Annotated in this window: 45 protein-coding genes and 1 pseudogene (1 of these 46 only partly in view); 28 read left to right on the top strand and 18 right to left on the bottom strand. The window is 53.9% G+C overall.

The features are described 5' to 3' along the window. Window positions 1–282: 282 nt before the first annotated feature. Window positions 283–1,581 carry an MFS transporter gene (locus tag OGV52_RS01215; RefSeq protein ID WP_016154060.1) on the top strand — a complete coding sequence of 433 codons (1,299 nt, stop codon included), beginning with the start codon at window positions 283–285 and terminating at the stop codon, window positions 1,579–1,581. Here OGV52_RS01215 and OGV52_RS01210 read toward each other — a convergent pair. The 5 genes from OGV52_RS01210 to trxC all read right to left on the bottom strand — a co-directional run bounded on the left by OGV52_RS01210 (window position 1,578) and on the right by trxC (window position 7,300). After that, window positions 1,578–1,913: a YfiM family lipoprotein gene (locus OGV52_RS01210; protein ID WP_019077413.1), complete on the bottom strand. Its 336-nt coding sequence runs from the start codon at window positions 1,911–1,913 to the stop codon at window positions 1,578–1,580. The genes OGV52_RS01215 and OGV52_RS01210 overlap by 4 nt on opposite strands. Window positions 1,914–1,945: 32 nt before the next feature. Continuing rightward, window positions 1,946–3,301: a CDP-diacylglycerol--serine O-phosphatidyltransferase gene (gene pssA / locus OGV52_RS01205; protein ID WP_003835350.1), complete on the bottom strand. Its 1,356-nt coding sequence runs from the start codon at window positions 3,299–3,301 to the stop codon at window positions 1,946–1,948. Window positions 3,302–3,415: 114 nt separating this feature from the next. Next, window positions 3,416–6,076: a bifunctional acetate--CoA ligase family protein/GNAT family N-acetyltransferase gene (locus tag OGV52_RS01195; protein WP_200108069.1), complete on the bottom strand. Its 2,661-nt coding sequence runs from the start codon at window positions 6,074–6,076 to the stop codon at window positions 3,416–3,418. Between the two features lie 36 nt (window positions 6,077–6,112). Then, the gene (tapT, locus tag OGV52_RS01190; RefSeq protein ID WP_016154057.1) at window positions 6,113–6,811 is read right to left on the bottom strand and encodes a tRNA-uridine aminocarboxypropyltransferase; all 699 of its coding nucleotides are present in this window, start codon (window positions 6,809–6,811) and stop codon (window positions 6,113–6,115) included. 69 nt (window positions 6,812–6,880) lie between these two features. Further along, the gene (gene trxC, locus OGV52_RS01185; protein ID WP_003037559.1) at window positions 6,881–7,300 is read right to left on the bottom strand and encodes a thioredoxin TrxC; all 420 of its coding nucleotides are present in this window, start codon (window positions 7,298–7,300) and stop codon (window positions 6,881–6,883) included. A 207-nt stretch (window positions 7,301–7,507) separates the two neighbouring features. Between trxC and OGV52_RS01180 the strand changes: the two genes are divergently transcribed. Then, window positions 7,508–8,587 (top strand): tRNA/rRNA methyltransferase, encoded by a 1,080-nt coding sequence (locus OGV52_RS01180; RefSeq protein ID WP_016157178.1) that lies wholly within the window; start codon window positions 7,508–7,510, stop codon window positions 8,585–8,587. A 33-nt stretch (window positions 8,588–8,620) separates the two neighbouring features. On the opposite strand, the gene ung is transcribed toward OGV52_RS01180, so the two are convergent. Then, entirely contained in the window at window positions 8,621–9,310 is a 690-nt protein-coding gene (gene ung, locus OGV52_RS01175) for a uracil-DNA glycosylase (RefSeq protein ID WP_016154055.1), read from the bottom strand. A 317-nt stretch (window positions 9,311–9,627) separates the two neighbouring features. Here ung and grcA point away from each other — a divergent pair, with 317 nt between their 5' ends. Continuing rightward, window positions 9,628–10,011 (top strand): autonomous glycyl radical cofactor GrcA, encoded by a 384-nt coding sequence (grcA, locus tag OGV52_RS01170; RefSeq protein ID WP_003037563.1) that lies wholly within the window; start codon window positions 9,628–9,630, stop codon window positions 10,009–10,011. Window positions 10,012–10,123: 112 nt separating this feature from the next. On the opposite strand, the gene srmB is transcribed toward grcA, so the two are convergent. Continuing rightward, window positions 10,124–11,452, bottom strand: a complete 1,329-nt coding sequence (gene srmB, locus OGV52_RS01165; protein WP_016157176.1) for an ATP-dependent RNA helicase SrmB — start codon at window positions 11,450–11,452, stop codon at window positions 10,124–10,126. A 130-nt stretch (window positions 11,453–11,582) separates the two neighbouring features. Between srmB and trmN the strand changes: the two genes are divergently transcribed. After that, window positions 11,583–12,320: a tRNA(1)(Val) (adenine(37)-N(6))-methyltransferase TrmN gene (trmN, locus tag OGV52_RS01160; protein ID WP_016154053.1), complete on the top strand. Its 738-nt coding sequence runs from the start codon at window positions 11,583–11,585 to the stop codon at window positions 12,318–12,320. Here trmN and nadB read toward each other — a convergent pair. Continuing rightward, a complete protein-coding gene (gene nadB, locus OGV52_RS01155) occupies window positions 12,305–13,927 on the bottom strand; it encodes an L-aspartate oxidase (protein ID WP_047358259.1) in 1,623 nt (540 codons plus the stop codon). The two genes, trmN and nadB, sit on opposite strands and share 16 nt — an antisense overlap. A gap of 262 nt (window positions 13,928–14,189) precedes the next feature. On the opposite strand from nadB, the gene rseD reads away from it, so the two are divergent. The 12 genes from rseD (at window position 14,190) to acpS (ending at window position 23,870) form a co-directional block, all read left to right on the top strand. Next, entirely contained in the window at window positions 14,190–14,354 is a 165-nt protein-coding gene (gene rseD / locus OGV52_RS01150) for a rpoE leader peptide RseD (protein WP_148374246.1), read from the top strand. Further along, complete coding sequence (gene rpoE, locus OGV52_RS01145) at window positions 14,351–14,926, top strand: RNA polymerase sigma factor RpoE (protein WP_003037573.1); 576 nt, start codon at window positions 14,351–14,353, stop codon at window positions 14,924–14,926. Before rseD ends, rpoE begins: the two co-directional genes overlap by 4 nt. 31 nt (window positions 14,927–14,957) lie before the next feature. Next, window positions 14,958–15,608 carry an anti-sigma-E factor RseA gene (rseA, locus tag OGV52_RS01140; RefSeq protein WP_287107960.1) on the top strand — a complete coding sequence of 217 codons (651 nt, stop codon included), beginning with the start codon at window positions 14,958–14,960 and terminating at the stop codon, window positions 15,606–15,608. Then, complete coding sequence (rseB, locus tag OGV52_RS01135; protein ID WP_016154050.1) at window positions 15,608–16,564, top strand: sigma-E factor regulatory protein RseB; 957 nt, start codon at window positions 15,608–15,610, stop codon at window positions 16,562–16,564. The genes rseA and rseB overlap by 1 nt, the downstream gene beginning before the upstream one ends. After that, complete coding sequence (gene rseC, locus OGV52_RS01130; RefSeq protein WP_016157173.1) at window positions 16,561–17,025, top strand: SoxR-reducing system protein RseC; 465 nt, start codon at window positions 16,561–16,563, stop codon at window positions 17,023–17,025. The genes rseB and rseC overlap by 4 nt, the downstream gene beginning before the upstream one ends. A gap of 215 nt (window positions 17,026–17,240) precedes the next feature. Then, window positions 17,241–19,040, top strand: coding sequence for a translation elongation factor 4 (lepA, locus tag OGV52_RS01125; protein ID WP_003037577.1), 1,800 nt, complete (start codon window positions 17,241–17,243; stop codon window positions 19,038–19,040). Window positions 19,041–19,055: 15 nt separating this feature from the next. Beyond that, window positions 19,056–20,030, top strand: coding sequence for a signal peptidase I (gene lepB, locus OGV52_RS01120; RefSeq protein WP_016154048.1), 975 nt, complete (start codon window positions 19,056–19,058; stop codon window positions 20,028–20,030). Window positions 20,031–20,299: 269 nt separating this feature from the next. Further along, on the top strand, window positions 20,300–20,980 hold the full coding sequence (gene rnc, locus OGV52_RS01115; protein WP_003037579.1) for a ribonuclease III: 681 nt from the start codon (window positions 20,300–20,302) through the stop codon (window positions 20,978–20,980). Next, the gene (era, locus tag OGV52_RS01110; protein WP_003037581.1) at window positions 20,977–21,882 is read left to right on the top strand and encodes a GTPase Era; all 906 of its coding nucleotides are present in this window, start codon (window positions 20,977–20,979) and stop codon (window positions 21,880–21,882) included. Before rnc ends, era begins: the two co-directional genes overlap by 4 nt. A gap of 132 nt (window positions 21,883–22,014) precedes the next feature. Next, window positions 22,015–22,743: a DNA repair protein RecO gene (gene recO / locus OGV52_RS01105; RefSeq protein ID WP_016154047.1), complete on the top strand. Its 729-nt coding sequence runs from the start codon at window positions 22,015–22,017 to the stop codon at window positions 22,741–22,743. A gap of 15 nt (window positions 22,744–22,758) precedes the next feature. Continuing rightward, window positions 22,759–23,490, top strand: coding sequence for a pyridoxine 5'-phosphate synthase (gene pdxJ, locus OGV52_RS01100; protein ID WP_016157172.1), 732 nt, complete (start codon window positions 22,759–22,761; stop codon window positions 23,488–23,490). Continuing rightward, window positions 23,490–23,870 (top strand): holo-ACP synthase, encoded by a 381-nt coding sequence (gene acpS, locus OGV52_RS01095; RefSeq protein ID WP_003037588.1) that lies wholly within the window; start codon window positions 23,490–23,492, stop codon window positions 23,868–23,870. Before pdxJ ends, acpS begins: the two co-directional genes overlap by 1 nt. Before the next feature lie 40 nt (window positions 23,871–23,910). Here acpS and OGV52_RS01090 read toward each other — a convergent pair whose 3' ends face one another. After that, window positions 23,911–24,171 (bottom strand): YfhL family 4Fe-4S dicluster ferredoxin, encoded by a 261-nt coding sequence (locus OGV52_RS01090; RefSeq protein WP_223952366.1) that lies wholly within the window; start codon window positions 24,169–24,171, stop codon window positions 23,911–23,913. A 55-nt stretch (window positions 24,172–24,226) separates the two neighbouring features. Continuing rightward, on the bottom strand, window positions 24,227–25,075 hold the full coding sequence (locus OGV52_RS01085; RefSeq protein WP_016154045.1) for a MurR/RpiR family transcriptional regulator: 849 nt from the start codon (window positions 25,073–25,075) through the stop codon (window positions 24,227–24,229). Between the two features lie 117 nt (window positions 25,076–25,192). Between OGV52_RS01085 and murQ the strand changes: the two genes are divergently transcribed. From murQ to tadA, 4 genes and pseudogenes are all read left to right on the top strand, one after another. Next, complete coding sequence (gene murQ / locus OGV52_RS01080) at window positions 25,193–26,086, top strand: N-acetylmuramic acid 6-phosphate etherase (protein ID WP_016154044.1); 894 nt, start codon at window positions 25,193–25,195, stop codon at window positions 26,084–26,086. Window positions 26,087–26,095: 9 nt separating this feature from the next. Continuing rightward, complete coding sequence (locus tag OGV52_RS01075; protein WP_016157168.1) at window positions 26,096–27,460, top strand: PTS transporter subunit EIIC; 1,365 nt, start codon at window positions 26,096–26,098, stop codon at window positions 27,458–27,460. Window positions 27,461–27,463: 3 nt separating this feature from the next. Further along, the gene (gene yfhb, locus OGV52_RS01070; protein ID WP_016157167.1) at window positions 27,464–28,099 is read left to right on the top strand and encodes a phosphatidylglycerophosphatase C; all 636 of its coding nucleotides are present in this window, start codon (window positions 27,464–27,466) and stop codon (window positions 28,097–28,099) included. A gap of 17 nt (window positions 28,100–28,116) precedes the next feature. Next, window positions 28,117–28,654: pseudogene (gene tadA, locus OGV52_RS01065) on the top strand (tRNA adenosine(34) deaminase TadA). A gap of 48 nt (window positions 28,655–28,702) precedes the next feature. Here tadA and mltF read toward each other — a convergent pair. Then, window positions 28,703–30,253, bottom strand: a complete 1,551-nt coding sequence (mltF, locus tag OGV52_RS01060) for a membrane-bound lytic murein transglycosylase MltF (protein WP_047416469.1) — start codon at window positions 30,251–30,253, stop codon at window positions 28,703–28,705. 257 nt (window positions 30,254–30,510) lie between these two features. Between mltF and purL the strand changes: the two genes are divergently transcribed. From purL to glnB, 5 genes are all read left to right on the top strand, one after another. Continuing rightward, window positions 30,511–34,398 carry a phosphoribosylformylglycinamidine synthase gene (gene purL / locus OGV52_RS01055; protein WP_287107958.1) on the top strand — a complete coding sequence of 1,296 codons (3,888 nt, stop codon included), beginning with the start codon at window positions 30,511–30,513 and terminating at the stop codon, window positions 34,396–34,398. Window positions 34,399–34,958: 560 nt separating this feature from the next. Next, on the top strand, window positions 34,959–36,389 hold the full coding sequence (gene qseE / locus OGV52_RS01050; protein WP_049282310.1) for a two component system sensor histidine kinase QseE/GlrK: 1,431 nt from the start codon (window positions 34,959–34,961) through the stop codon (window positions 36,387–36,389). Window positions 36,390–36,411: 22 nt separating this feature from the next. After that, complete coding sequence (qseG, locus tag OGV52_RS01045; RefSeq protein WP_049041523.1) at window positions 36,412–37,155, top strand: two-component system QseEF-associated lipoprotein QseG; 744 nt, start codon at window positions 36,412–36,414, stop codon at window positions 37,153–37,155. Beyond that, a complete protein-coding gene (gene glrR, locus OGV52_RS01040; protein WP_304412487.1) occupies window positions 37,155–38,489 on the top strand; it encodes a two-component system response regulator GlrR in 1,335 nt (444 codons plus the stop codon). Before qseG ends, glrR begins: the two co-directional genes overlap by 1 nt. A 60-nt stretch (window positions 38,490–38,549) precedes the next feature. Continuing rightward, window positions 38,550–38,888 (top strand): nitrogen regulatory protein P-II, encoded by a 339-nt coding sequence (gene glnB, locus OGV52_RS01035; protein WP_002914032.1) that lies wholly within the window; start codon window positions 38,550–38,552, stop codon window positions 38,886–38,888. Between the two features lie 47 nt (window positions 38,889–38,935). Here glnB and hmpA read toward each other — a convergent pair whose 3' ends face one another. After that, on the bottom strand, window positions 38,936–40,126 hold the full coding sequence (gene hmpA, locus OGV52_RS01030; protein ID WP_287107957.1) for an NO-inducible flavohemoprotein: 1,191 nt from the start codon (window positions 40,124–40,126) through the stop codon (window positions 38,936–38,938). Between the two features lie 326 nt (window positions 40,127–40,452). Here hmpA and glyA point away from each other — a divergent pair, with 326 nt between their 5' ends. Further along, window positions 40,453–41,706 carry a serine hydroxymethyltransferase gene (gene glyA / locus OGV52_RS01025; protein ID WP_003835277.1) on the top strand — a complete coding sequence of 418 codons (1,254 nt, stop codon included), beginning with the start codon at window positions 40,453–40,455 and terminating at the stop codon, window positions 41,704–41,706. Between the two features lie 78 nt (window positions 41,707–41,784). On the opposite strand, the gene hcaD is transcribed toward glyA, so the two are convergent. From hcaD to hcaE, 5 genes are read right to left on the bottom strand one after another with little or no spacing between them, the layout of a single operon-like run. Next, a complete protein-coding gene (gene hcaD, locus OGV52_RS01020; RefSeq protein ID WP_287107955.1) occupies window positions 41,785–42,987 on the bottom strand; it encodes a phenylpropionate dioxygenase ferredoxin reductase subunit in 1,203 nt (400 codons plus the stop codon). Window positions 42,988–42,996: 9 nt separating this feature from the next. Then, window positions 42,997–43,809, bottom strand: coding sequence for a 3-phenylpropionate-dihydrodiol/cinnamic acid-dihydrodiol dehydrogenase (gene hcaB / locus OGV52_RS01015; RefSeq protein WP_287107954.1), 813 nt, complete (start codon window positions 43,807–43,809; stop codon window positions 42,997–42,999). Beyond that, the gene (gene hcaC / locus OGV52_RS01010; RefSeq protein WP_016154025.1) at window positions 43,806–44,126 is read right to left on the bottom strand and encodes a 3-phenylpropionate/cinnamic acid dioxygenase ferredoxin subunit; all 321 of its coding nucleotides are present in this window, start codon (window positions 44,124–44,126) and stop codon (window positions 43,806–43,808) included. Before hcaC ends, hcaB begins: the two co-directional genes overlap by 4 nt. Beyond that, entirely contained in the window at window positions 44,126–44,644 is a 519-nt protein-coding gene (gene hcaF, locus OGV52_RS01005) for a 3-phenylpropionate/cinnamic acid dioxygenase subunit beta (protein ID WP_016154024.1), read from the bottom strand. The genes hcaC and hcaF overlap by 1 nt, the downstream gene beginning before the upstream one ends. Then, the gene (hcaE, locus tag OGV52_RS01000; protein WP_287107953.1) at window positions 44,641–46,002 is read right to left on the bottom strand and encodes a 3-phenylpropionate/cinnamic acid dioxygenase subunit alpha; all 1,362 of its coding nucleotides are present in this window, start codon (window positions 46,000–46,002) and stop codon (window positions 44,641–44,643) included. The genes hcaF and hcaE overlap by 4 nt, the downstream gene beginning before the upstream one ends. A 135-nt stretch (window positions 46,003–46,137) precedes the next feature. Here hcaE and hcaR point away from each other — a divergent pair, with 135 nt between their 5' ends. After that, complete coding sequence (hcaR, locus tag OGV52_RS00995) at window positions 46,138–47,031, top strand: DNA-binding transcriptional regulator HcaR (RefSeq protein WP_181221310.1); 894 nt, start codon at window positions 46,138–46,140, stop codon at window positions 47,029–47,031. A 3-nt stretch (window positions 47,032–47,034) separates the two neighbouring features. Here the strand turns inward: hcaR and OGV52_RS00990 are convergent, their stop codons facing one another. After that, window positions 47,035–48,228 (bottom strand): ROK family transcriptional regulator, encoded by a 1,194-nt coding sequence (locus OGV52_RS00990; RefSeq protein WP_287107952.1) that lies wholly within the window; start codon window positions 48,226–48,228, stop codon window positions 47,035–47,037. A 114-nt stretch (window positions 48,229–48,342) separates the two neighbouring features. Here OGV52_RS00990 and OGV52_RS00985 point away from each other — a divergent pair, with 114 nt between their 5' ends. Beyond that, window positions 48,343–48,920 carry the 5' portion of a DUF5107 domain-containing protein gene (locus OGV52_RS00985; RefSeq protein ID WP_287107950.1) on the top strand. The gene runs 2,689 nt beyond the window's last position, so the window shows 578 of its 3,267 coding nt (coding positions 1–578); it begins with the start codon at window positions 48,343–48,345; its stop codon lies off the right edge, out of view.

The following is a 48,920-nucleotide window of genomic DNA, read 5'->3' as shown; positions in this document are numbered from 1 at the left end:
CAAATAAGTGAAGAAGCCCATCCTGCCGGATGGGCTTTTTTGCGTCTGCAGGGAGTGAAAACTGCCGGATGCAGCGTACCATTTTATCCAACCCATAAAAGCCCACTCTATTTCAAACCGATTTTTCTCTTTCTCGAACATATCTGAATCCTTTCTCTGCTAATGAAAACCGTGATCTTTCTCTCATAATAAATTATAACAATTATATAACATTTATTTCACCAAAAAAGACACAACCACCATTGATAAATTAATGCAATCGTTGGCAGGGGTACAATTCTAATGGCTGATAGCAGTGTAACTGAGAACGGGGCGCTGGCAGACGGCGATACTCGGCGTCGTATATGGGCGATTGTCGGAGCATCATCAGGGAATCTGGTCGAATGGTTTGATTTCTATATCTATTCTTTCTGCTCTCTCTATTTTGCTCATATCTTTTTTCCATCAGGAAACACCACCACGCAACTCTTACAAACAGCCGGAGTTTTTGCTGCAGGCTTTCTGATGCGACCGATTGGCGGCTGGCTGTTTGGTCGCATCGCGGATAAGCACGGGCGTAAAAAGTCGATGCTGCTGTCAGTTTGTATGATGTGTATGGGATCGCTGGTGATCGCTTGTCTTCCGGGATATGAAACCATCGGTACCTGGGCTCCTGCTCTATTGCTGCTGGCTAGGTTATTTCAGGGGCTGTCTGTGGGTGGTGAATACGGGACCAGCGCTACCTATATGAGTGAAGTAGCCGTTGAAGGTAAGAAAGGTTTTTATGCTTCCTTCCAGTACGTGACGTTAATCGGCGGGCAGTTACTGGCACTGCTGGTTGTGGTCATATTACAGCAAACGTTAGAAGACTCAGCGCTAAGATCGTGGGGTTGGCGTATTCCATTTGCGTTGGGCGCCGTACTGGCTATTGTTGCGTTATGGCTGCGTCGACAGTTGGATGAAACCTCGAAACAGGACGTTCGCGCGCTGAAAGAAGCTGGCTCTCTGAAAGGTCTGTGGCGTAATCGCAAAGCCTTCATCATGGTGCTTGGCTTTACCGCTGCTGGCTCGCTGTGTTTTTACACGTTCACAACCTACATGCAGAAGTACCTGGTTAATACCGCCGGTATGCATGCCAACGTAGCCAGTGGGATTATGACGGCGGCACTGTGTGTGTTTATGCTGGTGCAACCGTTGTTCGGTGCCTTGTCAGATAAAATTGGCCGACGTACTTCAATGCTGTGTTTTGGCGCGTTGGCCGCGATTTTCACCGTCCCCATTCTGACAGCGTTACAAAGCGTGACGTCCCCGTATATGGCGTTTGCTCTGGTGATGTGTGCCTTGCTGATTGTGAGTTTCTATACGTCAATCAGCGGTATTCTGAAGGCCGAGATGTTCCCGGCACAGGTGCGCGCTCTGGGGGTTGGATTATCTTATGCGGTGGCCAATGCTCTGTTTGGTGGCTCAGCCGAATATGTTGCGTTATCCCTGAAGTCTGTCGGTATGGAAACAACATTCTTCTGGTACGTTACAGCACTGGCAATAGTCGCATTTTTGGTATCGCTGATGCTGCATGGGAAGGGGAAAGGTCTGCGCCTCTAGTGATGTGCCAGTTGCCAGACCGCATAGCCGGTAGACGCGCCTGCAACATCCCAGGCGAAGTCTTTCCAGCTCCAGCCGCTCCCAGCGGGGCGGCTGTCCCATAGCTCTTTTGACGCGCCCAGGCTGACAGAGAACATCAGGCCGATAGCCGCGCTGCGATCGCGGCTGTTGCCCTGATGTTGAGCATATTCGTTTCCAGCTGCGGAGAGCATAGCGGAGGCGATAAAGTGTTGAGCCTTGTCTTGTCCGCTCCAGCGGTCGTTTGCCATGTGGCTGCAGCCAGAAATGGCCAGGATACTGAAAAGAATAAACAAGCGCACCGTTGCCTCCATAGGAAAAACCCCGTCACTGGACGGGGTCTTGGTTACAGAATACGGCTAATTAATCTGTCGATACGGATACGGCGTAGTCGACGGATGAGCTTACGCACTTTGACTGGATAGTCGGCAATGCTTTGCAGGTCGCGATAGTGCTTAACGACGGTAGTATGCGTGCGAATAAGCTCCAGCTCTTTATCGCGCTGGGGAGTCAGCTCTTGCTTCGGATCGTGGATAAGGATGGCGTTTTCCAGATCCAGACGCCAGGCGCGAGGGTTCAGGTTGTTGCCGGTGAGCAGCATCCATTTATCATCAACCCACATGCCTTTCAGATGATAGGTGTTGTCGTCATCTTTCCATAAGCGCACGACCAGTTGGTCGGTATTCACATAATATTGCAGTCTGCTCAGGAAACGGCGCAGGTTAATTTCATACAGGTAGGGCAGCGCGCCGATGATTTTAAATGGCTCATCTTCTGGAATGAAAAAGTCGTTGGCGGTTTTATCACCGACAATGATCTCGACCTTTTTGCCTTCACGCAGCAGCTGAATGATATTGCGCACCAGTATAGCGGGCAGGTTGAAATAAGGGGTACAGATTGTGAGCTTGTGCTCCGCGCAGGGCATAAGGTGGAAAATGGTCTTATTTAACAGACTGGATTTTCCAAGGCCTACCAGAGGCGTTACCGAAAGCTGTTCATTATCCGCATCACCCTGAAAATGGAATGACGCATCGCGCAGTTCCTGACGGTACAGGCGGATGTCGTTTTTAATTTCCGGGCTTTTAGGGCGATTAATATCATCAAGGCGATTAACGCCGCGACCGTTCATCAGGTTCTGCGTGACCCAATCGAACATGATATCGGCCATTTGAGCATTGCGAATCAACTGATAACGGTCATAGCGATATTTATCATGCTGATGCAGATAAACATCATTCAGGCTGGCCCCGCTATACAGGACGCTGTCATCGATGATAAAGCCTTTAAAATGCAGGACGCCAAGCGCTTCTCGGGTGTTAATCGGAACACCGTAGACAGGAATATCAATACCTGGGTTTTCTTGTGCCATTCGGCAATACCAGTCAGCGTTGGTATTCGATGCTGCAGCACCAATACGTCCGCGCTGGGCTCGGTGCCAGTCGACAAGCACCCGGACATCCAGTTCAGGACGCTGCCGTTTTGCCGCATAGAGCGCGTCGAGTATGCCTTTGCCACCGTCATCCTGTTCCAGGTACAGCGCAATAATGCAGATCCGTCGCGTCGCGCTGGCTATTTTTTCCAGCAGAGTCTCCCTGAAATTAGCGGGAGCATAAAAGAAATCTACATCATCAACTGACTGAGAAATCTTGGGTAGTTGGGCAAGGTGTTGTTGATGTTTATTACGCTTAAATTTTGACAACATCACAGTGCATTTCTTCTCTGTTCATTGAAGGGTCCTCTGTGCTATGCAGACGACATAAGCGGGTAATGATACCACCAGTACCTATTAATGTGGTCAACATTTCCAGTACCTTACTCACGATTCCTCAAATTGGGCCAGATTAAGCGTTAGCCCAACAATTCCCTCTTCGAGTTGGACGTCAACAGCGAACCCGAGTTTCCGGGCCAGGGCGACCATCCCACGATTGTTTGGCATCGTAATACCATTCAAACGTCTAAGTCCGTGATCTCGGGTATATGCAATTAATTTTTCCATCAACCGGCGACCCAGTCCAAGCCCTTTGAGATCTGAACGAACCAGCACGGCGAACTCGGCGTCAATGTTATCAGGATCCGAGATTGCTCGCGTTACGCCGAGGATCTCTTGCTGATTGTTTTTACAGCGTACCGCAACAAAGGCCATTTCCCGATCGTAGTCGATCTGCGTCATATTGGCTAAATCTTCGTGGGTAAATTCGTTGATCTCACTGAAATAGCGATAATAAAGATCTTCTTTTGTTACCTGAGAAATGAACTGCTGCAGATGAGGTTCATCCTCGGGCAAAATAGGGCGGAACAAGCAACGCTCGCCGTTCTTCAACTCCACCCATTCTTCAAGCTGATGGGGGTAGGGACGTATAGCCAGCCTGCTTTCGTTATCGCCCGTGAAAGGGGCAATGTCCAGCGTGACATCCAGCGCGGTAAATTCACCGGCGGAGGCCAACAGCGGATGAATATCCAGACGCTGAATTTCCGGACAATCGACGATCAGATTGGAGACCTGCACCAGAAGCTGACTTAACCCGGCGATATCCAATGGGCGTAATGCGCTGCGAGCGCGGATCTTTTTATTTTTGATCCCCTGGATCACCAGATAACGCGCCAGATTCATGTTCAATGGCGGCAACGCCACCACGGCTTGCTGTTCTGGTCGCCACTCAACTCCGCCTTCACCAAGCATAATCAACGGGCCAAATACCGGGTCATGTTCAACGACGACGCGCAGCTCCTGAGCGCCAGCGCGATTCGCCATACTTTGTACTAATAAACCGTGAATGCGCGCCTGCGGCCAGGCCATTTTTACCCGATCAAAAATCGCATTGGCTGCCTGCTGCACCTCTGTTGCCGTTCGCAGGTAGAGCATTACCCCCTGAACTTCTGATTTATGCGGGATATCAGGAGAACGTAGCTTTAGCGCCACCGGGTAACCGATTTGCTCCGCGATGTGTACGGCTTCAGCGCTGTCGCTGGCGATCCACGTCGGCAGCGTGTGTAAGCCATAGGCTTGTAAAATCGGCTGCACTTCATGGGTATCCAGCGACGTTGCTCCTTCAGCAATCGCCTGCTGTAACAGATTATGCGCCTCGGCGGTGTTGGTGGTCAGGTAGTCGGGCAGCGCAGGGGTTTCCCGCAGTTGCTTCTGGTTACGCCGGTACTCCACCATATGCATAAACGCGGTGATGGTGCCTTCTGGCGTGCGGTAGGTAGGTAATCCGGCTTCGCTAAACAGTCTACGGGCTTCCTGGGAGGAAAACTCTCCGCACCAGTTGGTCAGCAACGAGACGAACTTACCGCGGGGATGACGTTTTACCGCTTCGATTAACGCTTGTGCGCTTTCTGTTCCCGGGGCGGCTGCGCTGGGTGAGTGAATCACCATCAGTGCGTCGAAATCCTGGCTGGCGAGCAAGATATCCAGCGTCTTAACGTAGTGTTCGCTGCTGGCGTCGTCACGCAGATCCAGCGGGTTGGCGATATCAATATGTTCAGGTAACGCATCGCGTAATTTCTGGCAGGTATCTTCACTCAGTGTCGCCAACTTGCCATTTTTTGACCACAGCTCATCTAATGCCAGTGCGGCAGGCGCGGCCCCATTGCTGATGATCATCAGCCTGTCGCCGCGCAGCGGACGCATGTGGCTTAGGGTTTCTACCGCAGAGAAGAGCTCGTGAGTGTCTTGTACGCGTAATAAACCGGCGCGCTGGATAGCCGCGTCCCACGCAGGGTCCATCCCTGCACTGGTATGCAGTAAACGCTGCGCAGCCGGACTGCGACCACTCTTAATCACCAGAATGGGTTTATTGCGCGAGGCGCTACGGGCGGCGGAGACAAAGCGCCGGGCATCACTTAAATGTTCGAGATACAGTAATATCGCGCTGGTTTTACTGTCGCGCGCCAGGTAATCCAGCAGTTCATCAACGTCGATATCCAGGCTGTCGCCCAGCGCGATAAACCAGGAAAAACCCATGTCGCGCTGCTGCGCCCAGTCCAGAATGGTGTTGGAAATCGCCGCTGACTGGGAAATAAATGCCAACTTACCGCGCTTGATGGGGACGGGGGAAAAGCTGGCGTTAAGCCCCTGCCAGGGCGCGAGAAGTCCCAGGCTGTTTGGGCCGAGGAGACGTATGTTGTAGCGTGCGGCGCAGGCCAACAATTCCAGGTGCTGCGATGCGGGAGCTGAAAGAATAATGCAGGTTTTACAGCCTTTCTCGCCAAGCGCTTCGAGTAATGCCAGGTTGCGGCTGGCATTGGTGCACAACACGGCAAGGTCTGGGCTAAAAGGCAGGCTGTTGATATTGGGCCAGGCCAGGACGCCCAACACCGCTTTCCATGCTGGCGTCACTGGTAAAACAGGTCCATTGAAACCGCCGGCAAGCAGGTTACGCATCATCAGGTAACCTGCGCGATTAGGCTTCATTGACGCCCCAATCACCGCAATGGATTTCGGTCGCAGTAGTGCTTCCAGACCACGCTGACTCATATCGGCTTCCTTAATGACACCAGTGACCGAATGATTTTAAACGCTTTCTGGCGAGTCTGCTGTGACGCTTCCCTGATGTTGAGTTTTTCCTGCCAGGTAGCGGGTTTTAAAGCGAGTGAAATGTTCGCTCAACCCCTCCGCGGCTTGCGTATCGCCCGCCAGATCCAACAACGCAATGGCCACTTCGGCAGTACAGTATTGCCCTTCGGCGTGAATGCCACGCAGGTGGTAAGCGGAAAGTCGCGATAAATCAACGGAGATCACCGGCAGGTTATCAAGGTACGGGCTTTTGCGGAACATTTTACGCGCTTCAGGCCAGGTACCATCAAGCATGATAAACAACGGTGGTTTACCGGCTGGTGGCGCGAAAATCACTTCACGCTCTTCGCCCGCATAGGATGCCGGGAATACAACCATCGGCTGGTAATCCGGATTTTTCACCAGTTCGAGCAGCGCCTGTGGCGGTTCGGTGCGTGACCACTGAAACGCCGTGGTATCGGGCAAAATATCGGCAATCAAACGTCCCGTGTTGCTGGGCTTCATCGGCTCGGTATCAAACATCACCAGACAAAAGCGGCTTTTGGCCTCAGACGGCACCAGCGTTGCACACAAGCAGAGCTTCAGCGGCAGCAGGCAGCGCTGACAGCGGCGAATGCGATTACCTCGGGCAAGGAAAGGGCGCGTGGCGCGCGCGAGGCGCTCAGCGCGTAACTGAAGAACAGCGTTATCGGTCATGGGAGAACACGTTGAAAAACGCTATTGTCGCAGAGGTGAAAACGGGGCACAAGATGCGCCCCGTAGAGATTATAATGATTCGTTAAGCCAGCTATCAAACGGGGCTTTAGGTACGGCGCCATTAAGCATGTCGACGATTTCACCTTTTCTGAAGATCATAATGGTCGGGATGCTGCGGATACCGAAACGGGCGCTGAGTTCTCGCTCGGCTTCTGTATTCACTTTAACAAAACGCACTTTACCGCTACGCTCTTCCGCGACATCTTCAAAAATCGGGGCGAAGTTACGGCATGGACCACACCAGGGGGCCCAAAAATCAACCACCACCGGGAGATCGTCTTTTAACAGTTTATCCAGTGTTTCACCGGTCGCATTGATCACCTCCCCATCAAACAGGTCGTGACCACAGCGTCCGCATTTAGCCGCTTCCTGGACACGATCGTCGGGGATGCGGTTGATAGCCTGGCAGCTGGTACAAACGGTATTCATAACTAACCTCTGGATGAGTGGAGTGGACTTCACGGCAGTAACGCCAGTATGTTTCTATTATGTTACATATTATCGGGGAGTCTGTTCTAAACAACAATGCGTTTTATTCAATGAGTACAATAGTCCTTAGCTTTTAAATGAAATAATGGCTAACGACGTGCACATCGGGTAATCTTCGCGCTTCGCGCAGAGCAGGTGGAGAAAAACATGAGCGACGAACTGAAGAATAAAAACGGCAAGGTCAAAGTGATGTACGTCCGCAGTGACGATGACTCGGACAAACGCACCCAAAATCCACGTACTGGTAAAGGCGGCGGTCGCCCCGGTACTTCCCGAGCCGAAGGCGGTCGTCGCCCTGCCCGTGATGACAGAAAGGGTCCGAACAGCGAACGTGGTCGTGAACGTGGTCGTGGCCGCGATGTAGAACGCGACCGTGGACGTGAAGATTCACCATGGCGTACCGTGTCCCGCGCACCGAATGATGATGCAGCAGACAAAGCCGATCACGGTGGTATCAGCGGCAAAAGCTTTATCGATCCTGAAGTATTACGTCGTCAGCGCGCGGAAGAAACCCGCGTTTACGGTGAGAATGCCTGTCAGGCTCTGTTCCAGAGTCGTCCGGACGCTATTGTTCGCGCCTGGTTTGTTCAGAGCGTAACCCCACGCTTTAAAGAAGCATTACGCTGGATGGCGGCGAACCGCAAAGCCTACCACGTGGTTGACGAAGCCGAGCTGGCGAAAGCCTCCGGCACTGAACACCATGGCGGCGTCTGTTTCCTGATCAAAAAACGTAACGGTACCACTGTTAAGCAGTGGGTTGGTCAGGCCGGGGCGCAGGATTGCGTGCTGGCCCTGGAAGACATTGCTAACCCGCACAACCTGGGCGGCATGATGCGTAGCTGCGCGCACTTCGGTGTGAAAGGCGTGGTGGTACAGGATGCGGCGCTGTTGGAATCAGGTGCGGCTATCCGCACCGCTGAAGGCGGAGCTGAGCACGTTCAGCCGATCACCGGTGACAGTATTGTCGATGTGCTGGACGACTTCCGTAAAGCGGGTTACACGGTAGTGATGACCTCAAGCGTGAAAGGCAAGCCGCTGTTTACTACCACGTTGCCGGAAAAAATGGTGCTGGTATTAGGGCGTGAGCGTGAGGCTCTGCCAGAAGCAGCATGCTCAGCCGACGACCTGTGCGTGGCGATAGACGGTACGGGCAACGTAGAAACGCTCAACGTTTCTGTCGCGACCGGCGTGCTGCTCGCGGAGTGGTGGCGTCAGAACAAAGCCTGATAATAAAAATGCCAGCGATTCGCTGGCATTTTTTTACTCGCTTTCTGCTGGTAATACCGGCGTCCAGTCAATCGGCTTTTCACCTCGCTGTTCCAGCCACTCATTAGCCAGTACAAAGTGATTGCAGCCAAAGAAACCGCGATGCGCAGAGAGCGGTGATGGGTGCGGCGCTTTCAATACATGGTGACGCTGCGCATCAATAATCGCGCCTTTCTTTTGTGCGTGTGAACCCCAGAGCAGGAATACCACGCCTTCCCGATGTTGGTTAATCAGGCTGATGACTTTATCGGTAAATGTTTCCCATCCCAGACTGGCGTGCGAATGTGCCTGCCCGGCACGGACGGTAAGCACGGTGTTGAGTAACAGCACACCCTGGCGTGCCCAGCTTTCCAGATATCCGTGCGTTGGGCGTGTGAAGCCAGGAATCGTTGCTTCCAGCTCTTTGTACATGTTCAGCAACGAGGGCGGGGTGGCAATACCGGGGCGGACAGAAAACGCGAGACCGTGTGCCTGGCCCGGACCGTGGTAAGGATCCTGACCCAGGATGACGACTTTCACGTCACCAAGTTCGGTAAAGCGAAAAGCGTTGAATACATCTTTTTGTGGCGGATAAATTGTCATACCTGACTGACGCTCGCCCGCCACAGTATGCAGCGTGTTAACAAAATAAGGCTGCTGTTTCTCTTCTGCCAGCACATCGTGCCAGGTTAATTCGGTGGCCATCTCGCTCTCCTGCGAATTTTCAATCCCCCTAGCTTAACTGCTTCTTTCGACGTCGCAAAATTCTGTACGTTTCTCAAGGGTCTACCCCTTAAAGATAGTTGAAAATTTATGTAAAAAGTTTAGCTGCGCATGTGGCGTAAGTTGATGTAAAACAATAAAATCCACCTATCACCACTTTTCATGTGTGGTTTTTATTGATTTAAATCAAAGATTCAAGGGTGTGTGAGGGGTATATATACACTCAAGCAACAATGGTTTTACCAATTGGCCGGATGACGGCCAACCGAGATCAAATAATTTTGCCGGGGAGGCATCAAATGATTACAGGTATCCAGATTACTAAAGCTGCAAATGACGACCTGCTGAACTCTTTCTGGCTGCTGGACAGCGAAAAAGGCGAAGCACGCTGCATCGTTGCGAAAGCAGGTTTCAATGCTGATGAAGTCGTTGCTGTCAGCAAACTGGGTGAAATCGAATACCGTGAAGTACCGGTAGACGTACAGCCGGAAGTCCGTGTGGAAGGTGGTCAGCACCTGAACGTGAACGTTCTGCGCCGCGAAACTCTGGAAGATGCGGTTAAGCATCCGGAAAAATATCCGCAGCTGACCATCCGTGTTTCTGGTTATGCCGTGCGTTTCAACTCTCTGACGCCAGAACAGCAGCGCGACGTTATTGCTCGTACCTTTACTGAGAGCCTGTAAGGCTCACGGGGAATAACCCCGTCTGGCAGAGAATCTGAAAGCGGAAGATGCCAACGTATCTTCCGCTTTTTTGTGCACAAAAAATGCCGGGCTAAACGGCCCGGCATTCGGTTTACTCTTTGTCGGACTGCTGGGTAGCAGCTCCGCTTGGCTTACGGCGTTTGCCGACATTTTTGGCGTCGCGGTGACGTTTTTTCACCCGCGGTTTCTCTTTCTCTTTCGCTTTTTGCTCCGCGCGCTTCGCCAGCACTTTCTTGGATGGCTTACCGTTAGATTTCTCACTTGGCGCGCGCGTGGTTGGACGCAGTTCGTCGATGACGCGTGCTTTCAGTGGCTCGTCAATGTAGCGGCTCGCTTTGCCGAGCAGCAGATGGTCGTGGGCTTCAACCAAAGAGATCGCAGTACCTTTACGGCCTGCACGACCGGTACGGCCAATGCGGTGCAGATAGGCATCACCACTGCGCGGCATGTCGAAGTTAAACACATGGCTGACGTCAGGAATATCGATCCCACGAGCGGCAACGTCGGTTGCTACCAGCACGTTCACACGACCATCGGTCAGGCGTTTGATCGCTTCATTACGTTTGTTCTGCACCATCTCGCCTTCGAGATAGCAGTTATTAATGCCCGCCTGGCGCAGCCAGCCTGCCAGCTCGTGCACACGCTCGCGTTTACGTACGAAGACAATCGAGCGAGTCGCTTCCGGCTGTTTTAACAAATGGATCAGCAGGGCCGTTTTGTGCTCGATGTCATCGGCACGGTAGTAAAACTGATGAATTTTCTTGCGTTCGCGCGTAGACGGATCCGCCGAAACTTCGACCGGATCCTCCAGCAGACGCTCAGCAAAATCTTTGATCGCATCGCCTTCCAGCGTGGCGGAGAACAGCATAGTTTGCTTACGCCAGCGGGTTTCTCCAGCGATATGCTCGATGTCCTGGGCAAAGCCCATGTCCAACATGCGGTCTGCTTCATCGAGGATTAGTGTCTCAACCGCATGGCAGTCGAAGTTTTCTTCTTTAATGTACTGCAGCAGACGACCGGTAGTGGCGACCACGATGTCCTGGTTTTCGCTAAAGACTTCCATGTGGTTCATGTAAGCCACGCCGCCGGTAATCGTGGCGATATCCAGATGCGTATTCTTCGCCAGTTCACGGGCGTGTTCGGCAACCTGCATCGCCAGTTCGCGCGTCGGTGTCAAAATCAAAATGCGCGGCGGACCAGATTTCTTGCGCGGGAAGTCGAGCAGGTGCTGCAACGCTGGCAGCAAATATGCCGCCGTTTTACCGGTGCCTGTCGGCGCAGAACCGAGTACATCACGGCCATCGAGCGCAGGCGGAATGGCGGCAGCCTGAATGGCGGTCGGGCGAGTGAAACCTTTTTCCTGGAGGGCATCCAGAAGGCTTTCATCGAGTTCAAGTTCGGAAAAAGTCGTTACAGTCATGTTCTACCTCTGAGTGGGGCGCTGATTATAGACGTTACGGCTGCAATCTTCATCTGTTTGTATGGATATACCTTCTCAGGTATTGTTTTTATCCTATGTTATCGTTTTTTTTCCAGGAAGGTTGTTCTTCATGCCCCAGTCTACATCCGTACTTAGACGTAATGGATTTACTTTTAAGCAGTTTTTTGTGGCACACGATCGTTGTGCAATGAAAGTCGGAACGGACGGCATTTTATTGGGGGCCTGGGCCCCTGTTGCTGGCGTAAAGCGGATCCTGGATATTGGTACCGGGAGCGGCCTGTTGGCGCTGATGCTGGCCCAGCGCACAGATGAAAACGTCATCATTGACGCCGTGGAGCTTGATGTTGATGCCGCGCAGCAGGCGCAGGAGAACATCGCGCAATCCCCGTGGATGCATCGCGTGAACGTTCATACCGAAGATGTGCAGCAGTGGGTACCGCGCCAGACCGTGCGCTTTGATTTGATCATCAGTAACCCTCCCTATTATGAACAGGGAGTGGAATGTGCCACGCCGCAGCGCGAGCAGGCTCGCTACACCACCACGCTCGATCATCAAGTATTGCTAACGCTGGCGGCAGACAGCATTACGGAAGAAGGTTTTTTTTGTGTGGTGTTGCCCGAACAGATCGGTAACGCCTTTTCCCAGCAGGCACTGGGCATGGGCTGGCATCTGCGATTGCGCACGGATGTAGCAGAAACCGAGGCCCGACTACCGAATCGGGTACTGCTGGCATTCTCCCCGCAGGCCGGGGAGTGCTTTAGTGACAGGCTGGTGATCCGTGGGCCAGACCAACGTTACTCTGAAGGTTACACGGCGCTGACCCAGGCGTTTTATCTGTTCATGTGATGACTTAGCGGCGAGAGAATGGACGGGCCTGCCTCTGGAAGCTGTTCTGGATAATCCAGCGTATAGTGCAGGCCCCGACTCTCTTTACGCATCATCGCGCAGCGGACAATCAGCTCAGCAACCTGCACCAGATTGCGCAGTTCCAGCAAGTTGTTCGACACGCGGAAATGAGCGTAATACTCGTCGATTTCCTGTTGCAACATGGTGATACGGCGCAGGGCGCGCTCCAGACGTTTAGTTGTGCGCACGATACCGACGTAATCCCACATAAATAGCCGCAGCTCATGCCAGTTATGCTGAATCACAACCAGTTCATCCGGGTTTTCTACCCGGCTTTCATCCCAATCCGGGAGGGTGCTGACGCTGCGAGCATAAGGCATTCGCCTGTCGATATCTTCAGCCGCGGACCAGCCGTAAACCAGGCACTCCAGTAATGAGTTTGACGCCATCCGGTTGGCTCCATGCAGGCCGGTGTAACTCACTTCGCCGATCGCATACAGCCCGTCGACATCCGTACGGCCAAAGTCATCCACCATCACGCCGCCGCAGGTATAGTGCGCGGCAGGAACGATGGGAACCGGCTCTTTGGTCAAATCGATGCCCAGTCCCAGCAATTTTTCATAAATCATCGGGAAATGCTGACGAACAAATTCTTCCGGTTTATGGCTGATGTCGAGAAACATGCAGTCAGCGCCCAGGCGCTTCATTTCGTGGTCAATGGCGCGGGCAACAATATCGCGGGGAGCCAGTTCGCCACGCTCGTCAAAATCGGGCATAAAGCGCGAACCGTCCGGGCGCTTCAGATGTGCGCCTTCGCCACGCAGCGCCTCGGTTAGCAGAAAGTTGCGCGCCTGCGGATGATACAGCGCTGTCGGGTGAAACTGGTTAAATTCCAGGTTGGCGACACGGCATCCCGCACGCCAGGCCATCGCAATCCCGTCACCCGAGGAAATATCTGGATTGGTGGTGTATTGGTACACCTTTGACGCGCCGCCGGTGGCCAACACTACTGACTTGGCATGGCAGGTTTCTACGGCTTCTTTATTACGGTTCCAGATCCAGGCTCCGACAACCCGACGCGTTCCCGGCAGACCGATTTTATCGGAGACAATCAGATCGACGGCATTACTGCGCTCAAGAACCCGTATGTTGGGGTGATTTTGTGCCTGGCTGACGAGGGTGGTTTCGACTTCTTTACCGGTGGCATCCGCAGAGTGCAGAATGCGTCGATGGCTATGACCGCCTTCACGGGTCAGGTGATAGCTTTCTTCACCGTTGGGCTGAACCTGCGTATCAAATAAGACGCCCTGATCGATAAGCCACTGAACGCAGGTGCGGGCATTGCTGGCGACAAATTCAACCGCATGGCGATCGCACAGGCCGGCCCCGGCAATCAGAGTATCTTCAACGTGGGAATCGATGCTGTCGGTTTCATCAAACACCGCGGCAATACCGCCCTGGGCATAAAATGTCGAACCTTCGCTGACCGGACCTTTGCTCAGGACAATAACCTGATGTTTTTCGGCCAGGCGCAGCGCCAGTGAGAGTCCGGCAGCCCCGCTGCCAATGATCAGCACGTCACAGGATAATTCAGGAGTCGTATTCATGATTTTTGTTTAATTTACTAAACAGTGTTTGGTCACCATAGCACCACATTGCGCGATACTGCACGTTTTATTTTTAAATGTGTTGCAGTGACTAAACATGAAAAAAAGCATGACGAGGACGAAATGAGCAAAAATATTTTGTGAAGCAGGCCGTTAGCACCAGATTATGTGATGAAATAAAGTGGCCGTTGGGTTACTCTGCAAGCGGTGAAATGGGCATTTCTAAACAGATAGTGCGTCGATCGGATTATGTAGACTTATAATGAGAGATAAGACCTGTCTACAACATGACAAACAAAAAACAATGCGTAACGGAACTTTACGAAACTTGAGCACTCCAAGCATTTGCTTGCTCATAGTGAAGCTGATGGAGTGGCGTTTCGAAGGCGCGTGGAAATTTGGTTTGGGGAGACTTTACCTCGGATGAGCGAGCAGTTAACGGACCAGGTCCTGGTAGAACGGGTCCAGAAGGGAGATCAGAAAGCCTTTAACCTACTGGTAGTGCGCTATCAGCATAAGGTGGCGAGTCTGGTTTCTCGCTATGTACCATCGGGCGATGTACCCGATGTAGTACAAGAAGCATTTATCAAGGCCTATCGTGCGCTGGACTCGTTCCGGGGAGATAGTGCTTTTTATACCTGGCTGTATCGTATTGCAGTCAATACAGCGAAGAATTACCTGGTCGCTCAGGGGCGTCGTCCACCTTCCAGTGATATTGATGCGATTGAAGCAGAAAATTACGAAAGTGGCGGTGCGCTGAAAGAAATTTCGAACCCTGAGAACTTAATGTTGTCAGAAGAACTGAGACAGATAGTTTTCCGGACTATTGAGTCCCTCCCGGAAGATTTACGCATGGCAATAACCTTGCGGGAGCTGGATGGCCTGAGCTATGAAGAGATAGCCGCTATCATGGATTGTCCGGTAGGTACGGTGCGTTCACGTATCTTCCGAGCGAGGGAAGCTATTGATAATAAAGTTCAACCGCTTATCAGGCGTTGACGATAGCGGGATACTGGAAAAGGTATTAGGCATGCAGAAAGAAAAACTTTCCGCTTTAATGGATGGCGAAACGCTGGATACTGAGTTACTCAAAGAGCTGACTCATGACCCGGAAATGCAAAAAACCTGGGAGAGTTATCACCTGATTCGCGATTCCATGCGAGGTGATACCGCCGACGTTCTCCATTTCGATATTTCCGCCCGCGTAATGGCTGCCATCCAGGATGAGCCAGTACGTCAGACGGTGCCATTGATTCCTGAGGCCCAGCCAGCACCGCACCAGTGGCTGAAAATGCCATTCTGGAAGAAAATGCGTCCGTGGGCCGCGCAGCTTACCCAAATGGGTGTGGCCGCGTGTGTATCACTTGCAGTTATTGTTGGCGTCCAGCACTATAATGGGCAATCTGAAACGTCCCAGCAGCCCGAAACGCCGGTATTTAATACATTACCGATGATGGGTAAAGCCAGTCCGGTAAGCCTGGGTGTACCCTCTGACGCGACGGCCAGCGGCGGTCAGCAACAGCAGGTACAGGAGCAGCGTCGTCGTATTAATGCCATGTTGCAGGACTACGAACTGCAACGTCGACTGCACTCTGAACAGCTTCAGTTTGAGCAGGCCCAAACACAGCAAGCCGCTGTGCAGGTGCCAGGAATTCAAACTTTAGGAACGCAATCGCAGTAATGAAGCAACTTTGGTTTGCCATGTCACTTGTGGCTGGTAGCCTGTTTTTCTCTGTAAACGCCTCGGCCAATCCTGCGTCCGGGGCGTTGTTGCAGCAGATGAATCTGGCCAGCCAGTCGCTAACCTATGAGCTGTCATTTGTCAGCATCAATAAGCAGGGTGTTGAATCCCTACGTTATCGCCATGCTCGCCTGGATAACCGTCCGCTAGCGCAACTGTTGCAAATGGATGGACCGCGCCGGGAAGTGGTGCAGCGTGGCAATGAAATCAGCTATTTTGAGCCTGGTCTCGAACCGTTCACGCTGAACGGCGACTATATCGTTGACTCTCTGCCCTCTCTGATTTACACCGACTTCAAACGTCTTGCTCCCTACTATGACTTTATCTCAGTAGGTCGCACCCGCATTGCCGATCGGCTCTGTGAAGTGATCCGCGTAGTCGCCCGTGACGGTACGCGTTACAGCTATATCGTCTGGATGGACACGGAGACTAAGCTGCCGATGCGCGTCGATCTTCTCGACCGTGATGGTGAGACGCTGGAACAGTTCCGTGTTATCGCCTTTACCGTAAACAACGGCGTTAGCGATAGCATGCAGGCGCTGGCGAAAGCCAATCTACCGCCGTTGCTGTCAGTTCCTGCTGGCGAGAAAACCAACTTCAACTGGAGTCCGTCGTGGTTGCCGCAAGGCTTCAGCGAAGTTTCCAGCAGTCGACGTCCGCTGCCGACGATGGATAACATGCCGATCGAATCGCGCCTATATTCTGATGGCCTGTTCAGTTTCTCCGTGAACGTAAACCGTGCGATGCAAAACAGCGCCGATCAGCTGTTGCGAACCGGGCGTAGAACGGTTAGCACCAGCGTGCGTGATAACGCGGAAATTACGATTGTGGGCGAGCTTCCACCGCAAACGGCGAAGCGTATCGCGGACAATATTAAGTTCAGGGCTGCACAATGATTAAAGAGTGGGCGACAGTCGTCTCCTGGCAAAATGGTCTGGCGACGGTCAGCTGTGATGTTAAAGCATCATGTAGCAGCTGTGCTTCGCGGGCCGGATGCGGGAGCCGCGTGCTGAACAAACTTGGGCCGCAGACCACGCATACCATCGTGGTGCCCAGCGACGAACCCTTAGCGCCCGGTCAAAAAGTTGAACTGGGTATTGCCGAGGGTAGCTTGCTGGGTTCAGCGATGTTGGTCTACATGTCTCCGTTGGCGGGGCTCTTTCTCTTCGCGGCGCTATTCCAGGTGCTGTTTGGTTCCGACCTTGCGGCATTAAGCGGAGCCGTGCTGGGGGGCGTGGGCGGATTCCTGATTGCCCGTGGATACTCTCGTAAGCTTGCTGAGCGCGAAGCCTGGCAGCCGGTCATTCTGAACGTTGCTCTTCCACCCGATCTCATTCGCGTCGAAACCCAACAGTGATAGCTTTGCCTGATGGCGCTTGTGTCGCCATCCGGCAAAAGTTTCACCGACTTTGCAAAGTTGTTTCCAGTTCCCGCTATCCTTGCTCTATGAACATTTCCTCGCCTCAGCGTTGTAGTGTAGAATGCGGCGTTTCACTTAAACAGACGTTAAGCTCAGATCAGCGACTTCTCAGAGCCTGCTCAGGCGGGCGTAAGGCACAATAATTACACTATATGAAGAACATACGTAACTTTTCAATCATAGCTCACATCGACCACGGTAAATCGACGCTGTCTGACCGTATTATCCAGATCTGCGGTGGCCTGTCTGACCGTGAAATGGAAGCGCAGGTTCTCGACTCGATGGATCTTGAGCGTGAGCGCGGTATTACTATCAAAGCGCAGAGCGTGACGCTCGATTTCAAAGCATCTGATGGTGAAACCTATCAGCTTAACTTTATCGACACCCCGGGCCACGTTGACTTCTCGTATGAAGTTTCCCGCTCGCTTGCCGCCTGTGAAGGCGCATTGCTGGTGGTTGATGCCGGACAGGGCGTCGAAGCACAGACCCTGGCTAACTGCTATACCGCCATGGAAATGGATCTGGAAGTGGTGCCGGTACTGAACAAAATTGACCTGCCAGCCGCCGATCCTGAGCGTGTGGCGGAAGAGATCGAAGATATCGTCGGTATCGATGCGACGGATGCCGTTCGCTGCTCGGCGAAAACCGGCGTTGGCGTCACTGACGTTCTTGAACGTCTGGTGCGCGACATCCCGCCGCCTGAAGGCGACCCGGAAGGTCCGTTACAGGCGCTGATCATCGACTCCTGGTTCGATAACTACCTGGGCGTCGTATCTCTGGTGCGTATTAAAAACGGCACCATGCGTAAAGGCGACAAAATTAAAGTGATGAGCACCGGTCAGGTCTATAACGCTGACCGTCTGGGTATCTTCACGCCAAAACAGGTTGACCGTACCGAGCTGAAATGCGGCGAGGTGGGTTGGTTGGTTTGTGCGATTAAAGACATCCTGGGCGCACCGGTTGGCGATACCCTGACGCAGGCGCGTAACCCGGCGGACAAGCCGCTGCCAGGCTTTAAAAAAGTGAAGCCGCAGGTTTACGCCGGTCTGTTCCCGGTGAGCTCTGACGACTACGAAAACTTCCGTGACGCGCTCGGCAAGCTGAGCCTCAACGATGCCTCCCTGTTCTATGAACCGGAAAGCTCAACCGCGCTGGGCTTCGGCTTCCGCTGTGGCTTCCTCGGTCTGCTGCACATGGAGATCATTCAGGAACGTCTGGAACGTGAATACGATCTGGATCTGATCACTACCGCGCCGACCGTAGTCTACGAAGTCGAAACCACGGCGAAAGAGACGATCTACGTCGATAGCCCGTCCAAGCTGCCGCCGTTGAACAACATATACGAACTGCGTGAGCCGATTGCTGAGTGTCATATGCTGCTGCCGCAGGCTTACCTCGGTAACGTCATCACGCTGTGTATCGAGAAGCGCGGCGTACAGACCAACATGGTTTACCACGGTAACCAGGTGGCGCTGACCTATGAAATTCCGATGGCGGAAGTGGTACTCGACTTCTTCGACCGTCTGAAGTCAACTTCTCGCGGCTATGCGTCGCTGGACTATAACTTCAAACGTTTCCAGGCGTCTGACATGGTGCGCGTTGATGTTCTCATCAACAACGAACGTGTCGATGCGCTGGCGCTGATTACCCACCGCGACAACTCCCAGAGCCGTGGTCGTGAACTGGTCGAGAAGATGAAAGATCTGATCCCTCGCCAGCAGTTTGACATCGCGATCCAGGCGGCCATTGGTACGCACATCATCGCGCGTTCAACGGTTAAGCAGCTGCGTAAAAACGTTCTGGCGAAATGCTACGGTGGCGATATCAGCCGTAAGAAAAAGCTGCTGCAAAAACAGAAAGAGGGTAAAAAGCGCATGAAGCAGATCGGTAACGTCGAACTGCCACAGGAAGCCTTCCTCGCCATTCTGCATGTCGGTAAAGACAGCAAATAATCTTAAGGAGTTGGCATGGCGAACATGTTTGCCCTGATTCTGGTGATTGCCACACTGGTGACGGGCATTTTATGGTGCGTAGATAAATTCATCTTCGCGCCAAAACGCCGGGAGCGTCAGGCCGCAGCGCAAGCTGCTGCAGGTGATTCACTGGATAAAGCAACGCTGAAAAAAGTGGCCCCTAAGCCAGGCTGGCTGGAAACCGGGGCATCCGTTTTCCCGGTTTTAGCTATTGTGCTGGTGGTGCGTTCATTTATTTATGAGCCGTTCCAGATCCCGTCTGGTTCGATGATGCCGACACTGCTTATCGGTGACTTTATCCTGGTGGAGAAATTCGCCTACGGGATTAAAGATCCGATTTACCAGAAAACGCTGATCGAAACCGGCCATCCGAAACGCGGTGATATCGTGGTGTTTAAATACCCGGAAGATCCGCGTCTGGACTACATCAAACGTGCTGTCGGTTTACCGGGAGACAAAGTGACGTACGATCCGGTGGCGAAAGAGGTAACTATTCAGCCAGGATGCAGTTCCGGTCAGGCGTGTGAAAACGCGCTGCCGGTAACGTACTCTGATGTTCAGCCAAGTGATTTTGTGCAGACCTTTGCGCGTCGTAACGGCGGTGAAGCGACCAGCGGTTTCTTTGAGGTTCCGCTGAATGAAACGAAAGATAACGGTATTCGCCTCTCCGAGCGTAAAGAAACGCTGGGTGAGGTAACGCACCGCATTCTGACCGTGCCAATCGCGCAGGATCAGGTGGGGATGTATTACCGTCAGCCAGGCCAGCAGTTGGCAACCTGGATCGTCCCGCCGGGACACTACTTCATGATGGGTGATAACCGTGACAATAGCGCGGACAGCCGTTACTGGGGATTTGTGCCGGAAGCGAATCTGGTTGGTAAAGCGACCGCTATCTGGATGAGTTTCGATAAGCAAGAAGGCGAATGGCCGACCGGTGTGCGTTTAAGCCGTATTGGTGGCATTCACTAATCGCTGATAATCGTTCACGTTGTCGTCATTATGGCGACAACGTGAATTATTTCTCGGATAAATTCCCGCAGACTAACGACATCCCTTGTCGTTGTGTATAGAATATTCCCCCGAAGTTTGAGGTTGGCACCGACAGGTTGCCACGGCACACGAAACAGCGTTGGTTTGTGTATAAATGCATTCAGCCGAAGCGGGATGGCTAAGCGAAATGCGTATATCAGGTCTGTTTCGTGTGCTGAATTGTTGACGCATTCATTTATTGGTATCGCATGAACCCCATCGTAATTAATCGGCTTCAACGGAAGCTGGGCTACACTTTTAATCATCAGGAGCTGTTGCAGCAGGCATTAACTCACCGTAGCGCCAGCAGCAAACATAACGAGCGTTTAGAATTTTTAGGCGACTCTATTCTGAGCTTTGTTATCGCTAATGCGCTGTATCACCGTTTTCCGCGTGTGGATGAAGGTGATATGAGTCGCATGCGCGCGACGCTGGTTCGCGGCAATACGCTGGCTGAATTAGCCCGTGAGTTTGACCTCGGTGAATGTTTACGTTTGGGGCCAGGCGAGCTGAAAAGCGGCGGTTTCCGTCGTGAATCGATCCTGGCAGATACCGTTGAAGCTTTGATCGGCGGCGTCTTCCTCGACAGCGATATTCAAACCGTTGAACAACTGATCCTGAACTGGTATCAGACTCGTCTGGATGAAATTAGCCCAGGCGATAAACAAAAAGATCCGAAAACGCGCCTGCAGGAATATTTGCAGGGTCGCCACCTGCCGCTGCCGTCCTATCTGGTGGTGCAGGTTCGTGGTGAAGCACACGATCAAGAATTTACTATCCACTGCCAGGTCAGCGGCCTGAGTGAACCGGTGGTTGGCACAGGTTCGAGCCGTCGTAAGGCTGAGCAGGCTGCCGCCGAACAGGCGTTGAAAAAACTGGAGCTGGAATGAGCGAAGAGAAAACTTACTGCGGATTTATTGCCATCGTCGGTCGCCCGAACGTCGGCAAATCCACCCTGTTGAATAATCTGCTTGGGCAGAAGATTTCCATAACCTCACGTAAGGCTCAGACAACACGTCACCGTATTGTTGGCATCCATACCGAAGGTGCGTATCAGGCGATTTATGTTGATACCCCGGGCCTGCATATGGAAGAAAAACGGGCGATCAACCGCCTGATGAACAAAGCGGCAAGCAGCTCGATTGGTGATGTTGAACTGGTTATTTTCGTTGTGGAAGGCACCCGCTGGACGCCGGACGACGAAATGGTGCTCAACAAGCTGCGCGACGGTAAAGCCCCGGTTATTCTGGCTGTGAACAAAGTTGACAACGTTCAGGAAAAAGCCGATTTACTGCCGCACCTGCAGTTCCTGGCAAGCCAGATGAACTTCCTTGATATCGTCCCGATTTCTGCCGAAACCGGCCTGAATGTTGATACCGTTGCGGGCATCGTGCGTAAGCACCTGCCGGAAGCCATTCATCACTTCCCGGAAGATTACATCACCGACCGTTCTCAGCGCTTTATGGCGTCTGAAATCATCCGTGAAAAGCTGATGCGTTTTCTGGGGGCTGAACTGCCGTACTCCGTTACCGTGGAGATTGAACGTTTTATCTCTAACGAACGCGGTGGTTACGATATTAACGGGCTGATCCTCGTTGAACGTGAAGGGCAGAAGAAGATGGTTATTGGCAACAAAGGGGCCAAAATTAAAACCATCGGCATCGAAGCGCGTAAAGACATGCAGGAGATGTTCGAAGCGCCCGTTCACCTCGAGCTGTGGGTGAAAGTGAAATCCGGCTGGGCCGATGACGAGCGCGCGCTGCGTAGCCTCGGTTACGGCGACGACGTCTAATTTTTCATAGGTTATGGCTTTCGAGGTGCAGGAAGGCGGCAAGACCGCAGATCCTCGGGAGCTTACTCAAGTGAGTGACTGGGGTGAGTGGGCGCAGCCAACACACCTGCAGCTTGAAAGACGGCGGGTATGATGGAAGGATGGCAACGCGCTTTTGTCCTGCATAGCCGCCCGTGGAGCGAAACCAGTCTCGTGCTGGACGTCTTCACGGAAGAATCGGGTCGTGTGCGCCTGGTGGCTAAAGGTGCGCGCTCCAAACGTTCTAATCTCAAAGGCGCGCTCCAGCCTTTTACTCCGTTGTTGCTTCGCTTTGGTGGACGTGGTGAGGTCAAAACCTTACGCAGTGCCGAAGCCGTTTCTCTGGCTCTCCCCCTTAGCGGTATCACACTGTACAGCGGCTTGTATATCAACGAGCTTATCTCTCGTGTACTTGAGTATGAGACCCGCTTTTCTGAACTCTTTTTCGACTACCTGAACTGTATTCAGGCGCTGGCTGGCGCGACGGGTTCGCCAGAGCCTGCGCTGCGTCGCTTTGAGCTGGCCTTACTTGGACATCTGGGGTACGGCGTCGATTTTACCCACTGTGCGGGTAGTGGCGAGCCGGTGGACGACACCATGACCTATCGTTACCGGGAAGAAAAAGGGTTTATCGCAAGCGTAGTGATTGATAACGCCACCTTTACCGGACGCCATCTGAAAGCACTCGAATCGCGGGAATTTCCGGATGCTGATACGCTTCGCGCCGCGAAACGCTTTACCCGCATGGCGTTAAAGCCGTATCTTGGTGGTAAGCCGTTAAAAAGCCGGGAACTGTTCCGGCAATTTATGCCAAAACGCGCAGTAAAAACAAAAAATGATTAACGAGGATGGATTGCCATGGCCGAATTACTGTTAGGCGTCAACATTGACCACATTGCCACTTTACGTAATGCACGCGGCACCGCATACCCTGACCCGGTTCAGGCGGCGTTTATCGTTGAGCAGGCGGGCGCAGACGGCATTACCGTGCACCTGCGTGAAGACCGTCGCCATATTACCGATCGCGACGTGCGCATTTTGCGCCAGACGCTGGATACGCGTATGAATCTGGAAATGGCGGTAACCGAAGAGATGCTGGCGATTGCCGTTGAGACTAAGCCGCATTTTTGCTGCCTGGTGCCGGAAAAACGTCAGGAAGTGACGACTGAAGGTGGCCTGGACGTCGCCGGTCAGCGTGACAAGATGCGTGATGCCTGCAAACGCCTGGCGGACGCAGGCATTCTGGTTTCGCTGTTTATCGATGCTGATGACGAACAGATTAAGGCCGCTGCTGAAGTCGGCGCGCCGTACATCGAAATTCACACCGGCTGTTACGCCGATGCGAAAACCGACGCTGAACAGGCCAGCGAACTGGCGCGTATCGCCAAAGCGGCGACCTTTGCCGCCAGCCTTGGTCTGAAGGTGAATGCGGGGCACGGCCTGACGTACCACAACGTTAAAGCCATCGCGCGGATCCCGGAAATGCACGAGTTGAACATTGGCCATGCCATTATCGGCCGCGCGGTGATGAGCGGTCTGAAAGATGCAGTAGTCGAAATGAAGCGCCTGATGCTGGAAGCGCGTGGCTAATGGCGATTCTGGGATTAGGTACGGATATCGTGGAGATTGCCCGCATCGAAGCGGTGATCTCCCGTTCCGGCGACCGTCTGGCAAGACGCGTGCTCAGCGACAACGAGTGGGCAATCTGGGAGACGCATCAGCAACCGGTGCGCTTTCTGGCGAAGCGTTTTGCGGTCAAAGAGGCGGCAGCAAAAGCCTTTGGTACCGGTATTCGCAACGGTCTGGCGTTTAATCAGTTTGAGGTCTTTAACGACGAACTCGGTAAGCCGCGTCTGCGGTTATGGGGGGAGGCGTTAAAACTGGCGGAAAAACTCGGCGTCGCACATATGCATGTGACGCTGGCTGATGAGCGTCACTACGCCTGCGCCACGGTGATTATCGAGAGCTAACGTTTCGTCGGCCTGATAAGCATAGCGTCATCAGGCAACGTTACAGCTTATCGGCGTGGTGCATCAGTACAAACTTATCCCACAGCTGCTCTTCCGTTTCGACACGTGCCGGATCTTTCAAAATAGTATTAGGGATCGGGCACACCTTCTGGCAGGTTGGCGTGTCGTAATGGCCTACGCATTCCGTACACTTGTCGCTGTTAATCTCGTAAATGCTGTCACCCATCGAAATCGCCTCATTCGGGCATTCGGGCTCGCACATATCGCAATTGATACACTTTTTAGTGATTAACAGGGCCATCAGGAAACTCTCAAAACATCACAAATCGGGCGGGCATTATACGCGCATTCTTTGCTCAGACCAGTTTTTTTACCAGTGCTTCGCTGTGGCGAATGCGTTCCGGGGCATGCTCCAGATCTTGCTGCACCAGCGCCATAAACAGTAAATCAGTGAGCATCATTTGCGCATGGGTAGAGGAAATCGCTGCGCTGCGCGTGGCCTGTTCTTCAGCAATCGTGTACAGACAATGAGTTGCGCGCTGTTGCAGGGCGTTAGGGGTAAATCCGGTGATGGCGAGAATTTTGGCCCCAGCGCGCAACGTTTCATCCGCAGCCAGGTTGAGTTCGCGGCGTTCTCCGGTATACGAAATGGCCAGCAGCAGATCGTTGGGTGAAAGCGCCTGCACCGCCGCCAGCAGGGCGTGCATATCGCGTTCAACCACCGCGTTAAACCCAATCTTTAGCAGTTTCCAGGCAAAATTCTGCGCTACCAGACCCGATGCGCCAATCCCGGTCAGGATAATGCGCCGGGCTGAGCGCAGCATTGTGACGCTCTCTATCAGTTTCTCTTCGCTGTTGACGTCCAGCGTCGCATGCATCGCCGCCACGTTCTCTTTAATCAGCTTTTCGCCCACCATACGCATGGGATCGTCACCGCGAATCTGATTATGCACCGGAATGGAATGAGGGTTGGGATTGCTGGCCAACGCTTCGCTAATCGCCAGTTTCAGCGCCGGAAACCCTTTAAAGCCCATCTTTTGCGCGAACTTCACCACGCTGGACTGGCTGACGCCTGCTTCAAAGGCCAGCTGCTGTGAGCTGAGATGACGCGCGGTATCCGGCTGAGCAAGAAGATAATCCGCAAGTTTTTTATCGCTTTGCGCGAGGTCCGGGTAACGCTGACGAATGCGAATTAAACAGTTCATGCTGTCTCCTGGCGAAAACGTGATGGCGATTGCAAAACAAAATTTCACTCGCCTGGATGAATATAATATTCCATTATGACAGATTATTATGAATTAAAAATTCCTAAGGAACAAAAAATGAATCTCGGTGCATTAGTTTCAGAAACCCGCAATCCACAGACCATGGATCTGGATGCGCTCTCAACGTTGGAGTTGGTTCATCGATTTAATCAACAGGATACGCTGGTAGCGGAAGCAGTAAAAGCAACTCTGCCTCAAGTTGCGTGCGCGGTCGATGCGGCAGCTAACGCGCTAAAAGCCGGTGGACGCATTATTTACATGGGTGCAGGTACCAGCGGGCGTCTTGGGGTGCTGGACGCGTCTGAGTGCCCACCGACCTTCGGTGTACCGCATGGTCTGGTAGTTGGGCTGATTGCCGGGGGGCCGGGCGCGCTGCTCAAGGCGGTAGAAGGCGCGGAAGATAACCCGCAGTTAGGCGAAGACGATCTGCGCGCACTCAACCTTACCGCACAGGATCTGGTGGTTGGTCTGGCGGCTTCAGGTCGCACGCCGTATGTGATTGGCGGGCTGAAATATGCGCGTTCGGTGGGCTGTACGACGGCGGCTATTTCCTGCAATCCGGATTCTCCTGTCGCGCATGAAGCGGATATTGCAATCTCCCCGGTGGTGGGACCGGAGGCGTTGACCGGGTCAACACGGCTGAAATCAGGCACCGCGCAAAAATTGGTGCTCAATATGATCTCCACCGGTGCGATGGTGAAATTTGGCAAGGTGTACCAGAACCTGATGGTGGATATGCAGGCAACCAACGTCAAACTGGTCGATCGGGCGTGCCGTATGGTGGTTGAAGCCACCGGCATTGCGCGTGAACAGGCGCAAGCGCTGTTAAAGCAGACTGATTTTGACGTTAAGCCAGCGATTTTAATGGCGCTCACCGGCCTGGATGCCGCTGCCGCCCGTGAAAAGCTTGCCGCTCACCAGGGTTTTTTACGCGCGGCGTTAGAACACTAAGAGGTGTATATGGATAAGACGGCGGTGCTGGCCAGCGACATTCTGCTGGGCGTAGGCGGAGAGCAAAATATTCTGCGCCTGGAAAACTGTATGACCCGCGTCAGGGTGGAAGTTCAGGATGACGATCAGATTGATATTCCCCGTCTCAGGCAACTGCCCGGTGTTAGCGGTTACGTGAAGCAGGGCGCGCAGCATCAGATAATCGTCGGCCCCGGTAAAGCTGCCAAGGTGGTGGATGCCATGCGCTCCCTGATTGCCGGTGGCGGCGAGCGTGCAGATGTGAATAATATCGAGCGCACCAAATCAGAGGCCAAAGCGAAGTACAAAGCGCCAATGAGCGATGCGCTGCGCAAGCTGGCGAACGTCTTTATCCCTCTTATTCCGGCGTTTATCGCCTCCGGTTTGATTACCGGCATTATTAACATCCTTAAGCGACCGGATATCGTGGGGGATTTTGCGACCCATTATCCGAATATGCTGGGGCTGATGGGCATATTTGGTAGCGCCGTGTTTGCCATCATGAATATTCTGGTTGGGGTGAATACCGCCAAAGTCTTCGGCGGCTCTCTGGCGATGGGTGGGGTGATGGCGGGGATCCTCTCCAGTCCGCAGCTGGCGCAGATTACCCTGTTTGGCGAAGCGTTGCAGCCGGGGCGCGGCGGGGTGATCGCAGTGCTGCTGGTGGTTGCGCTGATGTGTTGGATCGAGCGCAAATTCCGCGAGCTGTTGCCGGAATCGCTGGAGCTTATCCTTAACCCGCTGCTGACCACCATCATTACCGGGGCCATCGCGATTGTGGCGCTACAACCGCTTGGAGGCTGGATTTCTGAATCTATCGCTCACGGCGCATCCTGGGCTATCGACCGCGGCGGTTTCCTGGTTGGTGCCATACTGGCGGGAACTTTCCTGCCATTGGTGCTCACCGGACTTCATCAAGGGTTGGTGCCCATCCACGTTGAGCTGGTACAGGCACACGGTTATAACGCGCTCTTTCCTATCCTGGCGATGGCAGGCGTTGGACAAGTAGGGGCTGCGATAGCGGTGTTGATGAAAACCCGCAATGCGCGGCTAAAGAAAGTGATCAAAGGAGCGCTGCCGGTCGGGCTGCTGGGCATTGGCGAGCCGCTTATTTTTGGCGTCACGCTGCCGTTGGGTAAACCGTTTATCGGTGCCTGTCTTGGCGGAGCGGTAGGCGGGGCGCTGATTAGCTACTGGAAGGTGGCGACGGTTATCACCTTTGGCATCTCCGGTTTGCCGCTGGCACTGACGATTGTTGCCGGAAAAGTGATGTTCTATCTGTTAGGCTATCTGGTAGCAGTTATCGCCGGGTTCCTGTTTACCTGGCTATTGGGGTTCAACGATCCAGAGGAATAAGGTTTGACCAATCACCAGCGCCGCGTTGTTTTTTTTGATTTGGATGGCACGTTACACCAGCAGGATATGTTCGGTAGCTTTATACGTTATCTGCTGCGTCGCCAGCCGCTGAACGCGTTGCTTGTGCTGCCTCTGCTACCGGTGATTGCGCTGGCGCTGCTGATACAAGGGCGCGCCGCCCGCTGGCCAATGAGCCTGCTGTTGTGGGGATGCACTTTTGGTCGTAGCGAGGCGCGTCTGAAAGGGCATCAGGCTGACTTTGTGCGCTGGTTTCGCAGTAACGTGACGGCCTTTCCGCTCGTGCAGCAGCGCCTGACAACCTACCTGTTAAGCTCTGACGCCGAAATCTGGCTTATCACTGGCTCCCCGCAGTCGCTGGTCGAGCAGGTGTACTTCGACACGCCGTGGCTACCGCGTGTCAATCTGATCGCCAGTAAAATGGCGCGGGGATTCGGCGGGTGGGTGCTGCCTCTGCGCTGTCTGGGCCATGAGAAAGTGACGCAACTGGAACGCCACATTGGTGCGCCGCTTCAGCTTTACAGTGGCTACAGCGACAGTAATCAGGACAATCCTCTGCTCTCTTTTTGCCAGCATCGCTGGCGCGTCACGCCGCGCGGAGAGCTGCAACAACTCGAATAGAGTAAACGATAGCGTCTGTGTATAATGCGCCTGCTTTGATTACTGGAGTTACCCCCTTTGTCTGAAGTTGAATTTAGCCACGAATACTGGATGCGTCATGCTTTAACGCTGGCTAAGCGCGCCTGGGATGAGCGTGAAGTCCCGGTGGGCGCGGTATTGGTACATAACAACCGCGTGATTGGCGAAGGCTGGAACCGTCCGATTGGTCACCATGATCCGACTGCCCACGCTGAAATTATGGCGCTGCGTCAGGGCGGCCTGGTGCTGCAAAACTATCGTCTGTTGGATACCACGCTGTATGTCACTCTGGAGCCGTGCGTGATGTGCGCAGGCGCGATGGTGCACAGCCGTATCGGCCGGATCGTTTTTGGCGCGCGCGATGCGAAAACGGGGGCAGCCGGGTCATTAATGGATGTATTGCATCACCCTGGAATGAATCATCGGGTGGATGTGACCGAAGGGGTGCTACGGGATGAATGCGCCACGTTGCTCAGTGATTTCTTCCGCATGCGTCGTCAGGAAATCAAAGCGCTGAAAAAAAACGCCAATTTGTAAATGCCGGTCTGATTGCCTGATGACGCTGCGCTTATCAGGCCTACGAGGCTACTTGCCCTCTTTTTTCTGCGGTGAAAACAGCAGGGAAGGGGAGTGCGACAGGTAATTTGACGACGTCTGAGACAAAAACGACGAAAGCGGCAATTCATCTTTACCTATTAGCTCTGCCGGCGTCACCGCCGGGTAATCCTGCGCCAGTTGCTGCGTTTCAAGCGCCCGTTTTTCTTTCTCCTGCAGATACCCCACCAGGCTAATCTGGTACTTACGGATATTTTCTACATAAGCGTAGGCTTCGTGGCCACGTGCATAACCATAGGTCAGCTTGTTGTAATACGGCTTTTGGCTGAGCAGCGGCAGACGCTGTTTTACGTCGGACCAACTGTTCGGATTGCCTTTGGTTTTCACGGTCAGCGCCCGTGCATCCAGCATGTGCGCATAACCCATGTTGTAGGCTGCGAGCGCAAACCAGATGCGTTCCCCTTCGGGGACGGTATCGGGCACTTTACTCATCATATCCTGCAAATACCGTGCGCCGCCGCTGATGCTTTGTTCGGCATCGGTACGGTCAGTCAGTCCGAGACTTTGAGCGGTATTTTTGGTCAGCATCATCAACCCGCGTACGCCGGTCGGGGAAGTGGCCTGCGCGTCCCAGTGTGACTCTTGATAAGAGATTGCGGCGAGCAGTCGCCAGTCTATCTCTTGCGCATATTTCTCAAACAGCGGCTTAAGGTCCGGCAATACGCTGTCTACGGCGCGTAAAAAGGTGCGGGTATCAACATAGTCAAAATCATCGCCATGTCCGAGATACTTTTCTTCTAGTCGCGCCAGAGAGCCGTCTTCATTCATGGTGTTAAAAAAATCCAACAGGGCGGCAGACAGCGTGTTGTCATCGTCCAGGCGACTAAACCAGGTCACCGGCTGTTCGTCAGATACGTCCAGCGCTACGGCCAGTTCAGGATGTACGCGTTGGTATAAGCTGATGGCGACGGAATCGGCAATGGTGTAATCCAGCTTCCCGGCGATAACATCATCAAGCAGTTCAGTAGTGCCCTTTTTGTCATCCACCTTCCAGCTCAGATCGGGAAATTTATTCTCTTTAAGTAACTGGAGATCGTTAACCACCACGTGCCCCGGGGCGATGGTCAGTTGATTTTCGTTCACGGTGGCAAGAGTGCGCGGGCGGTATTGCCCAACCCGATACACCAACTGTTGTGAAACCGAATAGTATGTCGGACCTGGCTGGTAATTTTTCACCCGCTCGCTGTTATATACCAGGCCTGCGGCTAACAGATCGGCATGGCCGTTATCCAGGTCGTCAAAAAGCTGGCTGATGTTCTGGCGCACGGTGACTTTTAACTTCACGCCCAGGTAGTTGGCGAACGCCTGAGTCAGTTCATAATCCAGGCCGAATTTCTTACCGTTGAGGGTCGCGTAAGTTAACGGCGAGTCGAGGGTACTGACGCGCAGTTCTCCCCGCGACTGAATGGCGGCGATACGATTTTCGGCTTTACCGAACCAGGGAATAGATGGCCAGAGGGCCGCTGCCAACAACAGCGTTAATATGCCGATGAACAGATAATTAATCTTTAATTTTTTCAATTAGTTAATTCTCTGAACCGTACGTTGTCTCTGCCTGCTGTGGTGATGATTAAGAAGTGAAGTCGTCATTAATGAGCGGCATTTTGCTTAAACTTGCGTCAGTTGGCAACTTATTCAGAAACCAGACCGCATTTGATGATAAGCGAAGGTCGTGATTTTATTTCGACGCAAACGGTTTCGTCGGCGCGGTAGATTCTTTATAATGACGCCCGTTTCCCCCACTTGGGCACACCGAAAGCTTAGAAGACGAGAGACTTATGATGGAAATTCTGCGTGGTTCACCTGCACTGTCTGCATTCCGTATTAACAAACTGCTGGCACGTTTTCAGGCTGCCAACCTCCAGGTCCACAATATTTACGCCGAGTACGTCCATTTTGCCGATCTGAATGCACCGTTGAATGAGGATGAGCACGCCCAGCTTGTACGCCTGCTGGAATATGGTCCTGCTCTTCACAGCCATGCCCCTGAAGGCAAACTGCTGCTGGTTACGCCTCGCCCTGGCACCATCTCCCCGTGGTCTTCTAAAGCGACTGATATTGCCCACAACTGCGGCCTGCAACAGATTAGCCGTCTGGAACGTGGCATTGCCTGGTATGTAGAAGCCTCTACGCTGACCGCTGAGCAGTGGCAGATGGTTGCCGACGAACTGCACGACCGCATGATGGAAACGGTTTTCTCTGCGCTGAACGATGCCGAAAAACTGTTTGTCCATCACCAGCCTGCGCCGGTCTCCAGTGTTGATCTGCTGGGTGAGGGACGCCAGGCGCTGATCGACGCTAACCTGCGTCTCGGTCTGGCACTGGCGGAAGACGAAATCGACTATCTGCAGGATGCGTTTACCAAACTGGGACGCAACCCGAACGACATTGAACTGTACATGTTTGCGCAGGCTAACTCCGAGCACTGCCGCCACAAAATTTTTAACGCCGACTGGGTTATCGACGGTAAACAGCAGCCCAAGTCGCTGTTCAAGATGATTAAAAACACTTTCGAAACCACGCCGGACCACGTGCTGTCTGCCTATAAAGACAACGCCGCGGTCATGGAAGGTTCTGAAGTGGGCCGCTACTTTGCCGACCACAAAACCGGCCGCTACGATTTCCATCAGGAGCCAGCCCACATCCTGATGAAGGTTGAAACCCACAACCACCCGACGGCTATCTCTCCGTGGCCGGGCGCGGCTACCGGCTCCGGCGGCGAAATCCGCGACGAGGGTGCAACCGGTCGCGGTGCAAAACCGAAAGCCGGGCTGGTGGGCTTCTCCGTTTCCAACCTGCGTATTCCTGGCTTTGAACAGCCGTGGGAAGAAGACTTTGGTAAGCCGGACCGTATTGTTACTGCGCTCGATATCATGACCGAAGGTCCGTTGGGCGGCGCGGCGTTTAACAACGAATTCGGTCGTCCGGCGCTGACCGGCTACTTCCGAACCTACGAAGAAAAGGTCAACAGCCACAACGGCGAAGAGCTACGCGGTTACCATAAACCGATCATGCTGGCGGGCGGGATCGGTAACATCCGTGCCGATCACGTGCAAAAAGGTGAGATCGTCGTTGGCGCCAAGCTGATCGTCCTCGGCGGCCCGGCGATGAACATCGGGCTTGGCGGCGGGGCGGCCTCCTCTATGGCTTCCGGTCAGTCTGATGCCGATCTTGATTTCGCTTCGGTACAACGCGACAACCCGGAAATGGAACGTCGTTGCCAGGAAGTTATCGACCGCTGCTGGCAGATGGGCGATGCGAACCCGATCCTGTTTATCCATGACGTTGGCGCAGGCGGTCTGTCTAACGCCATGCCGGAGTTGGTAAGCGATGGCGGTCGCGGCGGTAAGTTCCAACTGCGCGATATTCTTAGCGACGAGCCGGGTATGAGCCCGCTGGAAATCTGGTGTAACGAATCCCAGGAGCGCTATGTGCTGGCGGTTGCCGCTGACCAGCTACCGCTGTTTGACGAACTGTGTAAGCGCGAGCGCGCGCCGTATGCGGTGATCGGTGAGGCCACCGAAGAACAGCATCTCACACTAAGCGACAGCCACTTCGATAACCAGCCGATCGACATGCCGCTTGATGTGCTGCTGGGTAAAACCCCGAAAATGACCCGCGATGTGCAGACGCTGAAAGCCAAAGGCGACGCCCTGAATCGTGGCGAAATCTCGATTGCAGATGCGGTTAACCGCGTGCTGCATCTGCCGACTGTCGCTGAGAAAACGTTCCTCGTGACGATCGGCGACCGTACCGTTACCGGCATGGTGGCGCGTGACCAGATGGTTGGTCCGTGGCAGATCCCGGTAGCCAACTGCGCGGTCACCACAGCAAGCCTGGATAGCTACTACGGTGAAGCGATGTCTATCGGTGAGCGTGCGCCAGTTGCGCTACTGGATTTCTCGGCCTCTGCGCGTCTGGCGGTAGGTGAAGCGCTGACTAACATTGCGGCAACGCAGATTGGCGATATCAAACGCATTAAACTGTCGGCCAACTGGATGGCTGCTGCGGGTCACCCCGGTGAAGATGCCGGGCTGTACGAAGCGGTAAAAGCCGTTGGGGAAGAATTATGTCCGGCGCTTGGCCTGACTATTCCGGTGGGCAAAGACTCTATGTCGATGAAAACCCGCTGGCAGGAAGGTAATGAGCAGCGTGAAATGACTTCGCCGCTGTCGCTGGTGATCACCGCCTTTGCCCGCGTGGAAGACGTGCGCCACACGATAACCCCACAGCTCTCTACTGAAGACAACGCCCTGCTGCTGATTGATCTCGGTCTTGGTCACAACGCGCTGGGCGCGACGGCGCTGGCACAGGTTTATCGTCAACTGGGCGATAAGCCTGCCGACGTGCGTAACGTTGAGCAACTGAAAGGCTTCTACGACGCCATTCAGGCGCTGGTCGCGCAGCGTAAGCTGCTGGCCTACCATGACCGTTCCGACGGCGGACTGCTGGTTACGCTGGCGGAAATGGCCTTCACCGGTCACTGCGGTATTGACGCTGATATCCACTCTCTGGGTGACGATCGTCTGGCGGCGCTGTTTAATGAAGAGCTGGGCGCAGTGATCCAGGTTCGCGCTGCTGACCGTGAAGCGGTTGAGGTGTTGCTGGCACAACATGGCCTGGCAGATTGCGTGCACTATCTCGGCCAGGCGTTAACGGGTGACCGTTTCACCCTGAGCGCCAACGGTCAGCCGGTGTTCAGCGAAAGCCGCACCACGCTGCGCATGTGGTGGGCGGAAACCACCTGGCAGATGCAGCGTCTGCGCGACAACCCGGAGTGTGCCGATCAGGAACACGACGCTAAAACCAACGATGCCGATCCTGGCCTCAACGTTAAACTGTCGTTTGATATCAACGAAGATGTTGCCGCCCCGTTCATCGCTACCGGCGCACGTCCAAAAGTGGCCGTGCTGCGCGAGCAGGGCGTGAACTCCCACGTTGAAATGGCGGCTGCCTTCCACCGTGCGGGCTTTGACGCCATCGATGTGCATATGAGCGACCTGCTGGGCGGACGCATCGGTCTGGGTAACTTCCAGGCGCTGGTCGCTTGTGGCGGTTTCTCTTACGGCGATGTGCTCGGCGCAGGGGAAGGCTGGGCGAAGTCGATTCTGTTCAACAACCGCGTCCGTGATGAGTTCGAAACCTTCTTCCATCGCCCGCAAACGCTGGCGCTCGGGGTGTGTAACGGTTGCCAGATGATGTCTAACCTGCGTGAACTGATCCCGGGAAGCGAGCTGTGGCCACGCTTTGTGCGTAACCACTCCGATCGTTTTGAAGCCCGCTTCAGCCTGGTCGAAGTGACGCAAAGCCCGTCTTTACTGCTTGCCGATATGGTTGGTTCGATGATGCCGATTGCCGTTTCTCACGGTGAAGGCCGTGTGGAAGTGCGTGACGGCGCGCATCTGGCCGCGCTGGAGAGTAAGGGGCTGGTGGCGCTGCGCTACGTTGATAACTTCGGTAAGGTGACCGAGACCTACCCGGCTAACCCGAACGGTTCGCCGAACGGAATTACTGCCGTTACTACTGAAAATGGTCGCGTCACCATTATGATGCCGCACCCGGAACGCGTATTCCGTACCGTGAGCAACTCCTGGCACCCGGAAAACTGGGGCGAGGACAGCCCGTGGATGCGTATCTTCCGCAACGCGCGTAAACAGCTCGGGTAATCAGCTCGATAACCTTTAAGCCCCTCTGCGTGAGGGGCTTTTTTTTGTCAGTCATTTTGTATGCCGCTATCCGACAATGCGTTTAAGTGTCGGGAAATCCCGACATAGGCGGGGTTACGCTGTCGCTAAAAAGAGACATTTAATTATATGATTTACAATGAATTTGTTTTTAAGTGCTGTGGGTGTTGCTGATTGGCGACAGTAAGGGTGAAAAATAGCCAAAATCATTTTTCATATGAATAAGAACATTTTCCATATTTATCATTGTGTTAATAAAGTGTTTTGAATATTGGCACAGATGCTGCATAATATAGCCCAGTGGCTCATTCACCTTCTTATGTCAGCCCCTTCGGGACGTGCTACATAAACTTCGAATGACGCACAACAAGGTGCCTGCCGTCCAACATCTGATATTAGCATCGCTCATATCAACCTTCGGGCGAAACGTCGAGTTAGGCACCGCCTTATTCCACAACAAAGCCGGGTTAATCCCGGCTTTGTTGTATCTGACGTTCCCCTCAGTTAGCATCAACCTATTCCTGTCCATTGAGAGTAACGCCTTGAAGCGCTGGTCTGTTTTCCCCCGATCTTTACGTCAATTGGTTACGTTGGCATTTTTGCTTATCCTGCTGCCGTTGTTAGTTTTGGCCTGGCAGGCGTGGCAAAGTCTGAATGCCCTGAGCGCGCAGGCGGCGCTGACGAACCAAACCACGCTGATTGACGCCAGACGCAGCGAAGCGATGACCAATGCCGCGCTGGAGATGGAGCGTAGCTACCGGCAATACTGTGTGCTTGATGACCCAACGCTGGCTAAGGTTTACCAGAGCCAACGTAAACGCTACAGCGACATGCTGGATGCGCATGCGGGCGTGTTGCCGGATACCAAGCTTTATCAGGCACTGCGTCAGGACCTCAACGATCTCGCGCAGTTACAGTGCACCAACAGTGGTCCTGATAGCGTGGCGGCGGCGCGGCTGGACGCTTTCGCCAGTGCCAATACTGAAATGGTACAAGCGACGCGCACGGTCGTCTTTTCTCGTGGGCAGCAGCTACAGCAGGAAATAGCCGAACGTGGGCAGTTCTTTGGCTGGCAGGCGCTGGTGCTGTTTCTTGTCAGCCTGGCGATGGTGTTGCTGTTTACCCGCATGATCATCGGTCCGGTGAAGGGCATAGAAAAAATGATCAATCGTCTGGGGGAAGGGCGCTCGCTGGGCGATAGCGTATTATTTACGGGACCCCGGGAGCTGCGCTCCGTGGGGCAGCGCATTATCTGGCTGAGCGAACGTCTCTCCTGGCTGGAGTCGCAACGACATCAGTTTTTACGCCACCTCTCCCATGAGCTGAAAACGCCCCTGGCGAGTATGCGCGAAGGTACCGAGCTGTTAGCCGATCAGGTCGTTGGGCCGTTAACGCCAGAGCAAAAAGAGGTGGTCGGTATTCTCGATGACAGTAGCCGCAACCTGCAAAAACTGATTGAGCAACTGCTCGATTACAACCGCAAGCTGGCGGATGACGAGGTTGAGCTTGAACGAGTGGAAATCGCGCCGCTGGTGGAAAGCGTTGTTTCTGCACATAGCCTGCCCGCTCGCGCCAAAATGATACATACTGATGTTGCGCTTGCGGTGAACGCCTGCCTGGCAGAACCGATGCTATTGATGAGCGTGCTGGACAATCTTTATTCCAATGCGGTGCACTATGGCGCTGAATCCGGTAACATTTGGATCCGCAGCAGTTTGCATGGCTCAATGGTATACATTGATGTAATGAATACCGGCACACCGATTCCAGAAGCAGAACAGACCATGATCTTCGAGCCTTTTTTCCAGGGTAGCCATCAGCGAAAAGGGGCGGTAAAAGGAAGCGGGTTGGGGCTGAGCATTGCCAGAGATTGCATCCGCCGTATGCGGGGCAAACTGTATCTGGTTGATGAGCATGCGCAAAACGTTTGTTTTCGCATAGAACTGCCGCTATCTGCAGCGAAAAATCACTAAAATAAACCTAAGTCTGGTGAGTATGCCATACGTTGTTGTCCGAATGCTTAAACGACATTTTTTCCGTCGCGTCATCCTCGCAAGCCTGCCGTGTCTGGCGCTGGTAGGCTGCGTCCCGAACGCGGTGAATCATATTATCGGCGACCCCTCGCAGGAGAAAATTCCGCCTCATCAACTGGCGGACTACCTTGCAACCGACTGTAGCGATATCTGGTCGCTGTCTGGTCAGCCCACAGAGACCAATCCGCTGTACTGGCTGCGGGCGATGGATTGCGCCAATCGCCTGATGCCGGTACAGGCGCGTAGTGAAGCCAGCACGATGATGCCTGATACCTGGCAGGGGGCTTTCAGGCGCGGGATCCTGCTTGATAACGCCAACATTACGCCGCCTGAAAGGCGGGAGACGGTTACGCGCCTCGACGCATTAAGCCCGCAAATTCCGCCACAGGTACGCCCGCTGTATCAGGTCTGGCGCAGCAGTCAGACGTTGCAGTTGCAACTGGCCGAAGAGCGTATGCGCTACAGCAAGCTTCAGCAGGCATCAGACAGCGATCTTGATACGTTACGTCAGCAGCAACAACACTTGCAGTCTCAGCTCGATCTCACGACCCGCAAGCTGGAGAATCTGACCGATATCGAACGCCAGCTTTCCACGCGCAAACCTGCCGGTAGTTACAACCCTGATGCGCCGCACGGGAACGATAAACTCACCCCACCTGATAACGAGGAAGGCGCAGCGCCGTCTGCCGATGAGGTCACGCCATGATAAGCCGTAAGCCCGCGCATCTGCTGCTGGTGGATGACGATCCCGGCCTGTTGAAATTACTTGGAATGCGCCTGACCAGCGAAGGTTACAGCGTCGTAACCGCAGAAAGCGGGCAGGAAGGACTACGGGTGCTTAACCGTGAAAAAGTGGATCTGGTTATTAGCGATCTGCGCATGGATGAAATGGACGGCATGCAGCTGTTTACTGAAATCCAGAAAGTGCAGCCGGGAATGCCGGTTATTATCCTTACCGCTCACGGTTCCATCCCCGACGCCGTTGCGGCGACCCAGCAAGGGGTGTTCAGCTTTCTCACTAAGCCGGTCGATAAAGACGCGTTATACCATGCGATCGACGGGGCGTTGGAACAGTCTGCGCCTGCCGCTGATGACAGCTGGCGTGAGTCCATCGTCACCCGCAGCCCACTGATGCTGCGCCTGCTGGAACAGGCGCGCATGGTGGCGCAATCGGACGTAAGCGTATTGATCAACGGCCAAAGCGGAACCGGGAAAGAAGTTTTTGCCCAGGCCATTCACAACGCCAGCCCGCGCAGCCACAAGCCTTTTATTGCCATTAACTGTGGCGCATTGCCGGAACAACTGCTGGAGTCTGAGCTGTTTGGTCATGCGCGCGGCGCTTTTACCGGTGCGGTGAGCAATCGTGAAGGGCTGTTTCAGGCCGCGGAAGGCGGGACGCTGTTTCTCGATGAGATTGGCGATATGCCCGCGCCGTTGCAGGTTAAATTGCTACGTGTATTGCAGGAGCGAAAAGTCAGGCCGCTGGGCAGTAACCGCGATATCGATATTGATGTGCGGATCGTTTCCGCGACCCACCGTGATTTACCCAAAGCGATGGCTCGGGGGGAATTTCGCGAAGATTTGTACTATCGCCTCAACGTGGTGAGCCTGAAGATCCCGGCGCTGGCCGAGCGTACGGAAGATATTCCGCTGCTGGCAAACCATCTGCTGCGCCAGTCAGCTGAACGACACAAACCGTTCGTGCGCGCCTTTTCGACCGATGCCATGAAACGGTTAATGACCGCCAGTTGGCCTGGTAACGTGCGTCAGTTGGTTAACGTGATTGAGCAGTGCGTTGCGTTGACCTCTTCGCCGGTGATCAGCGACGCGCTGGTGGAGCAGGCGCTGGAAGGGGAGAACACCGCGCTGCCGACCTTTGTTGAAGCGCGTAACCAGTTTGAACTCAACTACCTGCGTAAGCTGTTGCAAATTACCAAGGGCAATGTGACCCATGCGGCGCGAATGGCGGGGCGCAACCGCACCGAATTCTACAAGTTGCTCTCTCGCCATGAGCTGGATGCAAACGATTTCAAAGAATAAATCTGCGGATTATGTTAGTTTTATTCGATCAAAAGACAGGCGACCTTTTCAAGGAATAGCATGAAAAAGATTGATGCGATTATTAAACCCTTCAAGCTGGACGACGTCCGCGAAGCGCTGGCTGAAGTCGGCATTACCGGTATGACTGTAACAGAAGTGAAAGGGTTTGGCCGTCAGAAAGGCCATACTGAGCTGTACCGTGGTGCGGAATATATGGTGGATTTTCTGCCGAAGGTAAAAATTGAAATTGTGGTCACCGACGACATCGTCGATACCTGCGTCGACACCATTATTCGTACTGCCCAGACCGGTAAAATCGGTGACGGTAAGATTTTTGTCTTCGACGTGGCACGCGTGATTCGTATTCGCACCGGTGAAGAAGACGACGCGGCAATCTAAGCCGCGCCGTGCTTGCCTGATGGCGCAGCGCCATCAGGCATGAGTAATTACAAGACTTTATGCGGGCCGAAGCATTCGTAATGAATGTTCTCGTTTTTCACGCCCAGACCGATCAGCTGCTTCGCGGCAAACTGCATAAAGCCAACCGGACCGCACAGATAAAACTGCATCGCCGGATCGCTGATTGCGCCTTCCAGTCTGTTCAAATCCATCAGACCAATACTATCAAACGCACCTTTCGCGCGATCGGCTTCGGTTGGCTCACGATACCAGGTGTGTGCGCTAAAGCGTGGCAGCGTTTTGCCCAGTTCATTCACTTCATCGGCAAAGGCATGTACATCGCCATTTTCTGCCGCGTGGAACCAGTTAACCTGCGCCGTATGATTCGCTTTTGCCAGCGTATCCAGCATCGCCAGCATCGGGGTTTGACCCACGCCTGCTGAAATCAGAGACACTGGGGTATCGGTCGCAACGTCCATAAAGAAATCGCCCGCAGGTGCAGCTAAGTGAACGACGTCGCCCACATTCGCATGGTTGTGCAGCCAGGTGGAAACCTGACCACCGTCTTCACGCTTCACAGCAATACGGTAGCCTTTGCCATCGGGTTTACGGGTCAGTGAGTACTGACGAATTTCCTGATGCGGGAAACCTTCCGGCTTCAGCCAGACGCCCAGGTATTGCCCCGGATGATATTCAGCCACTGCGCCACCGTCGACAGGTTCAAATTCAAAGCTGGTGATAAGCGCACTGCGTGGGGTTTTTGCCACGATGTGGAAAGGACGGGTACCTTCCCAGCCGCCATTTTTATTGGCATTTTCACTGTAGATCTGCGCTTCACGGTTGATGAAAACGTTCGCCAGCACGCCGTATGCTTTGCCCCATGCATCCAGAACTTCCTGGCCCGGACTGAACATTTCGTCCAGCGTTGCCAGCAAATGGCCACCTACGATGTTGTACTGCTCCGGTTTAATCTGGAAGCTGGTATGCTTCTGCGCGATTTTCTCAACGGCAGGCAACAGCGCCGCCAGGTTCTCGATATTGCTGGCATACGCGGCAATAGCGTTAAACAGCGCTTCCCGCTGATCGCCATTACGCTGGTTACTCATGTTGAAGATTTCTTTCAACTCTGGGTTATGCGTAAACATGCGATCGTAGAAATGGGCGGTCAGCTTCGGGCCTGTTTCAACCAGCAGGGGAATGGTGGCTTTCACTGTAGCGATGGTTTGTGCGTCAAGCATACGGTCTTCCTTTATCTGAAATTTTAATGATGTATGTCAAATGCATCTTATAAAAAATACCCCTGCATTGTAAATGGTTCTTTGTCACTTTGCGTTGTAAAGGTTACATCGTGAAAAATCTGCATCACAAACCTGAAAAGAAATCCGTTGAAATTCAGCAGACCTTTGTTCTCCAAAGCCTTGCGTGCCGTGAAGGTAATCGTTTGCGTAAAATCCTTTGTCAAGACCTGTTATCGAAGAATGATTCGGTTATACTGTTCGCCGTCGTCCAACGGGACTGCCTTTTTAGGCCGAAATTCTATTGTTAGCTGAGTCAGGAGATGCGGATGTTAAAGCGTGAAATGAACATTGCCGATTATGATGCCGAACTGTGGCAGGCTATGGAGCAGGAAAAAGTACGTCAGGAAGAGCACATCGAACTGATCGCCTCCGAAAACTACACCAGCCCGCGTGTTATGCAGGCGCAGGGTTCTCAGCTGACCAACAAATACGCTGAAGGTTATCCGGGCAAGCGCTACTACGGCGGTTGTGAGTACGTTGATATCGTTGAGCAATTGGCTATCGATCGTGCAAAAGAGCTGTTTGGCGCTGACTACGCTAACGTACAGCCGCACTCCGGCTCTCAGGCTAACTTCGCTGTTTACACCGCTCTGCTGCAACCGGGTGATACCGTTCTGGGTATGAACCTGGCGCAAGGCGGCCACCTGACTCACGGTTCCCCGGTTAACTTCTCTGGCAAGCTGTACAACATCATCCCTTACGGTATTGATGAGTCCGGTAAAATTGACTACGAAGATATGGCTAAGCAGGCCAAAGAGCACAAGCCGAAGATGATCATCGGCGGCTTCTCTGCTTACTCCGGCGTTGTTGACTGGGCAAAAATGCGTGAAATCGCCGACAGCATTGGCGCATACCTGTTCGTTGACATGGCGCACGTTGCGGGCCTGATCGCCGCAGGCGTTTACCCGAACCCGGTTCCACACGCGCACGTAGTGACCACCACCACCCACAAAACCCTGGCGGGTCCGCGCGGCGGCCTGATCCTGGCGAAAGGCGGTGACGAAGAGCTGTACAAAAAGCTGAACTCCGCGGTGTTCCCAAGCGCGCAGGGCGGCCCGCTGATGCACGTGATCGCGGCGAAAGCCGTGGCGCTGAAAGAAGCGATGGAGCCTGAGTTTAAGGTTTACCAGCAGCAGGTTGCCAAAAACGCCAAAGCGATGGTGGAAGTGTTCCTGAACCGTGGCTACAAAGTGGTTTCTGGCGGTACTGAAAACCACCTGTTCCTGCTGGATCTGGTTGATAAAAACCTGACCGGTAAAGAAGCTGACGCCGCACTGGGCCGCGCTAACATCACTGTTAACAAAAACAGCGTGCCGAACGATCCGAAGAGCCCGTTTGTGACTTCCGGTATCCGTATCGGTTCTCCGGCTGTAACTCGCCGTGGCTTTAAAGAAGCGGAAGTGAAAGAGCTGGCTGGCTGGATGTGTGACGTTCTGGACAACATCAATGACGAAGCCGTTATCGAGCGCGTCAAAGGTAAAGTTCTGGATATCTGCGCACGCTTCCCGGTTTACGCGTAATTCTGCTTTACGCAAAACGAAAGGCCGCTGATGCGGCCTTTTTTAATGCCTGATAGCACTGCGCTTATAAGGCTGCTATCACAACGACTTCAGCGCCACGCCTTCATCGCACAGCGCTTCCTCGCTTACCACTCGTCCTGAATGAATTAACTTACGCAGTGCGCGCACTTCGCGTCCGTTGTTGAGCGCTACTGCGCCAATTAGCTTCCCATCACGCAGGTGGAACCAGATAGCCTTGCCGTCATCCGGATTGCCACGACATAGCCATGTTTGCCCTTGCATATCGCCAACAAATTGCAGATTGTCATTAAATTGGTCGGTCCAGAACCAGCCTGGCGTCTTCTCCGGCAACGGCAGGTTGAGCATTGCGGCAGCGGCAATCTGTGCCTGGTTATTGGCATTTTCCCAGCTTTCTACCCGTTCTAACGAACCGTCAGGCTGGCGCGTTATCGCCACATCACCGGCGGCAAAAATCGCGGGATCGGAGGTGATGCAGGCGGAGTCAACGATAATACCGTTAGCCGTCTCCAGCCCCGCTTCGCGAGCCAGCGCATCATTCGCCACGATACCGATGCCATAAACCAGCGCATCGGCCTGTAGCATCTCGCCGTTTTGCAGGGTAAGCGAGAGAAACTCTCCCGCTTCAGCGTGCTCAATGGCGCTGTTGAGCAGCACCCGCACCCCTGCCTGTCGGTGGCGGTTTAGCAGATAGTCGCGCACCGGAGCTGGGGCGTTGCGACCCATTACCGTTGAGGCCAGCTCCACTAACGTCACCCGACAGCCGCGTTGGATTGCGCTGGCCGCTAATTCCAGGCCAATGGTGCCCGCACCGACAATCACAATCGCCTTGCCCGGCAGCAAGGCACCGCGCAGACGCTCGGCATCTGTGGCGTGACGCAGGGTAAAGCAACGTTCGCCCAGTTTATCCAGTAGCGGCAGCGGTCTGGCGGCGGCCCCGGTCGCCAACAGCAACTGCGACCAGCGGTAAGACTGACCATCGGCGAGCATCAGCGTGCGCGAGGTGCGGTCAATCTGACGCAGAGTGACGCCAAGATGCAGCTGTACGTTGTTCTCCCGCCACCAGTCAGCGTTCAGGATCGGCTGTCGCTGTGGATTTTCGTCCAGCAGCATCGCTTTGGAGAGCGGAGGGCGTTCATAGGGCAGATACGGCTCATCGGAAAACAGATGCAATTCGCCGTTAAATCCTTGCTGACGCAGTGCGACGGCGGCCATTGCCGCAGCCTGACCACCGCCGACGATAGCGATAACTTTATGGCTCATAACGCCTCCTCAGAGATCCAGTCCGGCGGCAACGTGACGAATACCGCGAATGCCCAAACCGGCATCGGCATTGATCATCACGCCACTCAATGTGCGATTGTTGCGCTTTGACGCCAGCATCACATACGGGCCGGTAAAATCCGCTGGCTCAGGAAAAAACTGCAACGGCAAAATGGCGGCGATTTTTTCCGGCGTCAGCGACTGCATAATCGACGTATCGTCCTGGCCCAGCGCCTGTGGGCCGCGCAGATCGGTCGCCATACCGCACGGACCGACGCCGTTGACGCGCACCTTTGGCGCCAGCTCGTAGGCTAACTGGCGAATCAACCCGGTGGCGGCATGTTTAGAGGCGGTATACAACGGACCGCCGCCGCCGGGATACCACGCCGCGTTGGAAAGGGTAAAGATGATGTTGCCTTCGCTGGCGATAAGCGCAGGGGCGCAGGCTTTTGCGCCCAGCAGATAGCCCAGCACGTTGACGTTAAACAGCTCATGAAAGCCGCTCTCCAGCGCGTCTGCTGGCGTATTGACCAGCGAGGCGTTGTGATCCCATATCCCGGCGTTGCCGATCAAACAGTCCAGGGTGCCGTAGCGCGCCAGAATTTGATCCACCGCGCGCTGATAGTCGGCGTAGCAGGTGACGTTGCCTTCTACTGCCAGCACATGTTCGCCAAAACGTTGGCGCAGGCTGGCGACTTTGGCTGGCGAAAGTTCCTGCGTGGCGACCCGCGCGCCTTCCTCAATGAAACGCTCGACCAGCGCCAGGCCAAGACCGGAGCCGCCGCCGGTGATAAAGATCACGTTATCGCGTAAATCGCTCATCTCGCGTCCTCTGGAATATCAACGAACACATCGCTACCTTCCACGTACACCGCGTAGGTGGTCAGCGGATCGGTGGCAGGTAAACACAACGCCTTACCGGTTTTCAGGCAGAAACTGGCGGCATGCAGCGGGCATTCCACCGTCGCGTCGTCTTCCAGATAACCTTCCGACATCGAGGCATTACCGTGGCTACAGCGATCGTTAATGGCATAAAACTCGCCGCCAACGTTGAACAGCGCGATGACGGGCGAGGTGTCGAGCCGGAGCGCTTCACCCTCCGGCAAATCCCCTACGGGGCAGGCATAAATACGACTCATCAGAACAATACACTCAGGTTATGGGAGGTGATCACCGCTTGATCCAGCACGATCTCACGCTCCAGTAAGCGCCACTCATCGCCCGGTAAACGGCGCACTTTGTCCATGCGCATGCCGACGTAAAAGGTTTCATCGCGCTCTTTTTGCGCGCGATACAGCAGATAGTTAAGGCGCACGGCGAATACATCCGGCACTTCGGTTTCACTGACCTGGCAGTTGCTGATCAGGTGCCGGGTACGCGACGGCGGCTCCTCTGCCCAGGCCATTCCGGTTTCCAGTCGTGCAATACGGCGTTCAAGCTGATCTTTGTTGTCGTTAAAAATCCAGGTGGTTGGCGGCTGCACGCCTTTGCGACGGTCGCGCGTCTGGGCATTGACCGTTGTGCGCATGGTATAGCGAATGTCGTCATCCAGCTGTGCCAGCCAGTCGCGAAACTGCCAGTCATCCAGCAGGCTGGCTTCATGGTAGAGAAACTGCGTAATGCGGTGATGCAGTTCCAGGGAAACTAAAGCACTCATTTCATCACCTCCTGCTGGTAAGCGGCGGTTTTTTCCTGCACTTCCTGCCAGCTTTCGCTGCTGAGTAAATCAGCCCAGCGCTGATACATGCCGCGGGCGGCGGTTTCTGAGAAGATGTAGTTGGTGATCCCCGGAATGCCGTCTTCACGACGTTTCTCCTGACCTAACCCCATTTCCAGGCACAGTTTGCTATTACGCGCCCGATGGCCCTTCAGAAGTTTTTGAATTTCACACCAGTTTTCCGAGTCGTCCTGCTCAAGGAATCCGGCGGGGCCAAAAGCGCGCGTAGCGCTGTTTTCAAATGCGGCTTTCACTTCATCAGAGGCGGCTTTATCGGTAATACAGAACGCCCACACTTCAACCTGATCAGGACCGCGCGGATGCCAGACGCGCAACGTAGCGGTACCATTGAGCCAGGAAAGCGTTGGAAAAATATTGTTGTGACCGGCCAGACGCAGAGCACGAACCTTACCCAGACGCTGTTCAGCTTCCGCGTAGGTGTCGCGGTAGTAGCTGGAGACTTCGCCGTCGACCCACACGTTGGCATCCGGCTTTTCGGTAAAGAAGAAGCCGCTGCCGTGCCCGTCCTGGCCGAACTGTAGTGCATCTTTGGCGGTTTCCCACACCGGGCGAGCGGTTTGTCCGTCACCGAGGCGTTTTTCGCTACCGTCGTCTTTTGCCCCCAACACCTGCACAGCGGAGGCGTGGCTGAACAATGCGTGATACTGATCGCTGGCAAACTGTTCGGCGGGGAATTTCCAGTTACAGTCGATGGTCCACTTCTGTACGCCGCCGACGATTTCTGTGCCGCCTTCGCGGCGGTCAAGCATACCGTCGAGATACCACGCGATGTCGCCGAGATAATCGCGCAGCGTGGGCGCGGTGGAGTCCCAGTTGCCGAAAATCAGCCCTTTATAGCTCTCTACGCCAGGAACTTCGTTCAGTCCCCAGTGCGATTTGCATAGCCCTTGCGGGTAAGCGCGAGGCTCCAGCGGGACGTCGATCAGCTCGCCATTGATACCGTACGACCAGCCGTGATACGGGCAGGTAAAGGCGCGAGTGTTCCCGCAGTCGGCGTAGCTGACGCGCATCGCCCGGTGGCGGCACTGGTTGAGAAACGCTTTGATGCTGCCGTCTTTCTGGCGAACCACCACGACCGCATCCTCGCCCATGTAGGTGTTAAAAAAATCACCGGCTTTGGGGATTTGGCTTTCGTGGGCGAGAAATAGCCAGCAGCGCCCGAAGATGCGCTCCAGCTCTAGTTGGTAAATTTCTGGGTCAGTATAAATCCGTGGGGTTACACGACCGTTTTGCGTGTCGATCAGTTGGTAGATGTCTAAATTTGAGGGTGTGGTCATATTTTTTAATCCTGAAAGATAAGATGTATTGACCTTCTATTTTTGTGCCATAAGGATGTTGCTGGTTAGTTATCAATCTGTGAAATAGTAAATTTCTACCAGTTGAGACATTTTTTCGATAACAAGGAGAAGGGCATGGAACTGAGGCACTTACGCTATTTTGTGGCGGTGGCGCAGGCGCTGAATTTCACCCGGGCGGCAGAAAAGCTGCATACCTCTCAGCCGTCGTTAAGCAGCCAGATCCGCGATCTGGAAACCTGCGTGGGCGTTCCGTTACTGGTGCGGGACAAGCGAAAAGTTGCGCTGACGGCGGCCGGGGAGTGCTTTTTACAGGACGCGCTGGCGATCCTTGAGCAGGCGGAAAATGCCAAAGTTCGCGCCCGTAAAACGGGGCAGGAAGATAATCATTTCGCTATTGGTTTTGTCCCTTCCGCTGAGGTGAATTTGCTCCCGAAAGTGCTGCCCTTATTTCGTTTAAAACAACCGGATACACATATTGAGCTGGTAAGCCTGATAACCACCGAACAGGAAGAAAGGATCCTCAACGGAGAACTGGACGTGGGCTTAATGCGTCACCCGGTGTACAGCCCGGAGCTGGATTATCTGGAGCTGATTCATGAGCCGCTGGTCGTGGTGTTACCGGTGAATCATCCGTTAGCCAATGAGCCAGCGATCTCCGCAGAACAGTTACACGGCGTAAATTTTGTCAGTACCGATCCCGCTTATTCCGGGGCGCTAGCGATGATTGTCAAAAACTGGTTTCAGCAGCAGGAAAGCCAGCCCAATATTGTGCAGGTAGCGACCAATATTCTGGTGACCATGAATCTGGTCGGCATGGGGCTGGGGGTGACTTTGATACCCGGTTATATGAATAATTTTAATACCGGGCAGGTGGTTTTTCGGCCTATTGTTGGCGATGTTCCGACCATTGCCCTGCTGATGGCGTGGAAAAAAGGGCCAATCAAACCGGCATTGACCGATTTTATCGCCACTGTGCATGAACGTTTAGCCGTGAGCCTGGCGGAGTAATGACTACAGCTCGCTAAGCTGTGATTCGACATAAAGATAGCCAATTCCCATGAGTTGCTGAGGGCGATTAAGCTGACCGAAGCTTATCTGAGTTGCTCTGGCACGCGGGTTATCGCCGTGATCGAACGGATTAAACCCGGTTTGCTGTACCAGCGTATTGAGCCAGCTATTGCCAAATGCACAGCTACGACCATACAACCATATTTGATTAATGTTCAGTATATTCAAAAAATTATAAAGACTCAGGCCGATGGCGCTGGCGGCATGTTCGGCCCAGGCCTGAATGCGAACATCTCCGTGTTGCCAGGCAGTAATAAGCTGGTCGGTGGTGAGCGTTTCCGGGTCGTAAAGGGATGTCGGCTGCGATTTCATCCACACGCGGGCCTGCTTTTTCAACGCGCTCAATGACGCCACTGTTTCCAGACAGCCATAACGGCCACAGTCACAGGCGATCCCATCGGGATGAATGATGGTATGTCCAATCTGACCGCTGCCATACAGACTCCCGCGCCAGATGTTATCGTTAATCACAAACGATGAGCCAATACCGTAATCAACGTTAATCACGCAAAAATCACCGTTAGCCGCCGGGTTTTGCCATTTTTCCGCCAGCGCCAGCATCACGCAGTCATTATCCAGCCGGACCTGTACGCCGAGCATCTCCTCCAGCAGATATTTTATTTCCACCGGTGTTTTCCACGGCGCCTGAGGCATGGTTTTTGATGCGCCGGTTATCGGATCAACCTGACCGTGAACGCCAAGCGCCAGATTAATCGTGACCTCGGGAAATTGTCGACGATATTCCCGCCAGTGCGCCGCCAATGCTGTCAGCAGCGCTTTTGGCGATTCGGGGTTGATGACTTCATGCTGCCAGTCGCCGACGGCAACCAGCCGAGCATCCGCCAGTTGACTGGTGATGCTGGTGGGGGTGACGTTGATACACAGCGTCCAGGCACCTTTTTCTGGCAAATGATAACTGCCACTGCTCAAACCGCGCTGGCTTAAAGTTTCTCGCGAATGGCTGATTCTTCCTTCATCCATCAGTTCTTCGAGGATATTGCTAACCGCCGGGATCGACAGGCTGGTGAGCTGCGCCAGCTGTGACTTGCTGAGCTGCTTTTCTCGCCACAGATGTGACAAAAAAATCTGTTTATTCGCCTGACGTACCCTGGCGTTGTTGAACCCCGAACGCTGCATTCACTTAACTCCCTTAACTATATTGCGTGAGCATTGCGCATTTTAACGCCACTTAACTGCCGCAGAATAGCATCAAGTTGAATTTTTACTTTTGTTTATTAAGTGGAGCGCGGCATGTACGGTTCAGTAAAAGTTTGGCAGGAAACGATCACCCTCCCCACGTGGACAGCGGGTGAAGAAGACGCCAACCCAATGTTTCTGGAAAAGCGAGTTTATCAGGGGTCTTCAGGAGCGGTTTATCCCTATGGCGTGATTGATACGCTGACCGGCAAACGTGAAATGCGCGACTATCAGGCGGTATGGATGGAGAATGACTTCATTCGCATCATGCTGCTGCCGGAGTTAGGCGGACGCATTCATCGAGCGTATGACAAAGTGCAGCAGCGCGACTTCGTCTACTACAACGAAGTGGTAAAACCTGCGCTGGTCGGTCTGCTTGGGCCGTGGATCTCTGGCGGCATTGAGTTTAACTGGCCGCAACATCATCGCCCGACCACCTTTATGCCGGTGGATTTTACGAAACAGCAGGGTGAGCAGGGCGAATACACCGTCTGGATGGGCGAGGTAGAGCCCATGCGTGGTTTACAGGTCATGACCGGATTCACGCTGTATCCGGATCGCGCGTTGATCGAGATAACCGGGAAGGTTTTTAACGGTAACGCTACCCCGCGCCACTTCTTATGGTGGGCGAA

Source organism: Citrobacter sp. Cb041, from assembly GCF_030336655.1.
Classification (GTDB): Bacteria; Pseudomonadota; Gammaproteobacteria; order Enterobacterales; family Enterobacteriaceae; genus Citrobacter; species Citrobacter braakii.
This window is presented reverse-complemented; position numbering and strand designations above follow the sequence as displayed.

Bases quoted from the DNA above. Each gene is read 5' to 3' on its own strand.
- trmN (WP_016154053.1), top strand. From the start codon at position 11,583: ATGCCCCAGTCTACATCCGTACTTAGACGTAATGGATTTACTTTTAAG.
- OGV52_RS01075 (WP_016157168.1), top strand. From the start codon at position 26,096: ATGGATAAGACGGCGGTGCTGGCCAGCGACATTCTGCTGGGCGTAGGC.
- rseB (WP_016154050.1), top strand. From the start codon at position 15,608: ATGAAGCAACTTTGGTTTGCCATGTCACTTGTGGCTGGTAGCCTGTTT.
- OGV52_RS01090 (WP_223952366.1), bottom strand. From the start codon at position 24,171: ATGGCCCTGTTAATCACTAAAAAGTGTATCAATTGCGATATGTGCGAG.
- lepA (WP_003037577.1), top strand. From the start codon at position 17,241: ATGAAGAACATACGTAACTTTTCAATCATAGCTCACATCGACCACGGT.
- recO (WP_016154047.1), top strand. From the start codon at position 22,015: ATGGAAGGATGGCAACGCGCTTTTGTCCTGCATAGCCGCCCGTGGAGC.
- rseA (WP_287107960.1), top strand. From the start codon at position 14,958: ATGCAGAAAGAAAAACTTTCCGCTTTAATGGATGGCGAAACGCTGGAT.
- acpS (WP_003037588.1), top strand. From the start codon at position 23,490: ATGGCGATTCTGGGATTAGGTACGGATATCGTGGAGATTGCCCGCATC.
- ung (WP_016154055.1), bottom strand. From the start codon at position 9,310: ATGGCCACCGAATTAACCTGGCACGATGTGCTGGCAGAAGAGAAACAG.
- hcaD (WP_287107955.1), bottom strand. From the start codon at position 42,987: ATGAGCCATAAAGTTATCGCTATCGTCGGCGGTGGTCAGGCTGCGGCA.
- tapT (WP_016154057.1), bottom strand. From the start codon at position 6,811: ATGACCGATAACGCTGTTCTTCAGTTACGCGCTGAGCGCCTCGCGCGC.
- OGV52_RS01210 (WP_019077413.1), bottom strand. From the start codon at position 1,913: ATGGAGGCAACGGTGCGCTTGTTTATTCTTTTCAGTATCCTGGCCATT.
- pssA (WP_003835350.1), bottom strand. From the start codon at position 3,301: ATGTTGTCAAAATTTAAGCGTAATAAACATCAACAACACCTTGCCCAA.
- rseC (WP_016157173.1), top strand. From the start codon at position 16,561: ATGATTAAAGAGTGGGCGACAGTCGTCTCCTGGCAAAATGGTCTGGCG.
- grcA (WP_003037563.1), top strand. From the start codon at position 9,628: ATGATTACAGGTATCCAGATTACTAAAGCTGCAAATGACGACCTGCTG.
- glnB (WP_002914032.1), top strand. From the start codon at position 38,550: ATGAAAAAGATTGATGCGATTATTAAACCCTTCAAGCTGGACGACGTC.
- rnc (WP_003037579.1), top strand. From the start codon at position 20,300: ATGAACCCCATCGTAATTAATCGGCTTCAACGGAAGCTGGGCTACACT.
- trxC (WP_003037559.1), bottom strand. From the start codon at position 7,300: ATGAATACCGTTTGTACCAGCTGCCAGGCTATCAACCGCATCCCCGAC.
- OGV52_RS01085 (WP_016154045.1), bottom strand. From the start codon at position 25,075: ATGAACTGTTTAATTCGCATTCGTCAGCGTTACCCGGACCTCGCGCAA.
- rseD (WP_148374246.1), top strand. From the start codon at position 14,190: ATGAGAGATAAGACCTGTCTACAACATGACAAACAAAAAACAATGCGT.
- hcaB (WP_287107954.1), bottom strand. From the start codon at position 43,809: ATGAGCGATTTACGCGATAACGTGATCTTTATCACCGGCGGCGGCTCC.
- hcaC (WP_016154025.1), bottom strand. From the start codon at position 44,126: ATGAGTCGTATTTATGCCTGCCCCGTAGGGGATTTGCCGGAGGGTGAA.
- rpoE (WP_003037573.1), top strand. From the start codon at position 14,351: ATGAGCGAGCAGTTAACGGACCAGGTCCTGGTAGAACGGGTCCAGAAG.
- OGV52_RS01215 (WP_016154060.1), top strand. From the start codon at position 283: ATGGCTGATAGCAGTGTAACTGAGAACGGGGCGCTGGCAGACGGCGAT.
- OGV52_RS00990 (WP_287107952.1), bottom strand. From the start codon at position 48,228: ATGCAGCGTTCGGGGTTCAACAACGCCAGGGTACGTCAGGCGAATAAA.
- pdxJ (WP_016157172.1), top strand. From the start codon at position 22,759: ATGGCCGAATTACTGTTAGGCGTCAACATTGACCACATTGCCACTTTA.
- qseG (WP_049041523.1), top strand. From the start codon at position 36,412: ATGCCATACGTTGTTGTCCGAATGCTTAAACGACATTTTTTCCGTCGC.
- lepB (WP_016154048.1), top strand. From the start codon at position 19,056: ATGGCGAACATGTTTGCCCTGATTCTGGTGATTGCCACACTGGTGACG.
- nadB (WP_047358259.1), bottom strand. From the start codon at position 13,927: ATGAATACGACTCCTGAATTATCCTGTGACGTGCTGATCATTGGCAGC.
- purL (WP_287107958.1), top strand. From the start codon at position 30,511: ATGATGGAAATTCTGCGTGGTTCACCTGCACTGTCTGCATTCCGTATT.
- OGV52_RS01180 (WP_016157178.1), top strand. From the start codon at position 7,508: ATGAGCGACGAACTGAAGAATAAAAACGGCAAGGTCAAAGTGATGTAC.
- murQ (WP_016154044.1), top strand. From the start codon at position 25,193: ATGAATCTCGGTGCATTAGTTTCAGAAACCCGCAATCCACAGACCATG.
- era (WP_003037581.1), top strand. From the start codon at position 20,977: ATGAGCGAAGAGAAAACTTACTGCGGATTTATTGCCATCGTCGGTCGC.
- srmB (WP_016157176.1), bottom strand. From the start codon at position 11,452: ATGACTGTAACGACTTTTTCCGAACTTGAACTCGATGAAAGCCTTCTG.
- hmpA (WP_287107957.1), bottom strand. From the start codon at position 40,126: ATGCTTGACGCACAAACCATCGCTACAGTGAAAGCCACCATTCCCCTG.
- hcaF (WP_016154024.1), bottom strand. From the start codon at position 44,644: ATGAGTGCTTTAGTTTCCCTGGAACTGCATCACCGCATTACGCAGTTT.
- OGV52_RS01195 (WP_200108069.1), bottom strand. From the start codon at position 6,076: ATGAGTCAGCGTGGTCTGGAAGCACTACTGCGACCGAAATCCATTGCG.
- hcaE (WP_287107953.1), bottom strand. From the start codon at position 46,002: ATGACCACACCCTCAAATTTAGACATCTACCAACTGATCGACACGCAA.
- hcaR (WP_181221310.1), top strand. From the start codon at position 46,138: ATGGAACTGAGGCACTTACGCTATTTTGTGGCGGTGGCGCAGGCGCTG.
- glyA (WP_003835277.1), top strand. From the start codon at position 40,453: ATGTTAAAGCGTGAAATGAACATTGCCGATTATGATGCCGAACTGTGG.